The sequence below is a fragment of the Dickeya sp. NCPPB 3274 genome (genome assembly GCF_000406205.1).
Lineage (GTDB): Bacteria > Pseudomonadota > Gammaproteobacteria > Enterobacterales > Enterobacteriaceae > Dickeya > Dickeya fangzhongdai.
Genome location: NZ_CM001979.1, coordinates 1825755 through 1883425 on the forward strand (window position 1 = coordinate 1825755; position 57671 = coordinate 1883425).

The window sequence follows — 57671 nt, forward strand, 5'->3', positions numbered from 1 at the left end:
GTTCCTGACGCGGATAACCACTACCCGCGCGCCGCGCAGGGCGAGGTGGGGCTGCTTGAAGGCTGGACGCTGGCGAAAGTGGTGCATGAGACTATCGCCGCGGACCGGCACAGCGATAACAAACGGCCGATTGTGGCGGTGATCGACGTGCCGAGTCAGGCGTATGGCCGCCGGGAAGAAGCGTTCGGCATCCATCAGGCGCTGGCGGCAGCGGCGGGCGCGTATGCGCAGGCTCGCCTCGCCGGGCATCCGGTCATCGGGCTGATCGTCGGCAAAGCGATGTCCGGCGCGTTTCTGGCTCACGGCTATCAGGCCAATCGGCTGATCGCCTTTAATGACCCTGCGGTGCAGATTCACGCGATGGGCAAGGCGTCCGCCGCGCGCATCACGCTCAGAAGCGTAGAGGAGCTGGAAAAACTGGCGGCCACTATCCCGCCGATGGCGTATGACATCCGTAACTACGCCACGCTGGGGTTGCTGTCGGCGTTGCTGGATGTCAGCAATCCGGATGCGCCGTCCGCCGACGATTCGGCGCAGGTGATTGCCGCGTTGCGGCAGGCGATTGTCGACGCTCGTCGCGACCAGTCATTGAAAACGCGACTGGGAGCGGACAACCGGCGCAGTTCTTCGCTGGTACGCGAACGGATGCGGGCGCAGTGGTAAGCCGCGTTCACGGGTAAGCCACGCGCTGGTGTCAGCGTCACCGGGGAAGTCCCTCGGGGATAGACCCACACAGGTAAGTAGTAGTCCCACACGGGTAAGTAAAGACCCACACGGGTAATAAGCCCCACACAGGTGGTCAGTCTCCTGGCTAACAAGGAGCGGCCGCCTAATATCGGTAAGCCAGTAAAGAGACCTGCCAGAAAAGGGTAATGGGCGTCATTAGATGCCCACAGCCGCCCTTTGTCTGAAAAAAACTATGCGGTGCCCCGCCACACGAATAATGGCGGGCATCGCCTAACCATCGCGCTGGAACTCATGCTCTTTTATTACAGGTGAATACGATATGACTTATGTAATTGTTCATGCCCTCGCGCCGATTTTTATCATCATGCTGCTGGGATTCTGGGCTGGCAAAGCCAAAATGGTGGATAACAAGAACGTTGCGCTGCTCAATATTTTCGTTATGGATTTTGCGCTGCCGGCGGCGTTGTTTAGCGCTACGGTGCAAACGCCCTGGTCCGGCATTGTCCAGCAGGCTCCGCTGATCGTGGTGCTGACGCTGGCGATGTGGGTAACCTATGCGGCCATTTATTTTCTGGCCGTCAAGGTGTTCCATAAAACGCCGCAGGACGCAGCGGTGCTGACGCTCACCGTGGCGCTGCCCAACTACGCGGCGCTCGGCCTGCCGATTCTCGGCAGCGTGCTGGGCGACGCTTCGTCTACCTCGCTGTCGGTGGCGGTGTCCATCGCCTGCGGTTCGGTGCTGATGACGCCGTTCTGTCTGCTGATTCTGGAACGTGAAAAAGCGCGGGTGTCAGGCGGCAGCCAGACCTCTACGCTGGCGATGCTGCCGGTGCTGATGTGGCGGTCGGTGAAAAAACCGATCGTACTCGGGCCGTTGCTGGGCGTAGTGTTGTCGGCCATTGGCATCCACATGCCGGAGCTGCTGCTGGCGGCGATCAAACCGCTGGGGTTATCCGCCACGGCGACCGCGTTGTTCCTGACCGGCGTTATTCTTTCGGCGCGTCAACTGAAGATCAACAGCATGGTGACGACCGCGGTGTTGGCCAAGCTGTTGATTCAACCGGCGCTGGCATGGGCGGTGGTGATCGTGTTGGGGTTGCACGGCGCGGTGGCGCTCACCGCGATTTTGATGATTGCCCTGTCCGCCGGCTTTTTCGGTGTGGTTTTCGGTAACCGGTTTGGCGTGCAGTCGCCGGATGCGGAAGCGGTACTGCTATTGAGTTCGGTACTCTGTATCCTGTCGCTGCCGCTATTTATTACGCTGACATCAGGAATCTGAAGCATGGTAACGACACGTCCGCACGATCTGTTATGGCTGGCGTCCCGCGAGGCGCTGGAAGGCATCGACGCGCCCTGGGTGGACAGCCAATGGCGACCGGCCTTGCCGGTGGTGGTGCGGCGTGACGTTGACCCGGCCGGGCGTATTCCGGTCGGGGTGCGCGGCATGCGCCGGGACCAGCGTGCCGCCGGGTGGGCGGCGGCGGACCATATTGTACGCACGGTGACGCCGGAAATGCTGGGTGAGCTGTCCGCACTGCTGGCATCGCCGTTTGTGTCGCAACCGCCGGTACAGCTCGCGATTCAACTGGCGCAGCAGCGCTGGCCGTGGCAGTGGGGGGTAACCGGCAGCGTAGGATACGCGCTGGCGACGCAGATGCCGGTGCTGCATGCCGACAGCGACCTGGACCTGCTGATTCGCGCGCCCAAGGCGCCGGACCGCGAGGTCCTGCGGGACTGGCAGCAACAATTGTCGTCGGGACTGTGTCGGGCCGATACGCAAGTGGAAACGCCCAACGGCGGTTTCGCGCTGGCTGAGTGGCTGAGAGACGGGCAGGCGCTGTTGAAAACCGACCGCGGCCCGCGGCGGGTCAGCGACCCGTGGGCAATGGAGTGGTGAGATGAAGATTCTGTTTACCTTCCCCGGACAGGGGGCGCAGCATGCCGGTATGTTGCAGTCGCTGCCAGCCGACACCGGGGTGATGGATGACGCGGCGGCGGTGCTGGGCGACGAGGTTCGCCGGTTGGATAACCCGCAGGCGCTGTGTCATACCCGCGCGGTACAGCTGTGCCTGTTGATCACGGGCGTGGCCTGGGCCAGAGCGCTGATGGCGCGCGGCGTGCTGCCGGATATGGTCAGCGGCCTGTCGATTGGCGCGTTTCCGGCGGCGGTGATCGCCGGCGTGCTCCGCTTTGACGATGCGTTACGGCTGGTGGCGCTGCGCGGCGATCTGATGGAGCAGGCCTATCCGCAAGGGTATGGGCTCACCGCCATCATGGGGTTGAGCCAGTCGGAGGTGGAGGCGTTGCTGGTTGACAGCGGCGCGTATCTCGCCAACCTGAACGCCGAACGGCAAATCGTGATTGCGGGCAGCGATGAGAGCATGGCTCAGGTGGCGGAACGGGCGCTGCAACGCGGCGCCAGCCGGGCGCAGCGTCTGCGGGTCAGCGTGCCGTCGCATTGTGCGTTGCTGGATGCGCCCGCCAGACAACTGGCGGCGGCGTTTGCTTCGCTGCCGCTGTCGACGCCGCAATGCGGCTACCTGAGCGGCAGTTCCGCCCGGGCAATGTGGCAACCGGAACGTATCGCCGACGACCTGGCGCTAAACATGGCGCGTACCGTGCGCTGGCACGAAGCGATGGTTGCGGCGGAAGAGCGCGACGTGCGGCTGGCGATTGAGATGCCGCCGGGCGGCGTGTTGACCTGTCTGGCGAAGCAGGCGTTTAGCCGTGGCGAGGCGTTTTCTCTGGAGCGCAGCGGCATCGATGTGGTGGTCCACCGCGCCGGCCAGCTCAGGGCGCAGGGGTAGCGTTCAGGCCGCGGGCGTACATGCGGCCTTCCGCCACCAGCGCCAGCAGATTCGGGTCATGCTCGCGGTTGCGGGCGAACACGATGGCGATGAGCTGGCGCATCTGGTAGGGCGGCGCCAGTTTCAGCAACTGTACATCGTTCTCGTACACTTTTTTCATCCGCTCGGGGATGAGGGTAAAGCCGACGCCGGCCTGCACCAGACTCAGCATGGAGAAAATGTCGTCCACCCGTGTGACGATCTCCGGTTCGAACCCGGCGATATGAAACGCTTCCTGAAAACCGGCATAGGTGGCGAACCCTTCGGACAGCGAAACGAACCGTTGGTGATGGAAATCACGCAGGTCGGCCGGTTGACGGGTATCCAGCTTCGCGGCGGCCGGCGCCGCCAGACAGATGTCGTCTTCGAACAGCGGCAGAAATTCCAACTGGTTACGGTCGATGTTGCTGTCGGAGAGCGAGATAAGAATCGCGTCCAACTGTTGGTCATCCAGCATGGCGAGCAGGTGCTGATTCGACCCCATGGTTAAATCCAGCTCCAGATCCGGGCGGCGCAGCTTGACGCCCATAATCAGGCGCGGCACCGTTTCCAGCGTCAGCGAATACAGCGTCCCGATGCGCAAACGACCCTGACCAACCCCCGCGGTCTTGCGGGTTTCCTCCAGCCCCCGCTCCATCAGCAGCATCGCTTCCTGACTGTATTCCAGCAGCGTATGCGCCGCCGGCAGCGCCACCAGATTGCGCCCTTTATGGATAAACAGCGGGCAGCGCACCCCTTCCTCCAGCGTATGCAGCGCTCGATGCACGCTGACGCCGCTGAGCCCGAGGAGTTCGGCGGTGCGGGTGATGGTGCCGCTTTCCATGAACGTCTTGAAAATCTCAAGCTTGCGGAACGTAATGTCGCTGTCTTTTAACATATCGGACTCATTGCGTGATAGCGCGCGGATGTGAATGGGGTAACTGGTGGGGAATTGTACCTGTAATGCGTGGTAAAAGGGGAGTTAGGTTGCATCCTGCAATTAATTCAGTATGACTAGCGTGCATAACTGGCTGAGTGCCGGATTGTGGCCGCTGTGTTCAAACCTATTTTACTTAACCTACCGCATCCCGATATCTGGGCGGGTGTTACGACGGTTTCATCACCTGGTGGGTGTTGCTGTAAAATTTACAAGAAAATAAAAATACTGAAATGTGATTGTTAAATGGAAATATAAGGATTAAACGTTCAACACAATACCCCCCTTCGTGGAACACGAAATAATGGGGGGTAAATGTATGGCACTCAGTTAATGCTAGTCGGTGTGTTTGTCGAAAAGATTAAACGTTCTGAACACCCCACCGGTATTTTTGTCGCGAAGAATAACTTTTGAGTCAGCGTAAAATCCGATGTCGATTATTTCAGATGAAACTATCGAGTTACTTATATTTGAACTTCTCATGATCTGAGTGATGGGAAGTCCCCAGAAATGATGGTCTTTATAGGTGGGGTTATAATTAACCGCACTGATTCCAGAAAGAGACGCCTGATAATCTACCTGAACTTTCATCGATCCTCTGGATGCGACCAGCTCTGCTGTAACGGCCTGGCCTGGCTGTAGAGTAACCTGCAAGCCGGATTCAGTTCCTAACGTTATAGTCGTCGATTGTTCACCGCCAATTCCCCACGACTGTTCATACGATATAGATGACTCGCCCCCTCCACCCGTTCCCAGAAAGGATATGCCATACTTAACTTTCTGCCCTACGGTTAACTTTCCTCCGGTATTCCAGCTGGATTTTACGGTATTCTGAACACTTTGTGAGATTTTTACATTATAAACAGCAGGAACAGAGCTGTTATTAACAAAATCCTGTTCCATAACAATAACCGGTGTTGAGTTTTGGCTAATGACCCTTGTGCTTACCGGCTGTAAGGTTCTCATAACCTGCTGCCAATTGTAGGTCTTATATAAATCCCCCCAGGGCGTAGGGCTAGAAAGGTATGCATCATTCGGTTTTCTGCCAAAATAAACTTCAACCGCCCTCTTTAGCTGTTGATCGTTTAGCTGAAAAGTACCTCTTTCTTCATTGCTGATAACGGCAATATCATTTCCTGTAGCTGTGGCTATCGTTTGATGGTTGTCTGATGATGCAGTAATATCAACTTTTATTGACATGATAACGTTCCTTAATTTATGGGTTGTGAGTTTTCATCAACATGCATAATTAGGTTGTTTTCTTTTTCATTCGGATATTGATAGTGCTAATGCTATTACGCCGCGAATGTGTCAGTTGTCAGTCTATAAGTCGGATTATTTAATTTCTTTACATCAAATCTAATGTTTATCAGCATAGGTGTGTTTTTTTACAACGACAAATTTAAATTTATTATTTTTTGTTAGTCAGGAAAGAGTGTTAAGGCGTTAATTAAGTTTCTGCCATAATTTCAAGGAAAATAATTTATTTTCGTCAATGTGAAAAATATCTCATCAGGGCTGATATCGGGTGAGAAATTCTCTATTGGAGAAGAAAGACTGTCGATGTCGATTTTAACGACTGTAGAACAGTGTGACGTGATGTCCGTTGCCGCTGGAGCCTCGTTTGGCAGGCCCCAGCGAACCGTATCCGGTCAGTGTCGCGGTTTTCGTATTTTCGCGGCGCACTGCGCGATGATAAAAATCAGCGACTGAATCAGCACGATGCACGGCCCGGTTGCGCCATCAAGGAAATAGCTGAGCCAGGTGCCGAAAACCGACGAGAATGTGGCGCTGGTTACCGCTACCAGCATCATGGCGCTGAACCGTTTGCACAGCACAAACCCGGTAATGCCGGGGGTGATCAACATGGCGATCACCAGAATCACGCCGACGGCCTGCAGCGCGGCGACGATGGTCAGCGACAGCAGGGTCAACAGGCCATAATGCAGCAGTTTTACCGGCAAGCCGCAGACCTGCGCCTGCGTGGCGTCAAAGCAGTACAGCACCAGATCGCGCCATTTAATCAGGACGACGGCCAGCACCAATAGGCTAATCGCCAGCGTTTGCAGCAGTTCGTAGCGGGTGATCCCCAGCACGTTGCCAAACAGGATGTGGCTCAGGTGCTGTTCGGTATTGACGCGTGAAAACAGCACCAGACCGATGGCGAACATGCCGGAAAACAGAATCCCCATCACCGTGTCTTCTTTGATGCGGCAGCGCTCCTTCACATAGCCGGTAGCCAGCGCGCAAAACAAACCGGAGGCGAACGCGCCGATCGCCAACGGAATGCCCGCCAGCCAGGCCAGCACCACGCCCGGCAGCACGGCGTGGGAAACGGCGTCCCCCATCAGCGACCAGCCTTTGAGCACCATAAAACAGGAGAGCACCGCGCACACCATGCCGACCACGCCCGCCGCCAGCATGGCTTTGACCATGAACGGAAAGGCAAAGGGTTCGGCTAACAAGGTCAACCATTCCATATTATTTCCTCATCGCCAGACGGCGTTGACGACGGGCGGCCAGCAACCCGTGACGGGGCGCGAAGACAAACGCCAGCAGGAACATCAGCGTTTGCAGTGAAACGATGATGCCGCCGGTGGCGCCGTTCAGGAAGAAACTTAGCCAGGCTCCCACGCCGCTGGTGACGGTACCGAGTGCAATAGCTATCAACACCAGCCGCGGGAAGCGGTCGGTCAGCAGCCAGGCGGTAGCGCCGGGCGTAATCACCATCGCGATCACCAAAATGGCGCCCACCGTCTGTAGTGCGGCGACGGTGCAGGCGCTCAACAGGGTGAAAAAGATGATTTTCAACCGCAGCGGCGACAGGCCGATGGTTCGGGCGTGGATTTCGTCAAAAAAGGTGACGAACAGATCTTTCCAGATAAAACACAGCACGATGAGTGAAATACCGATAATCAGCGCCACCTGCAAAATGTCTTCATCGGCAATGCCCAGAATATTGCCGAAGATGATCGACTGCACGTTCACTGCGGTCGGGTTCAGTGAAATGATCAGCAGCCCGGCGGCAAAAAAGGTGGAGAAGATAAACCCGATCACCGCGTCTTCCCGGATACGGGTCAGATGCCGGATGAACGTCATGGCGAGCGCCGCCAGAATACCGGCGAAAAACGCGCCGGCGGCGTAGGGCAGCCCCAGCGCATAAGCGCCGGCCACGCCCGGCACCACCGAATGCGACAGCGCGTCGCCCATCAGCGACCAGCCTTTTAGCATCAGGTAGGCGGACAAAAAGGCGCAGGTGCCGCCGACGAGGCTGCTTATCAGGATGGCTTTGACCATGTATTCATACTGGAAGGGCGCCAGCAACGCATCAATCATGGCGCTTATCCTCCTCATCCGCGGATGAGCGATGGGGCGGCGTCAGGCTGCCCTTGCCGTAAAAGACCGCGGGGCGTTCATCGTCCGTCAGCACCGTCAGCTCGCGGGCATCGGCGTCCTGATGCAGCTGTTGCCCCGACAGACGCAGGTAACGCAGCACGCCGCCGAAGGTTTTCTCCAGATTCGGGTGCGTAAAGGTGCTCTCCGTCGGTCCGACCGCCAGCACGGTGCGGTTGATCAGCACCACCTGATCGCAAAACTCGGGCACGCTGCCGAGGTTATGGGTGGACACCAGAATCAGGTGACCCTCTTCGCGCAGCGTTTTCAGCAATTTGATAATCGCATTTTCCGTCTGCACATCAACGCCGGTGAACGGCTCGTCCAGCAGGATGATTTGCGCCTGCTGCGCCAGCGCTCGCGCCAGAAACACCCGCTTCTTTTGCCCGCCGGACAGCTCGCCAATCTGGCGCTGATGCAGCTCCGTCATGCCAACGCGCTCCAGCGCCAGCGCCACCTGTTTTTTGTCTTCCGCCGACGGAATGCGAAACATCGACATCTTGCCGTAACGCCCCATCATCACTACATCCTCAACCAGCACCGGGAAGTTCCAGTCCACCTCTTCGGTCTGGGGCACATAGGCGATGAGATTGCTTTTAAGCGCCTGCCTGACGGGCAAACCGTTGAGCGACACGCTGCCGGTGGTGGGGCGGACGATGCCCATGATGCTTTTGAACAGCGTTGACTTTCCGCTGCCGTTCACCCCCACCAGCGCGCAGATGGTGCCGCCGTGGAGATGAAAACTGGCGTTATGGATAGCGGTGTGGCCATTGTTGTAGGTGACCGTGATGTCTTGCACGGCCAGCTGTGCGTCTTCTGCGTGCCGGGTCATTGGTTAAAACCTTTTGCAATGGTGTCTACGGTGGTTTTTAACAGCGAAATGTAGTCGGGAACCGGGCCGTCTTTGGTCGACAGTGAATCCACATAGAGCACGCCGCCATAGCGCGCGCCGGTTTCTTTGCTGATCTGGCGCGCCGGTTTGTCCGATACCGTGCTTTCACTGAATACGACCGGGATCTGGTGCTGGCGCACTTGATCAATAACATGGCGAACCTGTTGCGGCGTGCCCTGTTCGTCGGCGTTGATCGGCCACAGATACAGTTCTTTCAGGCCGTAGTCGCGCGCCAGATAGCTGAACGCGCCTTCGCTGGTCACCAGCCAACGGTGTTCGGCCGGAATATTGTTCAGCCGCGCCCGTAGCGGTTGATCCAGCGCGGTAATTTGCGCGGCGTAATCTTTGGCGTTGCGGTTATAGGTTTCCGCATTATCCGGGTCGTATTTCACCAGCGCCGCCCGAATATTTTCGATGTAAATTAAGGCGTTGTTCGGCGACATCCAGGCATGGGGATTCGGGTTGCCGTTGTAGGGGCCTTCGTTGATCGCGATAGGGGCGACGCCTTCGCTAACGACCACGGAAGGCACGCCCTGAATGTTTTCAAAGAACCGGCCGAACCAGCGCTCCAGGTTAAGGCCATTCCACAGAATCAGGTTTGCCGACTGCGTTTTGGCGATATCCCGCGGCGTGGGCTGGTAGTCGTGGATTTCCGCGCCCGGTTTGGTGATCGATTCGACGGTGGCGGCATCGCCGGCAACATGTTGGGCGATGTCCTGAATGATGGTAAACGTGGTAACCACTTTGAGTTTTGCCGTGGCCGGTAGCGAAAAACCGAACAGCAGCGCCAGCAGAGCGGCAGAAAAGGGAAACGGGAAGGATAACCACGTTTTGCGCATCTGAAAGGCCGTAAACATAACACTCTCCCAATAATGATAATGATAACCATTTTCATTTAAAGCCGGGGCTATGTTAACAGACTACATTTAACACCTCAATAACACCACGAAGTAAATTGTTTTGGGGGTAAATGATTTTAGTTTCATGCGCTTTCTGCGCGGAAGGGTGGTTCGCGATAAACACGACGATAAGTTCGAACCGGGCAAGTAAAGCCAGCGCGGTTATAAACGATGGCGGGTATAAAATGCCGACAGGCCATCTGGCAACGAGTATCACCTCGCTCCCGATGGCCGTTGTATTGATTATTTCAGGTTGTTGTTGAAGAAATCGGAAATCTTATCAAACGGAATTTTATCCAGACGATCGTAGAGATCGACGTGGTTGGCATCCTTGATAATCATGAGTTCCTTCGGTTGTGCTGCCGCCCGATAGATATCTTCACTGAAATAACGCGAATGCGCATTCTCACCGGCGATGAGCAGGATCGGGCGCGGCGATATTTCGTTGACGTAGGTCAGCAGCGGCATATTCATGAACGACAGCGGCGTGGTAGCAGTCCAGGCGCCATTGGAGTTCGGCGAGTTCTTGTGATAGCCGCGCGGTGTGCGGTAATACTCGAAAAACTCCTTGATGATCGGATCGGGGCTGCTTTCCAGTTTCTCCGGCAAAATACGAGGGCCGGCGGCGGGCGTGCCTTTCCCGGCGTCAACCCAGCGCTGCTGGCTCATTTGCTCCAGCATTTCGGTGCGCTGCGCTTTAGTCAGGCTATCGTTCAGGCCTTTCGCCATGGTGCGCGACATGTCATACATGCTGGTGGTGACAACGGCTTTGATGCGTTTGTCCACCGCGGCGGCGTTCAACCCCATGCCGCCGAAACCGCATATGCCGATAATACCGATACGGTTGCGATCGACAAAAGGTTGCAAACCGAGAAAATCGACCGCGGCGCTGAAATCTTCGGTATTGATATCCGGTGAAGCCACATTGCGAGGCTCTCCGCCGCTTTCGCCGGTATAAGACGGGTCGAAGGCCAGCGTGACATAGCCGCGCTCGGCCATGGTTTGCGCATACAGACCGGAAGACTGCTCTTTTACCGCGCCAAAGGGCCCGCTGATCGCAAGTGCTGCCAGCCGCTGGTTGCCACGATTTTTCGGCAAATACAGATCGGCGGCCAGGGTGATGCCGTAGCGGTTTTTGAAGGTGACTTTCCGATGGTCGACGTTATCGCTTTTCGGGAAGGTTTTATCCCATTCCTGAGTCAGTTGCAGGGCATCGCCATTGGCTGACGCGGAAGGGGACTGCGCCAGCACCGGCTGGGCGCTGGTCAACACTGTCGCTACGCAAATAGCGATAGCGCTTTGAATGAACGTCTTGCGGGAAAGCAGGCTGTTCATGCGGATTACCTCTCGAATTATTACGGGACACCGCCTGATAAGGGATACGGGTCTTATCAGGGGTGATGTCACGACTGAACGGTTACAGTGCATTCCTCAGAATGGCGGTCACCACTTCCGGGGGATAGGTGTCGGCAATACCGAAGAGACGTACGTTGCTCTGCACGTTTTCAACGATGCCGGGCAAAGCGGTTTCCCCGATATCCAGTTGCGGCAGGCGGGTGGGCGTACCGATGGTGTTGAACCAGCCTTCCAGCGCGGCAATGCCTTGCTCGCCGGTATCGACGCCAAATACGTTGCGGGCAAATCGTCCGAACTGCGCCGGGTTGCGGTCGATGTACCATTTCATCCAGGCCGGGACCACCACCGACAGGCCGGCGCCATGCGGTACGTTGAACAGCGCGGAAAGCGAGTGTTCGATGGCGTGGTTAGGGTAGCTAAAGCCCGCGGCGCCGGAAAAGGTCAGGCCATTCAGCGCCAATGTCGCGGCCCAGGCGAACTGTGCGCGGGCGCTATAATCCGCCGGGTCGGCAAGCAGCGCCTCGGTTGTCTCGATGACCGTGTTGATCAGCGATTCAACCAGCCGTGATTGCAGGTTAGGATGCACCGTCGCGGTGAAATAAACCTCGATCAAATGAGCGATGACATCCGAAGCGGAATACACCAGATAGTCACGAGGTACGTCCTGCATCAGCGTCGGGTTGACGATGGATACTTTAGGGAACAGAGCGGGCGACGAGATGAAGAACTTCTCTTTGGTTTCGTCATTGGTGACCACCGCGCCCGGGTTCATTTCGCTGCCGGTCGCGGCCAGCGTCAGAATGGCGAACAGCGGCAGCGCCGACTCGACGGGGGCTTTGCCGGTAAACAGATCCCAGACATCGCCATCGTAGCGGACGCCGGCCGCGATCGCCTTGACGCTATCGAGCACCGATCCGCCGCCGACGCTTAGAATGGCGTCGACCTGATGCGCTTTTGCCAGGTCGATGCCTTCCCGCACCGTCGAGATAACCGGATTGCTGACGATGCCGCCGCATTCAACCAGCGCAATACCTTGCCCGGAGAGACTCTGGCTGACGATGTTGAAAAGACCGTTGCGTTTGATGCGCTCACTGCCGTAGCAGAGCAGCACTTTTTTAATGCCATGATCGGCCAGATGCTGACCAATCCAGTGTTCCTTGCCGACGCCGAATTCGATTTGGGTCGGGTTAAAGAAAGTGAAGTTTTCCATATTTACGTCCTTTGAGTCTTCTGGTTGCTCATCTGACCGCCGGACACAGGCTGTGGGGATGAGCAGACTTGAATTGACACATACCGAACGGAGCGAAAACACGTTCTGAGGGATGACCGGGATTACGCTGACCGCTTAACGTTCTTGCAGGATGCATTTTTCGTGATCTTGTCAGCCCATCGATAGACAGATACTCCACATTTATTGCCTGATCCTCCAACTGCCGGGATTGTCGATTGGCTCTATCGTGTCGGGGGGATATGCTGCAAAAAGGCACTGACTGGAGACGTGGTATGCCGAATCAGGAACAACAGATAAGACGGCACGACGCCGACGCCGACGCGGTCGACGTGACGAGTGAGGCGATGGTGGAGGTTATCGGGCGATGGACCGCCGGTCAGACGGACTGTACCACCCCGATTCCGAGCCTGACGCTCTTTCGACGTGAAGCGCCGATGCCGCCGACCACCTGTCTGGTTGAACCCAGTATTGTCCTCGTGGTTCAGGGCGAAAAACAAATGCTGGTGGGCGGCGAGGCCTACTCTTATAACACCCGGCATTTCCTGATTACGTCGCTGGATCTTCCGGCTAATTCGCAAGTGAATGTCGCCAGCCCGGAAAGGCCCTGTCTGGGGCTGACCATGAAGTTCGATCTTCGCATCATGGCGGAGCTGATCGCACAGGGCAGTTTGCCGCTGCCCACGCTGCGGGCAAATGACAGAGGCATTGGCATCGGCACGGTCACGCCGGTGTTGATTGAACCCTTCAGGCGGATGCTGGATTTGCTTGATGAGCCCGGCTCGATCCCGGTGCTCGCACCGCTGATCGAGCGGGAAACCCACTATCGCCTGCTGATGAGCGATCAGGCCGCGCGGCTGTGGCAAATCGCGTCGGTAGGCAGCCAGGGACACCGGGTCTCCCGGGCCATCGACTGGCTGAAGATCAATTACACCGCGACGCTCCGGATTGATGATCTCGCGGCCTATGTGCAGATGAGCACATCAAGCCTGCATCACTACTTTCGGCAACTTACTGCCATGAGCCCTTTGCAGTATCAAAAGTGGCTGCGGTTAAATGAAGCCCGGCGTCTGATGCTGAACGAAGATTTGGACGCGGCCAGCGCGGCCTTCGACGTCGGCTATGAGAGCCCGTCGCAATTCAGTCGTGAGTACACGCGCCTTTTCGGGGCGCCGCCAAAGCGTGACATAGACGGATTGCGGCGCAAGGCGGATAGTGAGGGCGGTGACTCTCAGCCCGGAGAGCCGGATAAACCACGAAAACCAGGTGGGATGGTTTCCCTTTCCGATTAATCAGCGTTATTGTTTTGGTTATCCAATGCCTGTTTCAGGAATCACGATGATGAAGGATTCGTTCACTATCGGCGAAGAGCATGTGCGGTTTACCGCCCCCGATATCGCCTTGTCGATAGGATACCGCGCCATTGCCCGCCAGTTCTTCCACCACAAAATCCCATCGCCTTATGAAGTGGAAATGGCGATCGCCACCATTGAAGACCAACTTCAGGCGACACCGGCGCTACGTCAGGTGGCGCAACATATTGCTTCCGCCGACGTTTATCTTAAAGAGATTGCCCGCAGCGCCGGCCGCCACGACACGCTGACTCAGCAACAAATCGAGAACGTGTTCAACCGGGTGGCGGATGTCATTTCCGGCAGCCCCTGGCACGACGGCGAATTCCCGGAGGATACGGGCTTTATCAGTTATCTGGTCATTGTGCGCGAGCTATCGCACCATCTTAATATTCAGCAGATAACGCTGTTATAACGAGGCTACCCGTGAGCGGTATTCCTGCTTCATGTTTTATTTCGTATCAGTAAGAGGGCGCGCGCATTCTGTAAGTTAATCCAGCGGCCCACAGATGAGCGGGCACAGCAAAGTGTTCTGGCAACATCGCTGACGCGACTTCCTCTGTGCAGCATCAGCATGGCAGTCAGCCCGCGGGCATGGTTTTTATCACGCGTTTTATGAATGGTTTTCTGCATCAGTCATCGTTCGCTACGGGGGATTGGTGCTATGATCGGCATCGCTCAGTCCGGTTGATGATTTGTGATGTTTGGCGATTGATCAGATCGCACAATCCGGGCTGAGTTTCCTCAAAGTGATCTACTATATTTGGCGCAGCTATTTAGGCGCTGAATTTAGATAGAAATATGGTATTTTTTCTTTGGGGGGAATTATATCGTAATGTTAAAATAGGGATAATATCAGGCCAGGCGTTATTGGCCTTAATCAAGGAGGTGTCAAAATGATTCATGGAATTGAATACATAAAAATCACGTTATATATCGCATTGTTTCTCAGTATGCCGGGGCCAACTAATACATTGCTTCTTTGTTCTGGTTATACTCAAGGTTTTGTTAAAAGTATAAAATTGACTTTATCAGAATGGCTTGGATATCTATTGGCTGTCACTGCATGGGGATTGCTGTTTAACTATTTGGCACAACATGGAAACCCGGTACTGAACGTGATGAAGATATTATCGGCATGTTATGTCGTGTATTTGGCGGTGAAAGTGTGGAGGTTTTCTCTTCATCAAACCAGTGAGAAGATCACTTTCAGCACGGTTTTTATCACGACCTTACTCAACCCCAAGGCCTTTTTCTTCGCTGACTCCATCATCCCTCCATCAGCCTTCATATATCAAGACAGCTATATTCAGGCGATGCTTTGCCTGTTTTTGGCATTATTACCCATATCATGCATATGGATTTACTCCGGGACGTTGATTAGTCTCAGCCAAGCCTCAAGCCAGCCCAGACTAAAACCAACGTTGTTTTATCGTGGCGCTTCACTCGTTATTTCACTTTTTGCTGCTTCGATGTTTTATAAATCAGTATCTATTATTTTTTAGTTAAAGAGATTAGCTTGTTACCGTAATCCTGACATTGAAATTTTATTGCGCTTTTCTTCACTGCAAATGGTCAGGATATACTCAAAGTTATTGTGTGCTGATTGCGATAGTTGTAAAAAACGATTTATTCATCAACGTTCTGGTATTCAGTACGTCCGCATTTTTTCTGGGTGTACTGAATTATCTTAATTGCTGAATAGCCTGGATATGTTTTGTCTGACCTCCGGTTGAAAAAAGGTTTTCTCATGCATGATGACTTCCTGTGCCGTGTACTCAGGTAGCTTACTCCGAAGGCACTGAGTCAGATGAGCCTTTAACGTGACAAGTGATGTTCGTGGTTTTTTGACCAGATCCCTGGCTCTGGACAAGGCGGCCTCTAAAACTTGTTCCCTTGGGTAAACCGGAAAGGGAATTCCTCGCTGCCTCAGCTCTTCACCTCGATAATTATTACCCAGCATCAATATCTCTTGTCCCAGGGCCAATCCTAATTTCTCCGGTACGATAAGTGTTCCTCCCATACCGGGAGTAAAGCCGTATTTCATGAAATTGGCGGTATAGATGCTTTCCTGACTCATAATGACAAAGTCGGCAAACAGCCCCATCACCAAGCCACCTCCGACGGCGTGCCCTTGCATAGCGGAAATAACGGGAATCGGGCATTCCAGAGGTAAGCTATAAATATTGGTATCAGTAAATTTTCCTTTTCCCTCTTGTAACGCGAACAGGTCTTCCTGTGTTCCCCCTGTAGCAAAATAGCTATCGTAACCTGTCAGGATGACTGCTTTATAGTGGTCTGATGTTTCAATATGCTTGAATACCTGGATTAGCTCGTGGACCAATGCTCGGGAGAATGTATTTTTGTGGATTTTGTCCTGCATTTTTACATACACAATTCCCGGTTCTATTTCTTGAAAATCAACAACATTTGTGGCCATTGTTTTATTCCTCCCAAGGATATTTCCCCGTTTGGATATAACGGGAGATTTTATTGAGGTTCTCTTGATCGGAAAAAATTTCCACATTCAAGGCGAGAGCTGCCGGTTTCTGATCGCGAGTGAGAGTAACCAGCTCGCTCATGTATGATTTGTAACGTGTAATGGCACACTTCGATAAACAGTTAAGCCGTTGTATGTGCTTCTTGAGGATCAGGTCGCTGTCGTTACCGTGATCGTCGACTAAACCCCAGCGGTAAGCTTGCTCTGCTGACACTGGTTTTGTCATTAGCGTCATGTAATGCGCTTTTTGTTTTCCTATTTTGTGCACCAGAAAAGGAAGTACACAGGCAGGCAGCAAGCCGAACAACATTTCAGATAAACTGAACATGGCCCGGGTGTCCGCAATGACGATATCGCTGGCGGCAACGAAACCGATTCCTCCTGCGTTGGCTTTGCCTCTGACATGGGCGATGCTGATGTAAGGCCCGCTCATCATATCCTGCCAGACTTCATACAATATCTCTGGATCCTGAGGGCGGCCACCACTGCTATTTCCGGCAATATTACCTTGTTCTATGGCGTGTAAATCGGCACCAAAGCAAAAGACTTCGGGTAATCCTTCAACGACTAATATGCTGATGCTATCGCGGTATTGCCGGATAACCTCCCGGCACTCTATCGCAAAGTTTTCATTAATGGTGTTATTGGCTTCAGGTCGATGTATCTGCAGGTATAGCACCGGACCTTCCTGCCTCAAGCGGATTGTTTGGTAAAATGCCATTGTCAGACCCACTCATATTCACGGTGAAATTCGTTGATTCGGCTTAGTACGAGATGATGGGTATTCTGAGGGCCTGAATGGATTTGAGGAAAAAGGCTCAGATCCAGCATGACATTTTTAGTACCGAAGCGGACTCCATGGTTGCCGTAAAGCAGCGCATCATATTCACCCATTGTGAGTTCACGACGTCTGTCAAGATGAGCGCCAATGTCCATTTGTCTGACACGCCGACAACCTTCAGGAGTCACGACACCGCTGAAAAACTCTGAGCAGCATCCCGAACCGTAGGAAAAGCATCCAATCCGTTGTGGTGACTGAATATCCGCATTGGATAAGGTGCTGAGTAGAGAAAGGGCTAATGTTGCCCCCATGATATTGCCGACTCGCTGACAATAATTCAGGCCGGGAGCTACGCGACGGTTAAAATCGGCTTCCGTATCCTGCGGCGTGGCGCGTACCATTTTACGCATCATGTTACGGTGAGCACCTTTGACCATTCCACCAAAAGGCGTATGAAATGCCAGATAACCAAATGTATTGACATAATCAATGCCGGCAACGCGTTTTTCGTACTCCAGATAGGCTTTTTCACAACATTCCAGATAAGCCAGTAATGACAAGTCGGAATCACCGGTTTCTTTATCCGGGACTGGCCTACAGGTATCCATTACTTCATAACCGTAATAGCCGTTTGCCCCCGCATCGATCTGAAAAACGTGAGGGGTGTCGCTGACCAGCATGGCAACAGCGCCGGAGCCACCGCTTGGCTCGGCAAAAGACCAGTCCTGACTGGTATGGTCGCTATTTTCTTCTTCCAGAATAAATCGCGTCATATCGGTGGCAATAACTAAAGCTTTACTGCCGGGAGATGTCTGGGAGAGGATTGTATTGATAGCCATTTGCAAACCGGCGACGCCAGAGTAACAGGCTGTTTTCAGTTCGAACAACCGACAGTTTCGCTTTAGCCCCAGATAGTGGTGAACATAGGTACTGATTGACTTGCCGAAGTCGATTCCCGATTCTGTACAGGTGATCAATAATTCAATACTGTTTTTTTCCTGCTCACTTAGCGCATCCAGAATGGGTTTCGCTGCATTGACGGCAAAGCTGACAGGATCTTCACAAGGCAAACTCACCGTTTTTTGCTTCATCAAGAGATTGTCAAAACGGGACATATCCAGTCGGCGGTGCTGCGCCAGCTCTCTGACATTAATGTAGCTTGTACCACAAAACGCGTTTATCGCTTCAATTCCAACGGAAATCATAAGGTCCCTCTTACGCTAAATTAGGTAAACGCTATTGGTTGACGTGCTCCAAAACAACACAGGTATTAATGCCGCCGAAACCGAAGGCGTTATTCAACGCGATGTTGATGTCCTGGCGTTGAGCATGTTGCCCGACAAAGCGGCATTCATTGTTGATGGGTGTTTCCAGGTTCAGATTGGGATGGAGAAAGCGTTCTTTCATTTGAACCAATGTGGCTACCGTTTCTACAGCCGCGGCGGCATACAGACAGTGCCCCGTGAGGCTTTTGGTTGAGTTAAGCCAAATCTGGCGATGATAAGAGCCAAAAACGCGCTTGATGGCGGCGATTTCAGTTTCATCTCCCATCAGTGAACTGGTGCCATGCGTATTGATATAGTCGACAGAATCATAGGCACAACCCGCAGACAGCAATGCCTGTGCCATTACCCGGGATTCGCCTTCACAACTTGGATTACTACCTCGATTGGCATCCAGACAGATACTGCCGCCGAGGATGCGTCCCCAAATTGGTGCGTGGCGTTTACGCGCGCTTTGTTCATTTTCCAGCAGCAGACAGGCACACCCCTGACCGTAAACAAACCCTTTTCGCTGTTGGTCAAAGGGGCGACAGAGCTGTGTTGGATCACCCGAATCGCTTTTAGTCAGCAAAGCGCCGCTGTTTTTGAATGCCTGTACCTCCGGGGGCGATAAATCCGCCATTGCTCCGACGACCAGACAAGACTGAGTGATTCCCGATGCGACTTGTCGGTATGCCTGGATAATGCCGGCGTTTCCGCTGGCTGACGCGCCACCAACGGTGCAGCCTTCTCCACGGATAGTGAAGAGCTCGCTGAGCAAACCTAACTGGTTGGTATCCATGAAGTACAATGCATAGCTGGCAGGAACAAACTCAGGTTGGTCGGTGAAGGATTGCCGGATTTGATACTGATATTTTTGCTCGATGTTATGTCCGGCAATGATGATGCCTCTTTGCTCTGGCGGGTAAGGACATTCGTCGGCAAAGGCAGCACGCCAGGCTTCAAGTGCCGTAGCGAGCGATACCTGGGCGCTCAGCGGTACTCTGGCACCCAGGCGTAAAGCATCGTTTAGCGTTTCCTGAGTGAGCGATAAAGACGCTAATGCGGCTTTATAGTTGTAATCAGACAGGCTTGCCTTGATTTCTGGGTATTCGTTGGCATGCCTGCTGATTCCACTGATACCTGTTTTCAATGATTGGGTAAAAGCGGGTATTCCGATTCCATTCGCAGCGGCTATGCCTAAGCCGGTCACAACGACATTGTGCATCATACGCATCCTGCTTTGATTCACTGAAAGGCCATCTTCGCCAGAAGATCTGCATAGTTTGGATGGCTACTGCGCTTTAGCGTGCAAGAAATCTACTAATTCTCCGATATTTTTGAGGTCGCCGGCTTCATGGAGAGGGAACATGAGATCGAGGGTTTCCATACTGGAGAGCAGAATATCCGCCCGGTCAATTGAGTTGGCCCCCAAGTCCTTCATGCTCCGCTCCGGCGTAATGGCACTGGTATCCAGATAGGGGAGGATTTCCAGTAAGTTATGCACGATAATATTGAAAATATCTTCCTTACTCTTGTGGCTCATGTGGTGCTCCTTACTTGTGCATGACTGGCTTAAATAAAATTACTATTATCAAAAGAAAATTATCGACGAGTAATGAAACACCAAAACTCAACTGATTGTTTTGATTGTTCGTCTCAATGCTTATACCTGTCATATTGCGATAAACAGAATCTGTTGATTATTTATGATAACCTCATGTAATTACTTTTTTAAACATTATAGAGAAGCTGTATTACCGGTTTACTGTAATCTGAATTACTTTGGATATAACTATTTTTATTGTAATAAATGAGTGTGACTTTATCTATGTAACTTATGTGTAACTTATGGGCAACTCTATATCAGTGAAGAAAGCGGTGTCAATCAGTGTTCTTGACAATAAAAGCGAGACGTTGATTTTTATAATTTTCGTACTCAACAATTCCCATATCTTCATATGCTCCTTACCGGGAAAGAGGCCGATGGTTGCTGTAAAGTACTGAGCTTTTCGGCAGCTACAGGCTGTAGTAGCAACGCATAGCAAAAAATTCACGACAGATATGTCGTCGATATGTAGTGATTTAATGCTATATCGGCATGGCAATGAAATTGAACGTATGGCTATTATTGCGAGTTGCGGCATGTTTTCTGTATTGGCCACTGTACGATGGAGAGGTTTTAGTGGTTTTCGGCATCACTCAGCCTGTCTGGCAATATATTTTTTTGTGATAGCTAAAATTGTTCAATTCAGCTTGTTACACCCCGAATTCTATTGCTGTTTGTAGTCATTGCTTCTCTGTTTTTTATTGATTAAAAATGATTTTTTAATGATGGAAATTATTTGAAATAATTTTTTTGTTGAGGGTAAAACATATCTGCAACACACTGATAACGTACGTGTGTGCTTTACGTTTAATAATCTATGGACTCACTTCATACCCGGGTTTTCCTTTTCATTTCCGGGTTTTCTTTTGGTTTTCTAATATCAAAATCAATCTGCTTTTTTTTAGTGTAAATAGCTGCTTTTTATTGATTTCTTGGTGTTTATCAATAGCGAAACTTTCAGGGGCGAAGGTTTCGGGACTTAACCAAAATTGTTTAAACATATTGGTGACAAGGAGGTCGTGATGTCGGAGTACACGTTAAATAAGAGTCATCTTGTTATTTCCGGGCACATAGTATCAAATGAACCCATCCTGCCGGCAATGGGATACATTCATTTTGTCGCGGCTTCGCTTCTGGATCACAAGCAAAGTCATCATCAGATTTCTCTTTATCCTTTGCAGATAAAAGATGCGGTATGGTTTGCACCTCTTACGGTTGCGGCAGGCGAATGTCAGGTTAATATTCATCTGGATACCGAGGGAGAGGGCATAACCTATTGGGTCACATCCACGGTGCCGGGAAAAGCGACAAAACGTCATGCGACAGGTGTTGTTTTTTCAGGTTTAAACAATGAGCCTGATTTGAATAAAAAACCGGTGACCAATAATGCCGAAGAACCTGTTTTTCGTCTTCCTGATACGTCATCTCACACTTTCACTCACCGACTGAACCGCGATGAAATTTACCGCTTGTTTCTGGCCGGCGGAATCAACTATGGGGAACAGTTTCAGTGTCTGGACGAGTTTCACTATAGCCAGGATCTGTTTTGGGGGCGGATCGTGGCTGATGAGGCGAATCTGACGGATCTTCCTTCACCTTACATACTCGATGCTGCAATCCAAACGGTCTTACTTGGCGCCAGGGAAGGCCGACTACCCAATCATCAAAATCAGGTTTATGTCCCTTTCTCGTTGGAAAATATCGTCATTCATACACATTTAACGCCAACGTGCGACGTATTTGTCGCACCCAGACAGTCTGTTTCAGACACTACCGAGACGCGCGTTTTTGATGTGTTCTTAGCTAATGAGTCGGGAGCGATAGTGGTGGAAATGCATGGGGTACATATTCGTTCATATCAACGCGTCGGGCGGAGTGAGCAGGCTGTAGGAGTAGAAAAAATCGAACAACCAGCCGGCCAACCGAATTTTGGTCAGCAAAATCAAACAGAGCGTATCTCCGGGCAATCATGGGCCATTGCCGCAACCTTTACTGCGGAACCGATCGCAGAACCTTTACAGGCATGGTTCTCTCGGCTGAACTGGCAGGATCAGATTCACTTTGCGCCATACAACCAGGTTTATCAGGAGCTTTTGGGCCAACAAGGTGTATTTGCTGCGAATACTGACGGCGTCAATGCGATTATCTGCCGGTTAGACGATCTGGTTGCTAACGGAACGAGAACCGCCCCTACCAGAAAAAATGTGGTACCTCAGGTTTCTGCGGCGCAAATTGAGCAGCATTTGACGGATTGTGAACGCTTTGTACTGCCTAACGGTATGGAGATCGCACATCTTAAATCTTATGAAACCAGCTATCTCTATGAGGAGATTTTCGTAGAGAAAACATACGTGAAGCACGGCATTTCTTTTGAGCCGGGAGAGGCGATAGTCGATATTGGCGGCAACATCGGCATGTTCTCTCTGTTTGCTACCACCCAATGTCCTGATTTACGTATTTTTTCTTGCGAACCCTCGCCGATTTCTTACGAGATTCTCCGAAAGAACCTTGCATTGTATGCACCTCAGGCGAAAGCATTGCAAGCCGGTATTGCCGATAAAGACGGAGAAGCCGAATTTGTTTTTTACCCGAACGCTTCGGTTTGGTCAGGGTTTCATACCGATGAAACAGAAGATGGCGAAGCGCTGAAAAAATCGATGGAAAATGAGGTAACCAAGCGTTTCAGCGATACCGATAGTGAAGCCATTCGGGAGCATCTGGATGACATGATCGGTGAACGTCTGCGAAAACAAACCTATCAGGTCAGGATGCGCTCGTTAGCCAGTATTATGCAAGAGCATCATATTGAGACGATTGGTTTGCTGAAAGTGGATGCTGAAAAATGCGAATGGGAAATTCTCAGTAGTATTACTGATGAAATATGGCCGAATATTCGTCAGGTTGTCGTTGAGGTTCATGATAAAGAAGGTACGACAGCGAATAAGATAGCCCAATTGCTGCGGGATAAAGGCTTTGAATTGGCGACGGTTGAAGAGGAGATGCTGAAGTCTTCAGGTTTAGCCAATTTTTATGCCAGGCGCCCTGTCGCTCATACGGATAATCAGCATCGCCTGACGTCATTTGAGCAGGCGATCAGCGATAACTTTAAGGAATTGCTGACGCTGGTCAGAGAAACGCAGCATAGCCGCCGGGGGCCTACGCTCTTTGTGCTGTGCCCGCCGTCTCCCGAGATGAAAGCGCGGTTTTCTGCCGAGCTGCTCAACAACATACCTCAGATGATACAAAAAATTCTGGGGGATAAGACGGACATTATCGGCATTGATCTGAACAGTGAGTTGGCAGCAGCTTATGATGTCACCGAATATCACGATGCCGTTCGTGATGAGATGGGGCACATTCCTTATATACCCGAGTTTTTTGACGTCATCGCATCGGTGCTTGTTCGTCACATCCATGCCTTCCGACGTTCACCTTATAAAGTGATCGCCCTTGATTGCGATAACACGCTTTGGTCCGGCGTGGTTGGTGAACAAGGTGCCGAAGGCGTCAAAATCGATTCGAATTATCGTGCGTTGCAACAGTTCATGTTACGGCAGAAAGAGCGGGGCATGCTGTTATGTCTGGTGAGCAAGAATAATCATGAGGATGTCAGACAAGTATTCGATAGTCGTGATGACATGATTTTGCAGTGGGATGATTTTGTTGACACCAAAATCAACTGGAATGCCAAGTCCGCTAATCTTCAACATCTGGCAAAAACACTCAACCTGGGCTTGGATAGTTTTGTTTTTCTTGATGATAGCCCGATTGAATGTGCAGAGGTCTCTGCTGGCTGCCCACAGGTATTAAGTTTACGCCTACCTGATAATAGCGACGACATTCCGGGATTTCTTGCTCATGTCTGGGCCTTTGATCAGGGACGTCACCGAACGAATGAAGACACAAAACGTACGCATATGTATCAGGAGCAGGTTCAGCGTGAAGCGTTTCGTCAGAGTGTATTCAGTATGGAAGCATTCATTCGTGGGCTGGCGCTTGACATTACAATCGAGCCAGCGACGCCGGATCAGGCGGAGAGATTGTCCCAACTGACGCATCGCACCAATCAGTTTAACTTTGTCAAAACACCATACTCCGTTGCCGATATTGTTGCCAAAATTCAAAGTTCGGAACGGGGTTGTCTGAGCATTCGTGTCGCTGATCGATTCGGTGATTATGGTATTTGCGGTTTGTGCTTGTTCTCTGAGCGGGAAACGGTGTTATCGGTTGATGGGGGATTGCTTAGTTGCCGCGTACTGGGGCGCGGTGTTGAATATCAGATGTTGAATGCCCTTGGACGACAAGCGCTGGAACGGAAGAAAGCGATCGTTGAAATCCGATTTGTGACCAGTGATAAAAACAAGCCGGCTGAAAATTTCCTGCGCAGTATCAAGGCCATCACATATGTACCTGAATCTTCCAGTGTAGGGACTTACACCATACCCGCTGCCGTCTTGGCCGAATTGGTTTTTACTCCTTCATCACAATCTATTGATTCAACTGATAATACTCAATCTGAATCTGAAGTGGCTCCGCAGCAACGGTTGCTGCCGGCAGATACAAGCCTGATGCAGCAAATCGCGGATCATCGCGGACGATTACCGGTTCTCCGGTCGGCGTCGGAGCATGGTTCGGCAGCGTATCTACAGGCAGAACAAGAGAAGGTGTCGCAACCCGTCGGCACCGACGAAGACGCCATCCTGAATTATATCAACATCGTGATCGTGAAGAATCTGCTGGAATGCCTGAAGAAAAAGGTTGATATCGACGAAGCTAAAGCATTTTCCGAGTATGGCGTTGACTCCTTCGCGGCAATTAATCTGGTGGTAAAACTGAACGGTGCGTTTGCGATAAAACTTCCGAGTACCGTGCTTTTCGATTATGGCTGCGTGAATGATTTACGCAGCTATCTGATGGCAAATTATCAGCATGCCATTGTGACGCGTATGCAGTCGGAATGGCCGGTTGTTGATACGCAGGATGACGCGGCGCCATGCAGTGAAGACAGCCCGACAAGACAGATCGCGCACAAAACCGATGCTGCCCACAAGATGGCACGCCACATCTATGAGGGGGATATCGCCGTCATCGGCATGTCCGCACGTTTACCCGGCGTGGCGAATGTTGATGCGTTCTGGTCTTTGTTGCTGGAAGGCGGCACCTGTATTTCCGACGTTCCGGCAACGCGCTGGAATATCGCCGACTATTTTGATGAAGACCGTACGAAACCAAATAAGACCTATGGCCGATGGGGCGGTTTTATTGAGGATATTGATAAGTTCGATGTGTCTTTTTTCGGTATTTCCGGCAAAGAAGCCCGGCAAATGGATCCTCAGCAACGTCTGTTTTTACAGGAAAGCTGGCACGCGCTGGAGGATGCAGGGTATGCCAACCGTGAGATAAAAGACAAAAAATGGGCTGTTTATGTCGGAGCCGATGCCGGCGACTATCAGGCTAATCTACGGCAGCATGGTATCCCGCTGGATGCCTCTTCATTTATGGGGAACGATTCATCGATCCTGGCTGCCCGCATTGCCTATTTTATGGACATGAAAGGCCCGGCAATGGCGATCGATACCGCCTCTTCATCATCCTTGGCCGCCGTACATTTGGCGTGTGAAAGCCTGAGAAACGGCGCTGTCGACATGGCTATTGCCGGGGGCGTGTCAATCCATACTACCGCCAACTTCCACATTTTGTGCGCAAAAGCCGGGATGTTGTCGGCCGATGGGCGTTGTAAGCCGTTTGATCACCGGGCTGATGGTTTTGTGCCGGGTGAAGCGGTGGGGGTAGTGATCCTCAAGCGGTTGCAGGATGCAATTGACGATAAAGACCACATTTACAGTGTGATCAAAGGGTCGGCCATGAATCAGGACGGTAAGACGAACGGGATTACAGCGCCAAGCAGCCGTTCGCAGACCGATTTGATTTGCCAGGTATACGATGCGTTGAACCTCAGTGCTGATGAGCTGACCTATATTGAGGCGCACGGTACCGGCACGAAGTTAGGTGATCCCATCGAGATTACTGCTCTGACCGATGCCTTCCGCAGACAGACCCCGCGAACCGGTTTTTGTGCGATTGGATCGGTAAAAAGTAACATCGGCCATTGTGTCCATGCTTCCGGCGTCAGCGCGCTGATAAAACTTCTATTGTCTTTCAAGCACCGCAAGCTGGCTCCCAGCGTGAACTTTGAAAAGCCGAATCCACTGATTCCCTTTGAAGACACTCCCTTTGTCGTCAATACCCAAGTGCAGGACTGGCAACCGAACGCTCAGGGAAGACGAATAGCCGCAGTCAGTTCTTTTGGTTTTAGCGGCACCAATGTCCACATGGTGCTTGAAGAATTCCGACCTGCAGAAGTGTCGCCGGTGAGTGCTCCCCTGGAATCGAATACTGAGCCGGCGTTATTACTGCTTTCTGCCAGAAGCGAGGCGCAATTGCATGCCCTGGCTCGGCAACTCAACGCATATATTCAGCAACACTCGCATCTGACCGGCAGTGAGTTAAAAGACATTGCTTATACGTTACAACTAGGGCGTGAATCTTTAGGCCATCGCCTGGCTATTGCCGGAAGAAGTGGTGCAGAGATACTCACCGGGCTGGGCGATTATCTGAACCGGAATACGTTTGCTCAAAGTTACCTTATCGGGACGGTTGCACAAGGAGAGAAAAACAAGGGCAACAGCAAGCGGCAGCAGGTGGAAATCGAGACTTTTATTCAGCAGCGTGATTTACGGGGGCTGGCGGGGCAATGGCTCGAAGGTCGGCAAATCGACTGGACTGCATGGTATCAGGCTCCGCGCCAACGTGTGGCTGGCTTGCCGCTTTATCCTTTTGAGCAAGAACGGTACTGGTTACCTGATGACAATGGCGATTCGACGCCAGCCAGCAGGAATCATGGCACTGTCCTGTCTACCGCCGTGATGCCGACAAGCGCAACGCTATCCGCTCCAGATAGGGCTGTTGGCCCAACAGTCGGAGCGCACACAGAAGGTAAGCGGGTGCTGGCTGCTTTGCAGACATTCCAGGCGGAACCATTTCAGGTTTCGAGCCGAAATACGCAGCACTCCCCCTTCCAGTTAACGGATGAAGGTCAGGGAATATTTTATCTTCAACTGCATGACGCTGATGGCTGCTTGCCAGAAGAGGATGCTTCGGGAACGGCTCGGCTCAGTCAGCTTCTCTATCTATTCAATGAAATAAAAAACAGAAAAGACATTAGCGTGTTGTTACTCAGCGGGGGAGAACACCGTTTTCTTCCCGCCCTCGAAGACGATGCCACGCTGTTTTGGCAACAAGCACTGTATCGTGCCGTTCTGGAATTACCGTTTCCCGTGATTGCCTCTGTGCCCGGGGATTGCAAAGGCTACGCGTGGCTGTTTGTCTGCCTGTGCGATTTTGCTGTCTTGAGCGCCACTGGCCGCTATCAGTATGTCATCCGGAAACAGGTGGTATCGCAGCAGTTATATCATCTGCTTAGCGAGCGTTTTTCGCCCGCTGCAGCGCAGATATTGTTGACGGATTGGCGGGGAATTGAAGGGCGTTATCTGAAAGATCTGGGGGTATTGATGCCGGTTTTCCCATCGGCGGCGGTGGCCGGGGAAAGTCTGAAGCTGGCGCAGGAATTGGCGACGGTACCCAGAGAGGCGTTGGTTCAATTGAAGCGGCATTTAGCCGCCGGGTTGCTCTGTCGGTCCGTTGCGCTGGCAGAAAGCCCCGTTGCTTTTGTCGTCGAGAATGCCGCACCAGAAACCGATGAATTCGTGGTACTGACGGAAGACAAGTTACAGGCATTTGAGGCCGGGCAACTAGGGTTACCGCCGGGCGAGCCGCGCAAGGTGACATTCAATTCTCCGGTTATCGATGCGGAAGTCTATGACAATGGCGTTCTGCTGGTCCGGCTGTGTGAGCGGGAAAGCCGTAATAAGTTCTCTAAAGCGTTTGTTGCCGGTTTTGACGAGGTCTTTGCGCATATTCGCCACAATCAACGCTATAAGGTGGTCGTGCTGACCGGGTATGACCACTATTTTGCCAGCGGCGGTACGATGGAAACATTGCAGGCGATCCAAAAGGGAAACGCCAAGTTTACCGATGAGAAAATCTTTGCCTTACCGCTGGAGTGCGATATCCCGGTGATTGCCGCCATGCAGGGGCACGGTATTGGCCCTGGCTGGGCTGTGGGCATGTTCTGTGATGATGCGGTTTTCAGTCAGGAAAGCGTCTATTACAGTCCTTATATGCGCTACGGATTCACGCCGGGAGCTGGGTCAACCCTGATTCTTCCCCGCCGTCTGGGGTTGGATCTCTCCAGAGAAGTTCTGTTTACCGCCAGAGAGTATAAGGGGGGCGAGCTTCAGGCTCGTGGGCTCAAAAACCCGGTTCTTGAACGTGCTCAGGTATTACCATTTGCTCTGGCCGCTGCCAATGCATTGGCGCGGATGCCCCGCGATGAGCTGGTTGCCTGGAAAACACAACGTTCACAGCACATCAGAAATCAGGTCGAAGCAAACTATGCTCTGGAACTGCAGATGCATGAGCATACATTTGTCGGCAATCAGGACGTGCTGGCGCGTATCCAGCAGCATTTTAATCAGGGGATGTCCGGTCACCTTAGCGCTCAGGATCCGGCTGACCGTCAGAAAGTGTCTGTGGGCGAAAACACGAAAGCGGCGGATTCAGTGGGGACGGTGCAGCAAGAACATGGCAATAACCTGGCCTTTGAACCGATTTACAGCCTGTTACGCCGTATGCTGGCGGATGAGTTGCAAATCAAAATTGAACACATTGATGGCGAACAGCCCTTTGTTGACCTAGGACTGGATTCCATTACCGGCGTCACCTGGATTAGAAAGATTAACGCGGAATACGGTCTGACACTCAATGCCGCCGAGGTGTACAGCTACCCTAATCTGAAAGTTTTTACCGGGCTGGTCGTTAGCGAAGCTGCACGGCACACGGCAACGGGTGGAGGCCGGGCCCGCGGGGCTGAGAGGGCTTCCGATCTGGCCTTGGCTCCGGTGGTACAAGTGGCCGGCAACGCCAGCGAGGTTCGGGAAGGTGCGGTTGACTCTCGAAAAAACGCCAAGACTCCCTCCGCGAGCATGTTGGCGTTTTTAAGCCAAACATTGGCTCAGGAACTGCAGATTAAACCTCAGGCGGTTGATCCGACTGTGGCGTTTGTCGATTTAGGATTGGATTCGATAACCGGCGTCACCTGGATCAGAAAGATCAATCAACACTATGGGTTGAACCTGAATGCCGCCGACGTATACAGCTATCCGACGTTACAAGAATTCGCCGTGCTGGTTCAGCGTTATTCCAGAGAGGATAGCGCCTCGACGCCTGATTCTGAGGCAACTGGCGACGCAACCGTGACGTTGCCGACGAATTCTGACTCGCAGGGGGGAGTAACCGGTCTGTATCAGACATCGGTCGCGAGCGCCAAACAGACGCCTCTGACGGCCGCACGTGCCGAGCCGCAGGTAGCAACAACGCCCGGCACCGCGAACACCGAAACGGTGATAACCCCGTCCCCGGTTGGACGTCAGGCGATTGCTATCGTCGGTATGTCCGGTCAGTTTCCGAAAGCAAAGAATTTGCAGCAGTTCTGGAATAATTTGAGCAAAGGGGAAGATTGTATTTCGGAAGTCCCGCCGGAACGCTGGGCGATCGACGACTTTTTCGATCGTAATCGTAAAATACCTGGCAAAACCTATTCCAAATGGATGGGTGTGCTGGAAGATGCCGATAAATTTGATCCACTGTTTTTTAATATTTCTCCCCGAGAAGCCGAGATGATGGATCCGCAGCAGCGGGTATTTCTTGAGGCGTGTTGGGGGTGTATTGAGGATGCCGGCTACAATCCTGCCGATTTATCCGGCAGTCGATGCGGTGTTTTCGTCGGTTGTGGAGACGGTGACTACGAAGCGCGCTTTGGTATGGAACTCAATGCACAAACCTTTATGGGAAATGCGATTTCCATTTTAGCGGCAAGAATTGCCTACCATCTGGATTTGCAGGGGCCGAGTCTGGCTATTGATACGGCTTGCTCGTCATCGTTGGTGGCTATCGCATCGGCCTGCGATAGCCTGGTTCTGGGAAACAGCGATCTGGCGTTGGCCGGCGGGGTTTCCGTGTTAGCCGGCCCCAGTATGCACATCATGACCAGTAAGGCCGGAATGCTGTCGGAAGATGGGCGTTGCTTTACCTTTGATCAGCGAGCCAATGGCTTTGTTCCTGGGGAAGGCGTTGGTGTGGTGCTGTTAAAACGCCTGGAAGATGCGATTAATGATCAGGACGTCATCCACGGTGTGATCAAGGGCTGGGGGGTGAATCAAGATGGTAAAAGTAATGGCATTACCGCCCCGAATGGAAATGCGCAATCTCGCCTGGTGCAGACGGTATACACCGACTTTTGCATCGATCCGGCACATATTCAGTATGTAGAGACACACGGAACAGGCACCAAACTGGGGGATCCGGTAGAAGTCGTCGGCCTGAAGCAGGCGTTCTCGCCTTTTACCCGAAAAGAAAATTACTGCGCACTGGGATCGGTGAAGAGCAACATCGGCCATACGTTGAGAGCCGCCGGCGTCGCTTCGGTGCTGAAAGTGTTGTTGGCAATGAAGAATCAACAGATTCCACCCACGTTGCATCATCAGAATCTCAATGAGCACATTGCGCTGGACGGCACACCGTTTTATGTCAACCGGGAGCTCAAAGACTGGACGGTGGCGTCTGGTCAACGGCGTCAGGCGGCCGTCAGTTCTTTCGGGTTCAGCGGAACCAATGCCCATATCGTTATTGAGCAATTTCCGGCAGAGGGCGTATCAGTCCGGGAGTCCTCCGCTTGGGAAATCGCTACGGGAGAGGCGGTGTCTCTCCATCCGGCACTGATTCTGTTATCGGCGAAAAATGATGAGCAGCTCAGACAAATGGCCGCTAATTTGCTGGCTCATGTGAGCGACTATGCGAAGCGGATAACGGCGCAAGGAGAGCGTGCATACCTTCATTCACTTGCTTATACGCTGCAAACCGGACGTGAAGCGATGAGTGAGCGTCTGGGATTGGTTGCCCACTCGCTTGATGAATTGCAACGTAAGCTGTCGGCTGTTCTTGCCGGTGAGCAACACACCGTTGATTTGCTCTATCAGGAAAAAAGTAAATCGCATCGCGAGGTGTTATCCGTATTCGATGTAGATGAGGATATGCATGAGCTGGTTCAGGCATGGGCCAGTAAAGGTAAGTTTGCCAAGCTGCTGGAGATATGGGTAAAAGGCATCAATATCGATTGGAACATTCTCTATTCCGCTATAGCGCCTGCATTCAGGCCCAAACGGGTTTCGTTGCCGACATACCCTTTTGCTCGCGAGCGCTATTGGGTCGACCTGCCGAGCACACCTACGAATCGTTCCCGAATAACTTCGGATGAGACGTCTTTCGCTTCGGAGGCGACGGACGCTTCTGACGCAGCCGCTTCCGTTGCCATTGCCGGTCACCCCGCGTTTTCGCACGGCAATAGCGTGGTGACCGAAGAAACCGTCAACGGGCTTCAACAAAAGGTGCCGGTTTCGGCGTTAGTGAGTATTCCGGGCGATTTTTCTGCGTATGGGAACATGATGGCCGCCGGTGTGATGGCTGCCCAGAAGCAACTCCCTGGACTGTTGTTGCTGGAGTCGGCACGACATGCCTGGGAACAGGCCACCCAGCAAAACAGGGCATTCTCGCCACATGCGGTCGAGTTGAATTATATCCTGTGGGGACAGCCCGCCCGCGTACAGGATGCCCTGAACGGCCATATCCAGACTTATATTTCCCGGGAAGAAGATGGTCTCTATTTCCAGTGCGTCACTGAGCATGTGGGGGGGGCCGTGACGCACAGTTTTGGGCAAATCGCCCTGAACGCCACGGCCGACGGCAGAAGTGACACGCTGGATATCCACAAACTGGAAAAACAGCTGGATACGCCACGTAATCATCAGATAACGCATCAAATAAGGCGGATGTTTGATGAAGACGGGATGAGAAATCAGGCGTTGATCGAAAAAGTCGGTTTTGATGGCGAACAGCTGCTGGTGACATTCACTTCACTTGCAGAATTGCCCCGTGATCTGAATGCCGCGACTTTCCGGCCGATCCTGCTGACTACCTGCTGGCAGTTACTCTCTGCACTAAACGATTATCGTCATTCTCAGACTGGGCGCCACCTGTGGTATCCGTTCTCTCTGGATTCGATCATTGCCTGCAGGCCGGTAACAGACCGCGTAACAGTACACCTCTCGCCAACACCGGCAGAGCAAGAGCCGTTGATTATCACTGGCGATATTCCAGGGTACGACCTGCGGGTGTACGACGAGTCGGGCGTGCTCAGTCTGTGGCTCAGAAACTTAAAAATAGTGAAAGAGGACGCGTTGCTCACACTTGAGCACTCGGAAGAGTGATCGCGCCCGGTATTGCCATCGAACAAATAGTACGGATTGCCAGCACGTTAAAAGGATTTAATTAATGAATATACACGGAAAACGAGTATGCATTATCGGTGGTGGTCCTTACGGCGTGAGTCTCGGTAAGGAACTGAACCAGGCCGATATTGACTACGATTTGTATGAAGCCGAAGCGGATTTTGGCGGCGTGTGGAATGCCGACAGCCGCTGTGGCCGCACCTATCCGTCGCTGCATCTGATCTCGCCGAAAGTGAATACCCAATATCCGGATTTTCCCATGCCGGAAGACTACCCGCATTATCCCAGCCATCAGCTGATGCATCAGTATGTTTGTGATTATGCGAGAGCGTTCGGGGTGTACGAAAAGGCGCATTTTAATGTTGCCGTTACCCGTATCGAGCCACAGGCCGATGGCTGGCAGGTTGAATTATCGACGGGGGAGAGGAAGTTTTACGCTTTCGTGCTGGTCAGCAACGGGATGCAACGTGAAGCCCGTTATCCCGAGCCAGCCTATCCCGGTCACTTCTCCGGCGATGTCATGCATTCTATCGATTACCGGACACCGGAGCGCATCAAGGGTAAACGGGTATTGATTATTGGCGCAGGTAATTCCGGCTGCGATATTGCGGTTGATGCGGTTCACCATTGTTCGGCTGTGTATCACAGTACACGCCGAGGTTATTACTATCAGCCTAAATTTATTAATGGCATGCCGACACCGAGATGGATGGAAGGGCTGGGCAATAAATTTAACACCCGCGAAGAAACGCTGGCGTATATACAACAGGTTTTTAAGCTTGCCGGTTATGACGGTACGGATTACGGCTTGAAAAACCCGGATTACCCATTGGATGCCTCCCATCCAATTATGAATTCGCAACTTTTATATTTTATTGGTCATGGCGATATTCACCCCAAGGGGGATGTGCGCGCTTTTTCAGGACAGACGGTGACCTTTGAAGACGGTTCACTGATTGACGTCGATACCATTATTTATGCGACGGGATATAACCGCCATTTTCCGTTTCTGGACAAGCAATATCTGGAAATGAAGCAAGGTATTCCCGATTGTTTCTTACACATTGTCCCCAAAAACTTCGATAACTTGTTGTTTGTTGGTTACATCAACTCCGCCACCGGACTGGGTGTGTCAGCCCGTTCTCATGGTCTGTTTGTCGTGGACTACCTCAACGCTTATTTCTTACAGGCCAAAGGGCTGCGTGATTTCAGCCGAATGAAAAAAGAACAGCATCCTGACCTGGGCCAGAACTATTACATCGGCTCTTTCCGTCATCAGTGGGAAGTTGATCTGTGGAAATTTCTCAAGTTATTGGCGCAGTACCGTGAAGTACTCAATGGAAGGTAGGAAACGATGATAGGCAAAGAGAACAGAACCCGAGACTTACACGAGTCAGCCCGGAACATTCTGGAAGCTGAGCTGATGCAGTCTGCCATGGAACATTCGCAACCGGTTTGCACTACTACCGGCGAAATCCCGTCGGGCCCGCTTTCTGACGTCAAAGGTAGAGATTACCGTGAGAGACTTCTGCAGGATATATTGGCTATTTTTTCTGCGATATTAAAGTTGCCGTCGGCAAAAATTGACAGAGAAGAAAAGATATCGACCTACGGTGTTGATTCGATTGTCATCACAGAAATCATGGGGCGTGTTGCCGATGCCTTGGGGGTATCGCTTTCCGCCGCTATTTTCTTTGAAGCCAGAAACATTGCCGAACTGACGGATATCATCATCAAGCGTTTCAGCCCGGAAGTCGTACGACGTTATGATGACCGGCCTGTCAACGATGATCGTCGGCCTGCCGGCGATGTGCAGTTAAAAGATGTCCGGCAGACGCCGGTTGTCGATTCATCAGCGCCACTGTTATCGCCTGATGCGCCATCAGCCAAACGGCTTCGCGAGCTCATGGCGACAAGTTACCGGCTCCATCAAAAGCGTAATCCGTCTCCCCCGACGAGTGAGAAACGTCCGCAGGCCAAGAACACCGACGTCAATCAGTTCGGCAGGAATAATGAGCCTATCGCCATTATCGGAATGGACGGGATGTTTGCCCAGTCCCCCTCGGTGGAGGCGTTGCAGCGTCATCTTTATCAGGGCCAGGACTGTATCACCGAGATTCCCCGTGAACGTTGGGATTGGCAGGCAATCTACGGTAATCCTAAAGATGGTGAATTTACCAATGTGAAATATGCCGGCTTTATTGACGATGTGGATAAGTTTGACCCGGCATTTTTTGGTATTTCTCCCCGCGAAGCCCAGAGCATGGATCCCCAGCATCGACTGTTTCTGGAGTCGACCTGGCGGCTTATCGAATCGTCCGGCTATGCCCCGTCATCGTTGGCAGGCAAAAAGGTTGGGGTCTTTGCCGGCATCAATTTACAGGATTATGCCGAAACTGTCCTGAATGCCCAGTCCCGCGATATTGTGGAACTGACGGCAATTCCTCATATGTTTTGTCCGAACCGTATCTCTTATTTGCTGGATGTGCATGGTCCCAGTGAAATTATTGATACGGCGTGTTCAAGCTCTTTAGTGGCGATTCATCGTGCGGTGATGAGCATTCAGCACGGTGATTGTGACATGGCGATTGCCGGCGGCGCCAATCTGATCCTGAGTCCGAAAATGCATATTCTGTACAGTAAGGCAGAGATGATTTGCGAGGATGGGCGCTGCAAGACTTTCTCTGAACAGGCTAATGGTTATGCCCGTGGGGAAGGGGTGGGTGTGGTACTGCTGAAAAAGCTGAAAGATGCGCAGGCCGATAAAGACAATATTCTCGGCGTGATTATCGGCTCAGCAGAGAACCATGGCGGGTCGGCGACGTCTTTGATGGCGCCGAATCCGAATGCTCAGGCTCAGCTTGTCCGCGATGCGCATAGGAAAGCCGGCGTTGATCCCCGCAGTATTTCCTATATTGAGTGTCATGGAACCGGGACGCCGTTAGGCGATCCTATTGAAGTCAATGGTTTGAAAATGGCGTTTCACGATCTTTACCAGGCGCATGGGCTTCATTCAGAGGCCGGCGCCGGGAAAGCCGTGGTGAAACACTGCGCGCTAGGCTCGGTTAAATCGAACATCGGGCATACGGAAACCGCCGCCGGCGTCGCCGGCGTTATCAAGGTTTTGCTGTCGATGCGGGATGAATATCTGCCCCAGTCACTGCACTGCCAGACGCTGAACCCCTTGCTGGAACTAGAAAATAGCCCGTTTTATGTACTCCAGCAGGGGCAGGCATGGCAGCGTCCGATCGTCGACGATATGCTGCAGCCGCTGCGGGCGGGGGTGAGTTCGTTTGGTGCGGGTGGTTCGAACGTTCATCTGGTCATTGAGGAATACCGTCGGGAACCTGAAGAGGGCGTGTCGTTCGGACATGGTCCGGAAATTATCGTTCTGTCAGCCAAAAACAGTGAAAGGTTGCAGGTTTATGCTCAGCATCTGATGCAGTATGTCGCTGAAAATTCAGACTATGTAGCGAGAAGTCTCAAGCAGTTCGCCTACACGCTGCAAACCGGACGAGATGCGATGGAGGCGAGAGCGTCGTTCGTTGCGGAAGATGTGGCATCGCTCTTGCGTCAACTGGCCATCATTGCCGGTGATCCGCTGGCCGCAGCCGGTGAGGGGGCTGTTTTTGTTAATTGCGATGAATCCGGTCGTTTACCCAAACTTGATATTCAGGATATTACGCGCTGGTGGCAGAGCCGCCAGTGGACGAAAATCGCCCAGGCATGGGTGGAGACCAGAGCGGTTGACTGGCGGCAATTATATGCGGGTCAGCATTACTCACGTCTGGCGCTGCCAACCTATCCGTTTGACCGTCAACGTTACTGGATAAAAGAAACGCGGCGTCAACCCGAGCCGGAAAAAACGGTTAAACAGTCAACGACCACTGGCGTAACGGTGAATCATGCAGGAAAAATGACGTTGCCGCCGCTGACGCTGAAAAGAGACATCGGCCAGTCAGCCGTGCTGAATGGCGCGGCGGCAGCGCAACGGCCGAGCGACAAGATGGCTGTTCACCTCAGTCATGGCATCAATGGCCACGCTACACCTATCCGGAACACTGCGGACGACGGGGAAATTAACGGGGTCAACCCAACACACGCTAATGGCGCTCTTCATCCGGAACACCGGCATGGCGGTGTTTCTCTGGCGAGTGTTATCGAAAAATTACGGGTGAGTCTGGCCCAGGCGTTGTGTTCGCCGGAGGCGGATATTCATATTGATCGCTCCTTTGCCGAGATGGGGCTCGATTCGATTGTCGGAGCCGAATGGGTTCATGACATCAATCGACAACTGGGCAGCTCGCTGTCCGCCACGCGACTTTATGACTACTCCAGTGTGCGTCAACTGGCACAGTTTATTGTGCTCAATGGGGATCACAGCGATGCGGCGGATAAACCCTTGTCGGAAAGCCCCGAGACTGACGCGCTGTTACGGCATGAAGATAATAAGATAATAAGGGAACTGCACGGCAGTACGGCTTATTCACCACAAACGACCCATGCACCACCAGCCACTGACCGGTCATCGGTTCAGAGTGAGCACGTTACCGAGATAACCCGGTTACTGAAAAACAGCCTGGCCGACGCACTCTACATGACACCGGAAAAAATCGGCAACGATCGCGCATTCTCGGAATTGGGATTGGATTCCATTATCGGTGCTGAATGGATCAATCAGATTAACAAGGGATTGGGCATCCACCTTTCTGCTACCCGCCTGTACGATTATCCGACTATTCATGCTTTGGCTGAGTACATTGCCACCCGGCAGGATGGAGGCAGGTTGCCCCCAAAGCCGGTAACGGTCACATTAACCGATATCCCTGAACCGCCGGATTTGCCTCGGGATGCGCAAAATCTGGCCGTGCCGGCATCGGTATCGATACCCGAAAATGATCGGGTGATTAACCAGACGGCCGAGAAAATAGCCATTATCGGGATGTCGGGGCGCTACCCCGATGCAGACAATCTGGACCAATACTGGAATAACTTAACGGATGGACATAACGCGATTCGTGAAGTGCCTAAAACGCGTTGGGACGTCGATCACTATTTCGATCCTGACCGTAGCAAAGACGGCAAAATATATTGCAAGTGGCTCGGGGCATTAAGTGATATCGACCGTTTTGACCCGCTATTTTTCTCGATCTCACCCGCAGAAGCAGAGGGAATGGACCCTCAGCATCGGATCTTCCTGCAGGAAGGGTATAAAGCGTTTGAAGATGCGGGTTACAGCCCTGAAGAACTGAGCCATAAGAAGTGCGGCGTTTATATGGGGATTATGAGTTATGAATATGCTCATATGATGCTCAATTCCGCTACGCCGCTGTCCGGTACCGGTAACAGTTTTGCGATTGGTGCAGCGCGGATTCCGTATTTCCTGAACCTGAAAGGGCCGGCTATTCCTGTCGATACGGCGTGCTCCTCGTCCCTGGTTACCACGCACCTGGCTATTCAGGCGCTGCAAAATGGTGAAATCGATCTGGCATTGGTCGGCGGGGTTAGCCTGTATCTGATGCCGGAAACGTATATCGGCATGTGTTCTGCCGGTATGTTGTCTCCCGAAGGTCAGTGTAAAGCGTTTGATAATACGGCGGATGGCTTTGTACCTGGCGAAGGGGCCGGGTGTCTGGTACTGAAACGCTTGTCGCAGGCTGAACAGGATGGCGACCATATTTATGGCGTCATCATTGGTTCGGGCATCAATCAAGACGGTAAGACGAATGGGATCACGGCACCCAGCGTCAACAGTCAGGTAGAACTGGAAAGAGAGATTTACCGGAAATATCAGATTGACCCAGATTCAATCAGTTACGTTGAAACACACGGAACCGGCACCAAACTGGGCGATCCGATTGAGCTTGAAGCGTTGGCATCGGTGTTCAGGGAATGGACTGCGCGCAAAAACTTCTGCGGTCTGGGATCGGTAAAAAGCAATATTGGTCATACGTCGGCAGCGTCTGGCATGGCGAGCGTGCAGAAGGTGTTGCTGTCGATGAAACACCGGCAACTGGTACCGTCGCTGCACTTTCGTACGCCGAACCAACACTTTGGTTTCGATGACTCGCCTTTCTACGTCAATACCCAACTTAAGCCGTGGCAGCATGATGAAAGGCAACCGCGAAGAGCGGCAGTGAGCTCCTTTGGTTACAGCGGTACCAATGCCCACCTGGTGATTGAGGAGTATCTGGCTCCGGCGGTTGAAACCGTTCCGGCGGCTAAACCGGTGTTGATCGTGCTCTCGGCAATGCGAGCCGATCGTTTGCCGCTGATGGCGGAAAATCTGCTGGTCTGGCTCCAGCGGGAACAGACCGATGGGCATGACGTCGACTTGCAGCAACTGGCTTATACCTTGCAGCGTGGACGCCAGCCCATGGAGGAGCGTCTCGCTTTTGTTGCGGGCTCGGCCAGTGAGCTGCAAGAGAAATTAACCCAATGCGTTCACGGCGATATTTCCGCTCCACCGCTGTTTAGAGGCCGGGTGAATTACAACGCGCCTTCTTATACAGCGTTTGTCGATACCCCCGAGTTCAGTGCTGTTATCGAACAATGGGCACATCAGCAAAACCTGAATCAGCTCGCGGGATTATGGGTGACAGGTCTGGATATTCCGTGGGATTTACTCTACCCCGAGGCCAAGACTGCGGGGCGGTCCGCCGGCCGTCGTTCCCCGGGAAGAATAAGCCTGCCTACTTATCCGTTTTTCAAACAATCGTGCTGGTTTGAAGAAAAAGCAGCGTCGGCGGTGAAGGCGGCGGAGAGTTTGCCGGAAGATACAGCGAAAACGCCGGCCGTTGAAACCGGAGAAACCCACTGGCTGCGAGCCACAGAGACGTGGGTCGAGGTAACGGAACATGAAGGCAACCAATGGGTTGAGCGGATCAAGGCCAACCGCGATCGGCAAATTCTGGTCCTCAGCCATACCCCTTCGGATTGCCGGGATATCGAGCAGGTTTGTCAACAGATTCAACATATTGCCGATATGCCACCGTCGACCTGGGATGTGCGGAATATCACGTTGCAGCACAATGTGTTACAGGCACAAACGGGGATTAATGCGCTGAAATCCGCACTCTCGGCGGCGATCGCCGATGCGGGTAAACCACTGGTGGTTTTTCTGTTCTTACCCCATGGCGCAGACGCCGAAACCGGGTATGGCCTGCAACTTGCGTACCTTTGTGTTCAGGCTGTGCAGGCGGTTGCCCGGCTGAATCCGGTACAGTTCTATTGCTGCCATCGGGCGGATTATGAGCAAGGCCTGACGATGACGGATGTACGACATGAAGCGCTTTCCGGATTGTTCCGGTCTGCGATTCTGGAAACTGTCGGGCATCGCTATCGGAACGTCATTGTCGAGACTCAGGCAACAGCTCAGGATGTCGCGCTGCAATTGATGCGAGCCTGGCTATGCGATGAGATGCCGCTTTCTGAACCGGGAAAACATACTCAGGCCGTCAATACCCCGACGATCCGTTTCAGCCGTGGCCGCCGCTATGAGCTACGTGTCAGCGAAACCGATGAACACCCGGTGCCTGAAACGCGCTTTCGCACCGGGGCGACCTATTTAATGGTCGGCGCGCTGGGCGAGACGGGGGAACAGGTGTGTCAGGTGTTAGCTCGCAACTATCAGGCACGGTTGGTGATTTTTTCCCGTCGTCCGGAACATCAGGTTGCTCCGATTTTGGCGCGTATCAGGGCGTCCGGCGCTCAGGTGATTTACCGTGCCGTCGATATTCTGGATATCGATAACCTTAACCAGGCGATGCAGTCCCTGAAATCGGCAGGCATCACCCTGCATGGGGTAATACACCTGGCCCGGCAGGTGAATGACGGTTCGATTCTGGATAAACCCTGGGATAAGTTCCGGCAGGTGATGGCGGCGAAAGTATCGGGAACCCTGAACATTGATGCGGCAACCGCTGATGAACCGCTGGAGTTCTTCCTGATGTTTTCTTCCGTTGCGGCGTTCGGCATTCAGGGTTCTCCTGATTATGCCTATTCCGCCGCGTTCCAGAATGCGTTTGCCCGATACCGGCAACGGCTGGTTTCTCTCAGACAAAGGCAGGGACGGGTTTCCTCGATTTGCTGGGGACAATGGAACGTCGATGGCGCTGTTGACGGTAATCGGCTGGCCGAGCGGTTAGCGTCTTTGGCGCAACAGGGCATGGGAAGTATTGATGCCATGGCTGCGGTGCAGGCGCTACAAACAGAAGGGAACGACGTGGTCACGGCGCTGGTTGCCATCACGGACAGACAAAAAGCCAAAGCGTTACTGGGCCTTGGCGATGATCAGACCGTGCCGCTGTCTGTCAGCCCCAGCCGTTCCATCGCAGATACGGTTCGACAAAAAATCCACCTTTTCAGCGCAGGGCGGTTATCGACGGCAGAATTTGCGGATTATCTCTCGGCGCTGTCGTTAGCCGACTTACCCGCCGAACTACGGCAAGAAGTGGAAAGCGTGATAACCACCGCCCGGCCTGTTCCACAGCCGCTGGAGACTCAGCGCTCCGTACCCCAATACCCCCAGCCTGAGGCGGCAGTCGCGCCTGACGTTACCACACCGGCTGAACGTGATGGAGAGCTTCGTCGCGTGTTGGCTTTCGGGATCGAGAGGGTCATGAAACTGGGCAGCGATCTTGACTGGGACAAACCCCTGCAAGACTACGGGATGGACTCGATTATTGCGATGCAATTGAGTACCACGCTGGAAAAACAGATGAAAGTTCCCGTGCAGCCGAATTGGCTGATCGAACATCCGACGCCCAATCTACTGATGAATAAATTGCGGCAACAGGTGGGGACAGGAGACATCCGGCTATGACGACGATAAATCAAAAACTGGACGATTTTTTCTCCGGCAACTGCAGCCTGGGTTCTACGGTGAAGGCTGGTGAATTCGGGGCTGGCATTTCTTTTAGTTATCTGTTTTTTTCGGATGTTCGAAAAGATGTCTCAGACCGGGATAAATACCGCTTTGCCCGTGAGCTGGTCGAATTTGCCGATCAGGCAGGTTTTGAAGCGGTTTGCTTTCCTGAGCGCCATTTTTATGAGTTCGGCTCTATTTACGCCAATAACAGCATCGCTGCCGCCTACTTTGCACCGCTAACCAAAAACGTGCGGTTACGTTCAGCTGCGGTGACGAACACGCTGCATCATCCGGTCGAAATTGTCGAAAACTGGGCGATGGTGGATATCCTCTCTGACGGCCGGGTTGACCTGGGGGTAGGGAGCGGCTGGAACAAAGCGGATTTTATCCTGTCGCCGGAAACTTATGAGGACCGGGCAAAAATACGCGATCAGCGTATTCCGGTGATACAGAAACTATGGCGGGGAGAAACGGTGGATTTTCCCGGTCCCGGCGGAGAGATTTTTCCGACGGTGGTTTATCCACGCCCCATTCAGCAAGAAATAAACATCTGGTATTTCAGCCTTTCCGAACAGGGGTTTCGGCATGCGGGCCTGCATGGTTATAACGTATTCGGCATGCTGCATGGTATCGACCTGCACGAGTTCAGAAAACACGTAGATGTTTACCGCGCCGCACGGGCGGAAGCCGGGCTGGACCCGCAAAGTGGTCGGGTCACCCTGATGATGCATGCCTTTGTTCACCCGGATCAGGAGTGGGTACAGCAGGTGGTGCGCGAGCCCTTCAAAGCTTATATCCGCAGCAGCATTATTCCGCAGATGAAAGCCCGGGATAAGCATTTCGACAACAGCCAGATTGACCACATTCTTGATTATGCCTATGCCCGTTATTTCAAAACCGGAGGCATCTTTGGCCCGCTTGAGGAGTGCCAGAAACAGATTGATTTAGCCATCGCCTCTGGCGTCAATGAAATTGCCTTCCTTCAAGACTTTGGCATCGACTACACCGCAGTCCGCAATGCTTTTGGTTATTTACAGCAATTAGTCGAATTCAATCTCAAGCGGGAGAGGGTTGCTTATGCATGATCAATCAGAACACCTGTCTTTCATTGAGCAGTGGATTCAACACCATAAAACGACTACATCGGATTCGGTATTGGATGTGTCCGCGACGCACGGAAACAATGAGCCGTTGGCGATTACGGGTCTGGCCGGTTATTTCCCGCAATGTATGAGTGTGGCTGAGTTATGGCGACATCTGGATGCGGATGACGCCTTAATCACCGAACTACCGGCGCAGCGCCAGGCATGGTATCGACAGGGGGAAAACGGGGGCGATGACCAATGGTCTGTGTTGTCGGGGGGATTTATTCCTGACATCGCGTCATTTGCGCCAGAGGTGTTCGGTATTTTACCGATAGAGGCCGAAGAGCTGGATCCCAGGCAACGCCTGTTGCTGATGTCAACCTATCACATGCTGAAAGATGCCGGCATTTCTGCCGAATCTCTGCGAAAAACGCAGACCGGGGTGTTTATCGGCTGTGAGTCCAATGAGTACGCGGCGCTGATGGCGCGCCACGGCTATCGACCTGAGTTCGGCCTGTCGCAGGCCGACAGTATGATTGCGAACCGGATTTCTTACCAGTTTGATTTAGCCGGGCCCAGCGAATTAATCAATGCAACCTGTGCCGGGTTTGCCGTGGCGCTGCACAGAGCGACGCTGGCGCTCAGAGCCGGTGTGATTGATCGTGCCATTGTTGGTGCCGCTAATGTGATGCTGATGCCGGATGTCACTAACCGGCTGAACGATTCCAATCAATTGACCCACGGGAAAACGGTACGTTCTTTCGGTAAAGACGGGGATGGGTTCATTCGCTCAGAAGGGGTGGGCACCATTCTGCTGGAACGTCTGCGGGACGCTGAAGCCGCCGGCCGACGGATCTATGCCGTCATCAAACACACCCGGGTTAACTTCAATGGTCAGGGTGGTATTTCAATGGCATCACCGAATACGGATGCTCATTGTGAACTGATCAAGGACTGTTACCGGGAGGCGGGGATCGACCCGCGGCGGGTGTCTTACATTGAGGCGCAGGGCATGGGGCTGCCTGTCGCGGATATTGCGGAATGGACCGCGATAAACCGGGCATTACGCCAGCTATGTGATGAACAAGGGCTGGCATTCGAGCACGGTTACTGCCGGGTGAGTAGTCTAAAGCCGCTATTGGGGCACATGCACTCCGCTTCCTCTCTGGGGGCGTTGCTGAAAGTGATCCGCAGTCTTCAGACCGATAAAATTCATAAAATTCCGGACTTTGAACAAGCGAATGAATATTGCGATACGCAAGATGTCCCCTGTCGTTTGGCGACTGAAACGCAGGCATGGCCGGCGGATGATCACCCCCGGCTTGCGGCGATTCATAGCTATGGCTCAGGTGGCAACAATGCCCATATCGTGATTGAAGAATATCGGGGCGCTCAGGTCGCTGGCGCCGATTTCCCACGGGCTCATGAGGCGTTGGCTGGTGAGTACTACTGGTTTCAACCCCCTGTATCTCAAACACCGCCGACTGATGATAAGCCGTTTAGCCGTGAAAAAAACCGGGCCAGCGATTCGGCTGCGGATGCCAGCGCGGAGCTACGAGCGGCAATAAGCCGTTTGCTGGGGCTGAAAGGTTCAGGTGAAGACTCAGACCATCAGGCATTTACCGATCTTGGCCTGGACTCCGTTTCTGTTGCGGCTTTCGTCAGGCGGCTGGAGGCGGCATATCCGATTACATTACGGCGTTCGGATTTATTCAGCTACACCACGCCGGCGGCGTTAGCCGACATGCTCGCCGCACAAATGCGCGACAACGGTTCGGCCAACAGACGTCACCACGATGCGGCGTCCTCGCAAAACAGCCATCATCATGATGATATCGCCATTATCGGCATCGATATTAACGTTGCCGGAGCCGACAACGCCGCGGAATTCTGGCAAGTGTTACGAGAAGGTCGGTGTCGTATCGGACCGGTGCCTGCTAATCGGCTGGCCCGCAGTGATCTTCAGATGAAAACCACCCGGGGTGGTTTTATGACGCACATCGACCGCTTTGACCCGCTGTTTTTCAAGATCTCTCCCCGGGAAGCGCATTACATGGATCCCCACCATCGCTTGCTACTGCAATCGGCATGGCGGGCGATTGAAGATGCAGGCTATGACCCGCATGGGTGGTACGGGCAAAAGCATGGCATCTTTGTCGGTATGGAGGAGTCTGATTATCCGCTGACCGACGAGTCTGCCATTACCTCAGTGCATACGGGAACCGCGCCGGCTCGCATTGGTTATTTCCTTGATACCAAAGGTCCGTTGCTTTCTATCGGGACAGCCTGCTCCTCATCGTTGGTTGCCGTACATTACGCTTGTCAGAGCATTTTAAGCGGTGAAAGCGAATTGGCACTTGCCGGCGGTTGTAACCTGATCTGCCAGCCGGAGCGGATGTTGCATGCCTTGTCCCGCATGGGCGACATGCTCTCGCCAGACGGCACGTGCTACGCGTTTGATGACCGTGCCAACGGCATGGTGGTCGGTGAAGGCTGCGCGACGGTCGTGTTAAAGCGTTATAGCGAAGCACGGCGAGATGGTGATGATATTTATGCCGTCATTAAAGGTAGCGGGATTAACTATGATGGTAAAACCAACGGCCTGACCGCGCCCAACGGTGCCCGGCAGCGTGAGCTTTACACCCAGATTTACCAGAAAAGCGGAGTTTCTCCCGACCAGATAGGCTATGTCGTCAGCCACGGTACCGGCACCATGTTAGGCGACCCGATCGAATGCAATGCACTGATTGATGCGTTTCATGGTGCCGGTACGGATAAAAAGCAGTACTGCGCATTGACCTCGCCAAAGACCAACATCGGCCATACGCAAGCCGCTTCCGGTATCGTGAATGTCATTACGGCGGCGCTGGCGTTGAAAAACCGGGAAATCCCGCCGTCGCTCAATTATGTCCGGCCAAATGAAGATATTAACTTTGCCGACAGCCCTTTTTATGTCAATACCGAGCTCAAACGCTGGGAACAGGAACGGCGTTTTGCCGCAGTCAGTTCTTTCGGACATTCGGGAACCAATGCACATTTGGTGTTGCAGAACGCGGATGAACAAGAGGGACGTCAGGATGCACCGTCAGGTACCGGCGAGCAGTTCCTGATCGTCTTGTCTGCGAAAAGTGAACCGCAGTTAAAGCAGATGGCCGCAAACCTGATAGCCGGGGATGAACCGGAAAATATGAGGGATTTGGCGTATACCCTGCAGTGCGGGCGAACGGCGATGTCTCATCGTCTGGCGTGGATTGCCGACAACTGGTCAACCTTACGGGAGAGCGTGGGATGCTATCTTACGGCTGAAGAGGGATTCCGGTCATGTCCCGATCTGTATTATGCCGATGTGCCCGCCGCAACGTATTCCAGCGCCGCCGAAGCGTTACTTACCGAGGGTGAAAGGTCCGGCGTAACCTCTGTGCTGATTGGCGGGCAGTTGGCATGTTGGCTTCGGGGAGAACCGACAGATTGGCGGGTTTTATATCCAGGGCAGACACCACGCAGGCTGCACTTGCCAACCTATCCGTTCGAACAGGAAAGTTATTGGATCCCTGCGGCGGATAACCCCGTCACAACTACGCCTGCCGCAACGCTATCCGCACCGGGTCAGCAGAGCCGAAAAGTTGAGCAGGCTTTACGTCATGTACCGATTGAGCCGGATAAGGCAACCGCCCAGGAACAGGGTGATGCCGTGCTGGTCTATCGCGAACGGTGGCGACAGCAACCGTTGCCGGATGCGCCGCATCGCGCTGAACGTCAGATAAAGCGCTTGCTTTGTGTCGCGCCCGCGGCGGCTCAGACAACGCTACACCGTGGTATCAGGCACATTGCCGGTGAGACAACGACGGAATTTTTTACCCTGGATGACTGGTCGGCTAACGATGTCGGTGCCTATCGCCGCTATTTTGCTCAGGTACAGGCTGGCCTCCAGACGCAGAGCGGGCCGGGAGCGGTAGACGCATTGCTGTGTTTTGTTGAACCTGAATCCGGTATGAATCAATTAGTGCCCCTGTTTCAGGGGCTGCTATCCAGCGGATTGAATGTGGGCCGTGTTTTGGTGGTCAGCGCGTTTACCGACGAGCTGGCGCGTTGCTATGCCGATGCGTTAGTCGCGTTCGGCGCCTCTTTACGTTTTGTGCTGCCGGGAACACAAGTCACGTTTGCCGGGGTTGAACTGACAGAGGCCGCCGATACAGATCAATGGCCTTTGGTCAGCGGATGTTTGTCCGACATCTGGGCGGAGCTGCAGAGTGAACCGGTTCACGGTGTGCGGTATAGCCAGGGCAAGCGCCATGTATTGACTTTCGAATCGGCACGGTTAGGAAACAGCGGTTTAGAAAACGGCGGTTTAGGAAACGATGATGTTTTAAACGCCAACGAGGTTTTAAACGAGAATGGTGTTTCAAAACCCGATGACAGGTTGAAAACAGAGAGTGCGTTAAAAATTGGCGGATGTTACCTGATTACCGGTGGACTCGGCGGATTAGGGCAAATATTTGCGCGCTATCTGTGTGAGCACTTTATGGCGAAGGTCCTTCTGGTCGGCCGCTCCCCCCTGGATTCAGAAAAACAGGCGAGTTTACAGGCAATTGAGCAGCTCGGCGGCCAGGCGATTTATCTTCAGGCGGACGTCAGTGAATTGTCTCAGATGCAATCGCTGTTCGCCGATTGTCAGCGTCAGGGCATCAAGATCAACGGCATATTACATACCGCCGGTATTCAAACGACACGGACATTGGCAGAAAAAGATCTTGATGAGGTGCGTCAGGTATTGGCGCCCAAAATTCAGGGGACGCTGGTCCTGGAACAGGCATGGCAAAACGTCTTCGGTACGGAAGAGATATTGGACTTTGTTGCCTATTTTTCTTCCAGTGCGGCGATTTTTGGCGATTTTGGCGGCTGTGATTATGCCGTAGCGAACCGTTTTCAAATGGCCTATGCCAACACCCGGAACAGCCAGGCATGCGCTGGCGAACAGGTGCCTTCGCTGACAGGAAAGACCATCGCGATCAGTTGGCCGGTCTGGCAGGACGGAGGAATGACGCAACGTTCAACTGAGCGAGAGCAGGCCACATCCCTTTACTTAAAAACCAGTGGGCAACGTGCGTTACGCAGTGAAGAAGGGGTGAGGGTGTTTGAGCAACTGCTCGTCAGTGACGCCGGTTCGTCACTGGTGATGGTCGGGCAACCTGCCAGTATTCAGCGTTTACTGGGTAACGGCTTGCCGGGTGAATCCGCTGCGCGTCAGGATAGCGTGCAGCAGCGGTCAGTCACGGCAGCAACAACAACAGCCATCGCATCTATCCGTCGTCCGGAAATGCAGGGGCTGACGGTTGAGCAATGTGTCCTGTGGGAATTGCAGCAGACGGTGGGGCATATTTTAGCGATTGAGCGACACCGCCTGCATCATGAAATGAACCTGGCCGATTTCGGGTTTGATTCGATAAGCCTGGCTGAATTTGCATCCAGCCTTAGCAAGCACTGGAAAATCACGGTCTCGCCGGCCCTGTTCTTCGGGCATGCCACCTTGTCGCAACTCTGCCGGTACTTTATGTCGACGTACGGCGCGTTGATGCAGGCCTATTACAGCGGATTGAGCGAGGCAGGCGAGGTGTTTGACCCGAGCGCCGAATCGGCACGAGCGGATGCCCATCATGGTATCCGCCCGGCTGTTGGGGAAGCGGCTCGCCACGATGTGCAGGACACCTCATTCGATGGCGAAGAGCCGATTGCGATTATCGGTATGAGCGGTCGTTTTCCCGGTGCCCGCGATATTGATGAGATGTGGCAGTATCTGGCCGAGGGGAAATCGTCTGTAAGCCGGGTGAGTGCTGAATACCTGCGCGGCCGGGACGAATCTTGTCGTGATGGCGATACGTCGACTGAGCAGGGGTTATGGTGCGGCGTTATACCTGGCGCGGCCGAGTTTGACCCGCTGTTTTTTGAAATTTCGCCCCGCGAAGCACAGAACATGGACCCCGGTCAGCGCCAGCTTTTACAGGAAGCCTGGAAAGCGCTGGAGCACGCCGGTTACGGTGCGCAAACGGTGCGGCAGCATCACATCGGTACGTTCGTTGGTGTGGAAGAGGGAACATACGGGCGTTTCGCATCTACCGAACACGTTGAAATTACTGCCAATCACAATGGTATTCTGGCTTCACGGCTGGCCTATTTTCTTGACCTGCACGGCCCCGTGCTGGCGATCAATACGGCCTGTTCATCCGGGTTGGTCGCGGCGCATCTGGCGTGCGCCAGTCTGCGTAACCGGGAATGCGATACCGCACTGGCAGCCGGCGTGAGCCTGCAGCTCTCGACGGAAGGCTTCGACATCATGGCGCGTTCAGGGATGATCTCTGAGGATGGCGTTTGCTATACCTTTGATCAGCGCGCTAACGGCATGGTGCCGGGTGAAGCGGTGGTGGTGCTGGTTCTGAAACGTTTGTCGCAGGCTGAAGCCGATGGCGATCTGATCCATGGCCTGATTCGCGCCAGCGGTATCAATTATGACGGTAAAACGAACGGGATCACTGCACCGAATGGCGTTGCGCAGACCGAGTTGCTCAACACCGTGTATCAGCGTGCGCATATCAATCCCGAGCAGATCGACTATATCGTGACGCACGGAACAGGGACCCGCCTTGGCGACCCGGTCGAAATTAATGCGCTGAGTGATACATTCGGCGCTTATACCGATAAACAGGCTTTTTGCGCCCTGACGTCGACAAAAACCAATTTCGGCCATACGTTTGCCGCCTCGGGACTGGTTAGCGCCGTCAGCCTGATTCAGGCGCTGAATCAGCAAATCATCCCCGCAAGCCTGCACTGCCAACAGGAAAATGACTACATTACCTGGACGGAGAGTCCGTTTTATGTCAATAAAACCGCCAGAGCTTGGCCGTTGAGGCAGGGCCAGCCGAGAATGGGGGCCGTGAGCGCTTTCGGCATGAGTGGAACCAACGCTCATCTGGTGATGCAGGAATACCCGCAGCCGGTTTCAGCCCTGGGGCCGACGCGCAGCCACTATCTTCTCTGCTTGTCGGCCAAAACCGACGAGGCGTTATACCGGAAAGTTGATGATCTGATCGCGCACTTGCAGAAACCGCAGACCAGCGCTCAGGGATTGGCGGCGATCAGTTATACCCTGCTACGGGGACGAGGACATTTCCAATACCGTCTCGCGGTGGTGGTTGAAGATCGGGAAGGCGTCATCGTCAGTTTACGGCAGGCGGAGCATTCGCAACGTCCGAATCTGTTTCGCGGTAAAGTCCCGCTGAACTTCAGCGGGCAGAAAACCATTCGGCAACATGTCGATGCTTTATTACACCAGTCGCAACACGCGAAGGGACAGGAGTATCAGGAAATCCTGTCCGCGCTGGCAGATTATTATTGTCAGGGGTATGAGCTGGATGGGGCAGCGTTATTGCCGGATGTGTCCCGGTGCGTTGTCTTACCGACGTATCCATTTGCCAGAGAACATTACTGGATAGAAGACACCACGGCGTTATCTTCATCACCGGAGCGAGTCGCCGACGCCGGGGCGCTACATCCGCTGCTGAAAGAGAATGCGTCAACGCTGGCTGAGCTTCGTTTTCGCGCTGAGTTCAGTGGCGAGGAGTTTTTCCTTACCGATCATCAGATTCATGGGCAGAAGGTGCTGCCGGGCGTCAGCTATCTGGAAATGGCCCGGGCGGCGTACGCGTATGCCGCCGCTCCCGTTATGCCCGTTGCGCACTTGCCGTATTTCAGCCTGAAGCACGTGCTCTGGCTTCAACCAGTGGTGGCCGAACAACAGACCACCACGCTCTATCTGGGGCTAAGCGAGCAGGATGATGGCCTCATTGACTACCAGGTTTATTCGGAAAACGACCGTCGGCAACGCACTGTTCATGGGCAGGGAATCATTGCTCCGCCCCTTGATGACGCCACCGCAGGAGGGCCGGCATCAGAGCTGCACTACCTGGATCTCAACCTATTGAAGCAACAGATGACAGGCCCTGAGTATCAGGCTGAACACTGTTATCAAACGTTTCTCGACATGGGGTTGAATTATGGTGAAGCCTTTCAGGGCATAGAACGGTTGCTGACCGGGGAGCGTCAGGTATTGGCGCGAATTGCGCTGCCGGATGCCGCGGTATCCTCAGCATTCGTTCTGCATCCGAGCCTGATGGATGCGGCCTTGCAAACCAGCCTGGGGCTGAATCGCGCGGGCGCTTTGTCTGGCGCAGCGTATGTGCCTTTTGCTCTGGAACAACTGGATGTTTTCGGTGAGATCGACTCTCGTCTCTGGGTGTGGCTGCGACTGGCGTCAACAGCAAGCCCGAAGGATGAGCAGGTACAGAAAATGGATATCGATCTCTGCGACGATCATGGCCGTATCTGCGTCAGTATGCGTGGGTTCTCTACGCGAATTTTACCGGTATCCCACACAGCGAATAACGCTACTCGTCAGCGGCCAGAGGCTACCGTTGAGGCGGCGTTGAGCACAGCACAGGCCGTCAACCGCACGAGTAAAGTGTTAAACGGCACAGAGTATTTTTTGCAGGATCACGGTGGCTTGCTTCCCGGCATGTTGTCGCTGGAATGGATGAGAGAACTGGCGGTATCGCACCTTCCGGCAAGCCGTGGTGAAGCGGTGGTCGGCCTCAGCGATGTGGTCTGGCGCCAACCAGTGATGGTGGGTGAACAGGGAGCGGATATCGATCTGTGCCTGCATCAGGACGAGCAGGGTTATTACTGCGTAATCAGTCGGCTGGGACAGATTCATGCGCAAGGACGGGTGATGACCGGGCGTGCAGATGGAGCGGAGCCCCAGCCTCTGCAACTCGGCGATATTGCGCAACGCTGTCGCCAGTGGCGTTCTCATCATGACTGCGCCGAATTTTTCGGCGCCGCCATTGGCCCCAGATTGCTTGGCATCACCGACTATAAGCAAGGGCATCAGGAAGCGCTGGTGACGCTGGCGGTGCATCCGGGTTGCATCGGTGCACAAGAAGAGCGGGGATTACCCCCGGCACTGATGAATGGCGCTGTTTTGGCCGGCATTATGTTGGCTGTCGGCGGCGAACGGCAAGGTGCTCATCCACTGATGCCGTTTAGCATGGATGCGCTACGAGTCTATCAGCCATTACCTGCAAGTGTCCGGGCTTATATTCGCCAAACACAGTCCGATGCAGGGGCTGAACATCGGGTCGTGCGTTGCGACATCTGGCTTACCGATGAACGCGGGCATGTTTTGGTTGAGATGAAAGGGCTGAGCATGGTCAGTGCTCCGGCTTCACCACGCGTGGAGCTGGTTTTTGCTCGGCCTCAGTGGGTCTCGCAGGATATAGGCATCGCGCCGGAACATGGCGATGATTCAGCGCTGCTGCCGCCGTGTTTTATTCTGGCGGACGAAAACACGGCGCTGCAAACCGCGTTACAAAATAGCTGGTCCGATTGTCAGGTGGTGAACTTGTCTGTCGGGCAGGGCGATGCGCCACAGCAATTTACGCATTGTTTGCAACAGCTGTTTGCCCACATCAAAGAAAGCATGCGTGCTTGCCGCGCAACATCTCGTCGGCAGGCCATATTGTTGCTGGCGTCGGAACCGGTAAATGAAGCGTGGTTATCCGCTGTTTCAGGGGTGCTCAAAACGGCCCGGCAAGAACACGCTGGCATCAATGGAAAAGTGGTCCGATACCACGACTCCTCAGAAGCGGTGTCATTGCTGCTGACGCAGTTGTCGTGCGAAATGCATGATGCGAATGACGCCACCGAGATTTATTACGATGGCGCAGGCAAGCGCTCCGTGAAGGAATGGCACCGGATAACGCAGTCAGACATGGCGGAAGAAGCACTGCCGGTTTCTTCCGGCAGCGTCATTTGGATTACCGGCGGTTTGGGGGGAATCGGCTATCAGATTGCCCGTGAACTGGGGACGAGATATCAGGCCAGGTTGGTGCTCAGTGGTCGTTCTGCCCTGAATGCACAAGGTGAACAGCGCCTTGTGGATTTACGGCATCAAGGGATTGAGGTGACTTACCTGCAAGGGGATGTGGCCGATCCGGTACAAACCCGGCATATGGTACGGCAGATTCTGCAAAACGAAGGTCAATTGAACGGCGTTATTCATAGCGCAGGCATCATTCGTGACGCGTTGATTGTGAATAAAACGGAGTCGGAACTCCTTGATGTTTTAGCCCCGAAAGTGGCGGGAACGCTGGCTCTTGACGACGCAACCCAGGACTGCAATCTGGATTTTATGGTGCTGTTCTCTTCGCTGAGCAGTGCTTTTGGTAATGCTGGTCAGGCGGATTATGCCGGTGCCAATGGGTTTATGGATGGGTTCGCCGTCCAGCGTAATCAGCAGGTCGCCGCAGGTCTGCGTCGGGGGAAAACCCTGGCGGTAAACTGGCCGTTGTGGCGCGATGGCGGTATGGGGATTTCCGCCCCGGATGAAAAATTGTTCAGGCAGCAGACCGGGTTGATGCCGATGCCCACCGATGCGGGGATCCGGGCATTGATTCGTGGGCTGCGCAGTCAGGAGTCCCAGCTTGGCGTGATATATGGGGACGCAGAAAAAATCCAGTCCAGGCTCTCCGGCGGGCAAGCGCAGTCGCATTCATCACCGGTGCATTCATCGGTTATCCATGAGCCGGCAACAGCCGGCAGCCCGGTTCAGGTTGGGAAGGTTTGCGCCTTGTTGGTCAGTATGGTCGCGCAACTGCAAAAGCTTGATGAGAAAAAGATAGAGCTGGATATGGAGTTATCCAAATACGGTTTCAACTCTATCGATTTCACCGAATTCGCCAGCCGTCTCAATAAAACCTATGGACTGGCACTGATGCCGACGGTTTTCTTTGAGCATTCAACCTTGAGGGCGATGGGAAACTATCTGGCGTGCACTTACCCTGACGCTTTTGCGGATAAAACCGCTGCGCCCACTGTCACCGCCGGAGCAGTATCTGGTATGGCGGCCGCTGTACGCCTGCCTCAGGTTACCGTCACCAGCACGGCGAAAGTGGGTGAGGGCAGGAAAGTCTTTGGCCGATGGACGGCATCGCAAAGCCGGCCATCGGCAGCACCGACGGTCGCGCCCTTAGACGAAGCCGTGTCCGACGAGGCTGTATCAGGCGTTCCGTCTTCCCGCGTGATAACCCCCGAGGCGAGCGCGTTACCCACATCCGACGCGATAGCGATTATCGGGATGAGCGGTCGGTTTCCTCAATCCCGCAATCTGGACGAATTCTGGCAACAGCTGGAGGCGAATCGCGACTTGATCAGTCCGGTGCCGGCAGATCGCTGGAACTGGCGGGAATACTATGGCGATCCGCATGAAACCCCCGGAAAAACCAAAGTGAATTGCGGCGGGTTCATGCAGGATGTCGATTGTTTCGACCCGCTGTTTTTCGGGATTTCTCCTCGTGAGGCGCAATCACTGGATCCGCAATTCAGGGTTTTTCTGGAAACGGTATGGGCTACGATCGAGGATGCCGGCTATTGCGCCAGTGATTTATCGGGCAGCAATACCGGGGTTTTTGTCGGCGTATCAACGTCTGAGTATAAAGACGCCTGGCTGAAGTACTCTCACGATAAATTCGGGATCGGTGACCCGCCCTGGCTGTCTCATTTCGCGCTGGCAAACCGTGTTTCTTATGTATTGAACCTGCGTGGCCCCAGCGAGCCTATCGATACGGCGTGCTCCAGTTCACTGGTCGCCATTCACCGTGCGATAGAGGCGATTCGCTCTGGTAGCTGTGATCGGGCGATTGTGGGGGGCGTCAACATTATCGTCAACCCAGGGATCACGATTACCGCCGGGGAGGCCGGCATTCTGAGTGAAGACGGTCGCTGCAAAACATTTGATATCAGTGCCGATGGCTATGGCCGTGGTGAAGGGGTCGGAGCCATTATGCTCAAGCCCCTCAGTCAGGCGAAAGCCGATGGCGATCGTATTCACGGCCTGATTCGCGGCAGTGCCGAGAATCATGGCGGCAAAGCCACCTCGCCGACGGCGCCGAATCCGCTGGCACAGCAAGAACTGCTGGTTCAGGCTTATCGTCGTAGTGGCATTGATCCCGAGACGGTCGGCTATATCGAAACCCACGGTACGGGAACGAAACTGGGCGACCCAATTGAAATCAATGGGTTGAAAAAAGCGTTTGAAACCCTGTACCGGGAACAGAATAAGCCGATGCCCCAACAGGCGTATTGTGGTCTGGGATCGGTGAAAACCAATATCGGGCATCTGGAAGCGGCCGCCGGTATTTCTGGTGTTCTGAAGATTCTGCTGATGTTCCGCCACCGGAAAATTCCCGGCAATGTGCACCTTAAGACGGCAAATCCCTATCTGGAGCTGGCCGGTAGCCCATTCTATCTGGTCAGGGAGACACAGGCATGGCTTGCCGGGGAAGATGCGGCCGGTCAGCCGGTGCCGAGACGTGCCGGTGTCAGTAGCTTTGGTATCGGTGGGGCGAATGCACATATTGTTCTCGAAGAGTATGCGCCGGAGTCTGACGTCGGCCATGCGTCATCTGCGCTTCCGGCGGCTATTCCGGCAGCTATTGTGCTGTCGGCCAAAAAGGCGGTGCGCCTGGATGACGTGGTGCAAGGCCTGGCCGCATTTCTGGATTCCGCCGCGTGTGCAGACCAGCAGCCCAGCCTGACGGAGATCGCTTATACCCTACAAGTGGGGCGCGAAGCGATGGAGGAGCGCCTGGCCTTTGTCGTTCGTTCAGTGCAGGAGTTGAAACAAACCTTGGCCGCGTATCTTGCCGGCGCAGACATGCCGGAAGGGATCTATCGCGGTAGTGTTAAAGCCGGTAAAGAATCGTTGTCGATGCTGGCTGATGACGAAACCCGGCAAGCGATGGTCGGAACATGGCTACAAAAAGGCCACTACGACAAACTGCTCGATGTTTGGGTGAAAGGCGAACAGGTTGACTGGAAGCAATGGTATCCGGCCGCGGCAAAACCTCGTCGCATCGGTTTGCCGACGTATCCGTTCGCACGCGATCGCTTCTGGCTGAAGATCAAGACGCCGGAGCGTGATCGACAAGACACGATGGCGTCCGCTGTAAAAACCAGTCCGCATCGTCTGCATCCGTTGGTGCATCGCAACACGTCAGATATTCATGCGCTCAGCTTTACCTCCTGGTTTGATGGTCATGAGTTTTTTCTGGCTGATCATCTGGTTAGAGGGAAAAAACTGTTGCCCGGCGTGGCTTATCTCGAAATGGCGCGCGCCGCCGTTGAGCAAGTCGTTGGTGCCGGGCTGCATCTGCAATTGATGCAGATTGTGTGGGTGCGCCCGTTCATTGCCGAACATCCGCAGGCATCTGCGGCTGCCGATGGAATTTACCCGTTAACGGTTAACTTGTCGCCGCAGTCAACGAAGGTGATGCGGTTTGAAATCTGTTCTCTGATGGCGGATGGTCAAACCCAGACGCATTGTCAGGGGAATGTGCGTGTCATAGACCCGCTATCGGATGACAGGGAAACACTCGACTTGTCTGTCGCGATGGCCGGGCACCAGGACGGTACCATGGATAAGTCTGAGTGTTACCAGGCTTTTCGCCGGCTGGGGATCATCTACGGGCCAGGACATCAGGGCATTGAAAGGCTGTATCTGGCGAAAGGACGCGTTCTGGCGCGGCTGGTATTGCCTGAAGCGTACCATGACACACTGGCCGATTATGTCCTGCACCCTGGCCTGATGGATTCGGCATTACAGGCGACGCTGGGGTTGTCCCGCGAGCATCGGCTGGGATTGCCTTTTGATATGGAGTCAATAGATATATTGCATCGCTGCACGCCCGCCATGTGGGCCAGCATTTCCTATGACGGTGGCGTGCAGCCGGATCCCCGGGCAAAAGTGCAAAGACTGACCATCAAGTTGTACGACGATGCCGGCGTGCTGTGTGTTTCTCTGCGCGGCTTTAGCGCACGCACGCCTGAGCCGATGACGACGCCGGAGAAGGGGACGCTACTGCTGGTACCGCAGTGGCGTCGTAAACCGGCTCCGGTCAATACCGTTGTTCCTCACTCATACGCGAGCCGCCAAATCTTATTGTGTGGTGATCTCGCTAGCGCAACCGAGCGTGGCCTGACGGGCGCCGTCGTGTTACCGGGAATGAACCGGGACGATATCGCCCTGAACTTTCATCAGAATGCGTTGGCGCTGTTTGCGCATGTAAAAACGATGTTAGCCGACAAGCCCAAACAGGCGATATTCCTGCAACTGGTGGTGGTGGGTGATTTCCCGGCTCGGTTACTGGCCGCACTCGGCGGGTTGTTAAAAACGGCATGTTTAGAGAACCCCCATGTTATCGGCCAATTGATTGAGCTGGATGAGTCGGTCAGCGTCGATACGGTGGGCGAGATGCTGCGTGAAAGTAGCCTTGTGCCGGACGAACGTCATATTCGCTATGGCCGTGAAGGGCGGCAAGTGCTGTTCTGGCAGGAAGTCGGCGTGATGGCGAACCCTACTGCCGGCGCCTTGCCTGCGCTGCCCATACTTCCCCGCATGCCGTGGAAGGAGCAGGGGGTTTATTTGATTACCGGCGGCGCCGGAGGGCTGGGTCTTGTTTTCGCCACGGAGATTGCGCGTCAGACCCAGCATGCCCGGTTGATTTTAACCGGACGCTCTGCCATGAACGCCCGCATTCAGACATCGGTCAGCCAGTTGGAAGCGTTGGGCGCACAGGTCGATTACCACAGTCTTGATGTGTGTGATCGGCAAGGGGTTGACGCACTGATAGCGACCCTAACGACGCAATATGGGACTCTCAACGGAGTGCTGCATTGCGCCGGCGTGTTGCGTGACGGCTACATGCTGAAAAAGTCCGAGGCGGATTTTCAGGCAGTGTTGGCCCCCAAAGTGCAGGGAACCGTGAATCTGGATCAAGCCCTGGCACAGCATCCGCTGGATTTCTTTATTCTGTTTTCCTCAACCGCAGCAGGATTGGGTAATCCGGGGCAGGCCGACTATGTTACAGCCAATAGTTTCATGGATGCCTACGCCCACTACCGCCAGCAACAGGTGGTTGCGCAGTTGCGGATGGGAAGAACCCTTGCGATCAATTGGCCACTCTGGAAAGAGGGTGGGATGCAGGTTGATGAAGCGGTCGAAACCATGATGTACCAAAGTACCGGCATGGTGGCGATGTCTACGGATGCCGGCCTGCAGGCTTTTTATCAGGCTCTTGAGCGTGAAGACAATCAGGTGTTGGTCATTGCCGGTGACGTTGAAAAATTACGCCGAACGCTCCGAGGGTTGCAGCCGGTACAAGATGAAAAGCGCAGTGACGCTCCGGTAGTAGCAGAACAGGCAAAAGGATTTGGCCCTATGACGGCAACCGGGATTGATAAGCAAGAGTTGGCAGGTGTAGTTCAGCAACGTTTGATGCGAGAAGTTTCGGCATTACTTGATGTGGACGCTGCAGAAATTGATGCGGATCTTGAGTTGACGGAATTGGGTTTTGACTCAATTCTGACCACCGGGTTTGCCAACAAGTTGAATCGTCAGTACGGGCTTGATTTGTTGCCGACGGTC

At 53.5% G+C, this 57671-nt stretch carries 25 protein-coding genes and 1 pseudogene (2 of these 26 cut by a window edge); 12 read left to right on the forward strand and 14 right to left on the reverse strand.

Going from position 1 to position 57671, the window contains the following annotated elements; all coding sequences use genetic code 11:
- The 4 genes from mdcE to mdcH all read left to right on the forward strand — a co-directional run.
- Positions 1–663, forward strand: partial view of a biotin-independent malonate decarboxylase subunit gamma gene (mdcE, locus tag DXX3274_RS08660; RefSeq protein WP_042859448.1) — the 3' portion only. It extends 138 nt beyond the left edge of the window; the window shows 663 of its 801 coding nt (coding positions 139–801); the start codon falls outside the window, past its left edge; its stop codon occupies positions 661–663.
- Between the two features lie 343 nt (positions 664–1006).
- Positions 1007–1966: an AEC family transporter gene (locus DXX3274_RS08665; protein WP_042859449.1), complete on the forward strand. Its 960-nt coding sequence runs from the start codon at positions 1007–1009 to the stop codon at positions 1964–1966.
- A 3-nt stretch (positions 1967–1969) separates the two neighbouring features.
- Complete coding sequence (locus DXX3274_RS08670; protein WP_042859450.1) at positions 1970–2584, forward strand: malonate decarboxylase holo-ACP synthase; 615 nt, start codon at positions 1970–1972, stop codon at positions 2582–2584.
- Between the two features lies 1 nt (position 2585).
- Complete coding sequence (gene mdcH / locus DXX3274_RS08675; RefSeq protein ID WP_042859451.1) at positions 2586–3494, forward strand: malonate decarboxylase subunit epsilon; 909 nt, start codon at positions 2586–2588, stop codon at positions 3492–3494.
- Here mdcH and DXX3274_RS08680 read toward each other — a convergent pair.
- From DXX3274_RS08680 to DXX3274_RS08715, 8 genes are all read right to left on the reverse strand, one after another.
- Positions 3478–4410, reverse strand: a complete 933-nt coding sequence (locus DXX3274_RS08680) for a LysR substrate-binding domain-containing protein (RefSeq protein WP_042859452.1) — start codon at positions 4408–4410, stop codon at positions 3478–3480. The two genes, mdcH and DXX3274_RS08680, sit on opposite strands and share 17 nt — an antisense overlap.
- Positions 4411–4785: 375 nt before the next feature.
- Positions 4786–5649: an ETX/MTX2 family pore-forming toxin gene (locus tag DXX3274_RS08685; RefSeq protein ID WP_042859453.1), complete on the reverse strand. Its 864-nt coding sequence runs from the start codon at positions 5647–5649 to the stop codon at positions 4786–4788.
- A gap of 452 nt (positions 5650–6101) precedes the next feature.
- Positions 6102–6929, reverse strand: coding sequence for a metal ABC transporter permease (locus tag DXX3274_RS08690; protein ID WP_042859454.1), 828 nt, complete (start codon positions 6927–6929; stop codon positions 6102–6104).
- A gap of 1 nt (position 6930) precedes the next feature.
- On the reverse strand, positions 6931–7785 hold the full coding sequence (locus DXX3274_RS08695) for a metal ABC transporter permease (protein ID WP_039695643.1): 855 nt from the start codon (positions 7783–7785) through the stop codon (positions 6931–6933).
- Positions 7778–8674, reverse strand: a complete 897-nt coding sequence (locus DXX3274_RS08700) for a manganese/iron ABC transporter ATP-binding protein (protein ID WP_042859455.1) — start codon at positions 8672–8674, stop codon at positions 7778–7780. The genes DXX3274_RS08695 and DXX3274_RS08700 overlap by 8 nt, the downstream gene beginning before the upstream one ends.
- On the reverse strand, positions 8671–9591 hold the full coding sequence (locus DXX3274_RS08705; protein WP_042859456.1) for a metal ABC transporter substrate-binding protein: 921 nt from the start codon (positions 9589–9591) through the stop codon (positions 8671–8673). Before DXX3274_RS08705 ends, DXX3274_RS08700 begins: the two co-directional genes overlap by 4 nt.
- Positions 9592–9876: 285 nt before the next feature.
- Positions 9877–10968: an alpha/beta hydrolase gene (locus DXX3274_RS08710; protein ID WP_042859457.1), complete on the reverse strand. Its 1092-nt coding sequence runs from the start codon at positions 10966–10968 to the stop codon at positions 9877–9879.
- 82 nt (positions 10969–11050) lie between these two features.
- Positions 11051–12199, reverse strand: a complete 1149-nt coding sequence (locus tag DXX3274_RS08715; protein ID WP_042859458.1) for an iron-containing alcohol dehydrogenase — start codon at positions 12197–12199, stop codon at positions 11051–11053.
- Positions 12200–12492: 293 nt separating this feature from the next.
- On the opposite strand from DXX3274_RS08715, the gene DXX3274_RS08720 reads away from it, so the two are divergent.
- Together DXX3274_RS08720 and DXX3274_RS08725 are read left to right on the forward strand one after the other, a co-directional pair.
- Positions 12493–13509, forward strand: coding sequence for an AraC family transcriptional regulator (locus DXX3274_RS08720; protein WP_050569842.1), 1017 nt, complete (start codon positions 12493–12495; stop codon positions 13507–13509).
- A gap of 46 nt (positions 13510–13555) precedes the next feature.
- Positions 13556–13984, forward strand: coding sequence for a hypothetical protein (locus DXX3274_RS08725; RefSeq protein ID WP_042859459.1), 429 nt, complete (start codon positions 13556–13558; stop codon positions 13982–13984).
- 74 nt (positions 13985–14058) lie between these two features.
- Here the strand turns inward: DXX3274_RS08725 and DXX3274_RS22760 are convergent.
- Positions 14059–14202, reverse strand: a pseudogene (locus DXX3274_RS22760) (IS630 family transposase); the annotation flags it as partial.
- Between the two features lie 263 nt (positions 14203–14465).
- Between DXX3274_RS22760 and DXX3274_RS08730 the strand changes: the two are divergent.
- Positions 14466–15074, forward strand: coding sequence for a LysE family translocator (locus tag DXX3274_RS08730; RefSeq protein WP_042859460.1), 609 nt, complete (start codon positions 14466–14468; stop codon positions 15072–15074).
- Positions 15075–15259: 185 nt separating this feature from the next.
- Here DXX3274_RS08730 and DXX3274_RS08735 read toward each other — a convergent pair whose 3' ends face one another.
- The 5 genes from DXX3274_RS08735 to DXX3274_RS08755 all read right to left on the reverse strand — a co-directional run bounded on the left by DXX3274_RS08735 (position 15260) and on the right by DXX3274_RS08755 (position 19658).
- Entirely contained in the window at positions 15260–16009 is a 750-nt protein-coding gene (locus tag DXX3274_RS08735; protein WP_042859461.1) for a polyketide synthase, read from the reverse strand.
- 4 nt (positions 16010–16013) lie between these two features.
- Positions 16014–16790 (reverse strand): enoyl-CoA hydratase/isomerase, encoded by a 777-nt coding sequence (locus DXX3274_RS08740; RefSeq protein ID WP_193747065.1) that lies wholly within the window; start codon positions 16788–16790, stop codon positions 16014–16016.
- A gap of 2 nt (positions 16791–16792) precedes the next feature.
- Positions 16793–18055 (reverse strand): hydroxymethylglutaryl-CoA synthase family protein, encoded by a 1263-nt coding sequence (locus tag DXX3274_RS08745; RefSeq protein ID WP_042859463.1) that lies wholly within the window; start codon positions 18053–18055, stop codon positions 16793–16795.
- 31 nt (positions 18056–18086) lie between these two features.
- The gene (locus tag DXX3274_RS08750) at positions 18087–19343 is read right to left on the reverse strand and encodes a beta-ketoacyl synthase N-terminal-like domain-containing protein (protein WP_050569843.1); all 1257 of its coding nucleotides are present in this window, start codon (positions 19341–19343) and stop codon (positions 18087–18089) included.
- Between the two features lie 63 nt (positions 19344–19406).
- Positions 19407–19658, reverse strand: a complete 252-nt coding sequence (locus DXX3274_RS08755; protein ID WP_042859465.1) for an acyl carrier protein — start codon at positions 19656–19658, stop codon at positions 19407–19409.
- Positions 19659–20743: 1085 nt separating this feature from the next.
- Between DXX3274_RS08755 and DXX3274_RS08760 the strand changes: the two genes are divergently transcribed.
- The 5 genes from DXX3274_RS08760 to DXX3274_RS08780 form a co-directional block, all read left to right on the forward strand.
- Positions 20744–32164: an FkbM family methyltransferase gene (locus DXX3274_RS08760; protein WP_042859466.1), complete on the forward strand. Its 11421-nt coding sequence runs from the start codon at positions 20744–20746 to the stop codon at positions 32162–32164.
- A gap of 64 nt (positions 32165–32228) precedes the next feature.
- On the forward strand, positions 32229–33533 hold the full coding sequence (locus tag DXX3274_RS08765) for an NAD(P)/FAD-dependent oxidoreductase (RefSeq protein WP_042859467.1): 1305 nt from the start codon (positions 32229–32231) through the stop codon (positions 33531–33533).
- Positions 33534–33539: 6 nt separating this feature from the next.
- Positions 33540–41009 (forward strand): beta-ketoacyl synthase N-terminal-like domain-containing protein, encoded by a 7470-nt coding sequence (locus tag DXX3274_RS08770; protein ID WP_042859469.1) that lies wholly within the window; start codon positions 33540–33542, stop codon positions 41007–41009.
- Complete coding sequence (locus DXX3274_RS08775; RefSeq protein WP_042859471.1) at positions 41006–42139, forward strand: MupA/Atu3671 family FMN-dependent luciferase-like monooxygenase; 1134 nt, start codon at positions 41006–41008, stop codon at positions 42137–42139. Before DXX3274_RS08770 ends, DXX3274_RS08775 begins: the two co-directional genes overlap by 4 nt.
- A protein-coding gene (locus DXX3274_RS08780) for an SDR family NAD(P)-dependent oxidoreductase (protein ID WP_042859472.1) crosses the window boundary here: on the forward strand, positions 42132–57671 show its 5' portion. 4884 nt of this gene lie beyond the right edge of the window; only the first 15540 of its 20424 coding nucleotides appear in the window; its start codon is at positions 42132–42134; its stop codon lies off the right edge, out of view. The genes DXX3274_RS08775 and DXX3274_RS08780 overlap by 8 nt, the downstream gene beginning before the upstream one ends.

What these genes read in the sequence shown, in the direction of transcription:
- DXX3274_RS08665 (WP_042859449.1), top strand. Translation starts at nt 1,007, where the DNA reads ATGACTTATGTAATTGTTCATGCCCTCGCGCCGATTTTTATCATCATG.
- DXX3274_RS08670 (WP_042859450.1), top strand. Translation starts at nt 1,970, where the DNA reads ATGGTAACGACACGTCCGCACGATCTGTTATGGCTGGCGTCCCGCGAG.
- mdcH (WP_042859451.1), top strand. Translation starts at nt 2,586, where the DNA reads ATGAAGATTCTGTTTACCTTCCCCGGACAGGGGGCGCAGCATGCCGGT.
- DXX3274_RS08680 (WP_042859452.1), bottom strand. Translation starts at nt 4,410, where the DNA reads ATGTTAAAAGACAGCGACATTACGTTCCGCAAGCTTGAGATTTTCAAG.
- DXX3274_RS08685 (WP_042859453.1), bottom strand. Translation starts at nt 5,649, where the DNA reads ATGTCAATAAAAGTTGATATTACTGCATCATCAGACAACCATCAAACG.
- DXX3274_RS08690 (WP_042859454.1), bottom strand. Translation starts at nt 6,929, where the DNA reads ATGGAATGGTTGACCTTGTTAGCCGAACCCTTTGCCTTTCCGTTCATG.
- DXX3274_RS08695 (WP_039695643.1), bottom strand. Translation starts at nt 7,785, where the DNA reads ATGATTGATGCGTTGCTGGCGCCCTTCCAGTATGAATACATGGTCAAA.
- DXX3274_RS08700 (WP_042859455.1), bottom strand. Translation starts at nt 8,674, where the DNA reads ATGACCCGGCACGCAGAAGACGCACAGCTGGCCGTGCAAGACATCACG.
- DXX3274_RS08705 (WP_042859456.1), bottom strand. Translation starts at nt 9,591, where the DNA reads ATGTTTACGGCCTTTCAGATGCGCAAAACGTGGTTATCCTTCCCGTTT.
- DXX3274_RS08710 (WP_042859457.1), bottom strand. Translation starts at nt 10,968, where the DNA reads ATGAACAGCCTGCTTTCCCGCAAGACGTTCATTCAAAGCGCTATCGCT.
- DXX3274_RS08715 (WP_042859458.1), bottom strand. Translation starts at nt 12,199, where the DNA reads ATGGAAAACTTCACTTTCTTTAACCCGACCCAAATCGAATTCGGCGTC.
- DXX3274_RS08720 (WP_050569842.1), top strand. Translation starts at nt 12,493, where the DNA reads ATGCCGAATCAGGAACAACAGATAAGACGGCACGACGCCGACGCCGAC.
- DXX3274_RS08725 (WP_042859459.1), top strand. Translation starts at nt 13,556, where the DNA reads ATGATGAAGGATTCGTTCACTATCGGCGAAGAGCATGTGCGGTTTACC.
- DXX3274_RS08730 (WP_042859460.1), top strand. Translation starts at nt 14,466, where the DNA reads ATGATTCATGGAATTGAATACATAAAAATCACGTTATATATCGCATTG.
- DXX3274_RS08735 (WP_042859461.1), bottom strand. Translation starts at nt 16,009, where the DNA reads ATGGCCACAAATGTTGTTGATTTTCAAGAAATAGAACCGGGAATTGTG.
- DXX3274_RS08740 (WP_193747065.1), bottom strand. Translation starts at nt 16,790, where the DNA reads ATGGCATTTTACCAAACAATCCGCTTGAGGCAGGAAGGTCCGGTGCTA.
- DXX3274_RS08745 (WP_042859463.1), bottom strand. Translation starts at nt 18,055, where the DNA reads ATGATTTCCGTTGGAATTGAAGCGATAAACGCGTTTTGTGGTACAAGC.
- DXX3274_RS08750 (WP_050569843.1), bottom strand. Translation starts at nt 19,343, where the DNA reads ATGATGCACAATGTCGTTGTGACCGGCTTAGGCATAGCCGCTGCGAAT.
- DXX3274_RS08755 (WP_042859465.1), bottom strand. Translation starts at nt 19,658, where the DNA reads ATGAGCCACAAGAGTAAGGAAGATATTTTCAATATTATCGTGCATAAC.
- DXX3274_RS08760 (WP_042859466.1), top strand. Translation starts at nt 20,744, where the DNA reads ATGTCGGAGTACACGTTAAATAAGAGTCATCTTGTTATTTCCGGGCAC.
- DXX3274_RS08765 (WP_042859467.1), top strand. Translation starts at nt 32,229, where the DNA reads ATGAATATACACGGAAAACGAGTATGCATTATCGGTGGTGGTCCTTAC.
- DXX3274_RS08770 (WP_042859469.1), top strand. Translation starts at nt 33,540, where the DNA reads ATGATAGGCAAAGAGAACAGAACCCGAGACTTACACGAGTCAGCCCGG.
- DXX3274_RS08775 (WP_042859471.1), top strand. Translation starts at nt 41,006, where the DNA reads ATGACGACGATAAATCAAAAACTGGACGATTTTTTCTCCGGCAACTGC.